The 57,671-nt window shown below is 63.7% G+C and carries 44 protein-coding genes (2 of these 44 only partly in view); 19 read left to right on the top strand and 25 right to left on the bottom strand.

What is annotated here, in order from left to right; translation table 11 throughout:
• From BGRAMDRAFT_RS08005 to istB, 3 genes are all read left to right on the top strand, one after another.
• Positions 1-1,710, top strand: the 3' end of a protein-coding gene (locus BGRAMDRAFT_RS08005; protein ID WP_175130940.1) for a hypothetical protein. It extends 1,716 nt beyond the left edge of the window; 1,710 of the gene's 3,426 nt are visible here — the last part of the coding sequence; its start codon lies off the left edge, out of view; the stop codon is at positions 1,708-1,710.
• A 103-nt stretch (positions 1,711-1,813) separates the two neighbouring features.
• On the top strand, positions 1,814-3,340 hold the full coding sequence (gene istA, locus BGRAMDRAFT_RS08000) for an IS21 family transposase (protein WP_044020281.1): 1,527 nt from the start codon (positions 1,814-1,816) through the stop codon (positions 3,338-3,340).
• Entirely contained in the window at positions 3,330-4,106 is a 777-nt protein-coding gene (istB, locus tag BGRAMDRAFT_RS07995) for an IS21-like element helper ATPase IstB (RefSeq protein WP_006046815.1), read from the top strand. The genes istA and istB overlap by 11 nt, the downstream gene beginning before the upstream one ends.
• A gap of 67 nt (positions 4,107-4,173) precedes the next feature.
• Here the strand turns inward: istB and BGRAMDRAFT_RS07990 are convergent, their stop codons facing one another.
• Complete coding sequence (locus BGRAMDRAFT_RS07990) at positions 4,174-4,968, bottom strand: restriction endonuclease (protein WP_006048198.1); 795 nt, start codon at positions 4,966-4,968, stop codon at positions 4,174-4,176.
• A 334-nt stretch (positions 4,969-5,302) separates the two neighbouring features.
• Entirely contained in the window at positions 5,303-7,057 is a 1,755-nt protein-coding gene (locus BGRAMDRAFT_RS07985) for a methyl-accepting chemotaxis protein (RefSeq protein WP_006048197.1), read from the bottom strand.
• 412 nt (positions 7,058-7,469) lie between these two features.
• Here BGRAMDRAFT_RS07985 and BGRAMDRAFT_RS07980 point away from each other — a divergent pair, with 412 nt between their 5' ends.
• The 4 genes from BGRAMDRAFT_RS07980 to BGRAMDRAFT_RS07965 all read left to right on the top strand — a co-directional run bounded on the left by BGRAMDRAFT_RS07980 (position 7,470) and on the right by BGRAMDRAFT_RS07965 (position 13,128).
• Positions 7,470-8,999, top strand: a complete 1,530-nt coding sequence (locus BGRAMDRAFT_RS07980; protein ID WP_006048196.1) for a sensor domain-containing diguanylate cyclase — start codon at positions 7,470-7,472, stop codon at positions 8,997-8,999.
• Between the two features lie 87 nt (positions 9,000-9,086).
• A complete protein-coding gene (locus tag BGRAMDRAFT_RS07975; RefSeq protein ID WP_006048195.1) occupies positions 9,087-9,713 on the top strand; it encodes a DUF2239 family protein in 627 nt (208 codons plus the stop codon).
• Between the two features lie 374 nt (positions 9,714-10,087).
• Positions 10,088-11,653, top strand: a complete 1,566-nt coding sequence (locus BGRAMDRAFT_RS07970; RefSeq protein ID WP_006048194.1) for a methyl-accepting chemotaxis protein — start codon at positions 10,088-10,090, stop codon at positions 11,651-11,653.
• 167 nt (positions 11,654-11,820) lie between these two features.
• Positions 11,821-13,128 (top strand): solute carrier family 23 protein, encoded by a 1,308-nt coding sequence (locus BGRAMDRAFT_RS07965; RefSeq protein ID WP_006048193.1) that lies wholly within the window; start codon positions 11,821-11,823, stop codon positions 13,126-13,128.
• Between the two features lie 19 nt (positions 13,129-13,147).
• On the opposite strand, the gene BGRAMDRAFT_RS07960 is transcribed toward BGRAMDRAFT_RS07965, so the two are convergent.
• Positions 13,148-14,797, bottom strand: coding sequence for a Na+/H+ antiporter (locus tag BGRAMDRAFT_RS07960; RefSeq protein WP_006048192.1), 1,650 nt, complete (start codon positions 14,795-14,797; stop codon positions 13,148-13,150).
• Between the two features lie 287 nt (positions 14,798-15,084).
• On the opposite strand from BGRAMDRAFT_RS07960, the gene BGRAMDRAFT_RS07955 reads away from it, so the two are divergent.
• Both BGRAMDRAFT_RS07955 and BGRAMDRAFT_RS07950 read left to right on the top strand, forming a co-directional pair.
• Positions 15,085-16,362 carry a sensor domain-containing phosphodiesterase gene (locus BGRAMDRAFT_RS07955; RefSeq protein ID WP_006048190.1) on the top strand — a complete coding sequence of 426 codons (1,278 nt, stop codon included), beginning with the start codon at positions 15,085-15,087 and terminating at the stop codon, positions 16,360-16,362.
• Positions 16,363-16,397: 35 nt separating this feature from the next.
• Positions 16,398-17,090 carry a copper homeostasis protein CutC gene (locus BGRAMDRAFT_RS07950; RefSeq protein WP_006048189.1) on the top strand — a complete coding sequence of 231 codons (693 nt, stop codon included), beginning with the start codon at positions 16,398-16,400 and terminating at the stop codon, positions 17,088-17,090.
• Between the two features lie 81 nt (positions 17,091-17,171).
• Here BGRAMDRAFT_RS07950 and BGRAMDRAFT_RS07945 read toward each other — a convergent pair whose 3' ends face one another.
• The 9 genes from BGRAMDRAFT_RS07945 to BGRAMDRAFT_RS07905 all read right to left on the bottom strand — a co-directional run bounded on the left by BGRAMDRAFT_RS07945 (position 17,172) and on the right by BGRAMDRAFT_RS07905 (position 29,406).
• Entirely contained in the window at positions 17,172-20,759 is a 3,588-nt protein-coding gene (locus tag BGRAMDRAFT_RS07945; RefSeq protein WP_006048188.1) for an indolepyruvate ferredoxin oxidoreductase family protein, read from the bottom strand.
• 289 nt (positions 20,760-21,048) lie between these two features.
• Complete coding sequence (locus BGRAMDRAFT_RS07940; protein WP_006048187.1) at positions 21,049-22,008, bottom strand: ion channel; 960 nt, start codon at positions 22,006-22,008, stop codon at positions 21,049-21,051.
• Positions 22,009-22,145: 137 nt separating this feature from the next.
• On the bottom strand, positions 22,146-22,391 hold the full coding sequence (locus tag BGRAMDRAFT_RS07935; RefSeq protein ID WP_006048186.1) for a hypothetical protein: 246 nt from the start codon (positions 22,389-22,391) through the stop codon (positions 22,146-22,148).
• Positions 22,392-22,456: 65 nt separating this feature from the next.
• The gene (locus BGRAMDRAFT_RS07930) at positions 22,457-22,687 is read right to left on the bottom strand and encodes a hypothetical protein (RefSeq protein WP_006048185.1); all 231 of its coding nucleotides are present in this window, start codon (positions 22,685-22,687) and stop codon (positions 22,457-22,459) included.
• Positions 22,688-22,821: 134 nt separating this feature from the next.
• The gene (locus BGRAMDRAFT_RS07925; RefSeq protein WP_006048184.1) at positions 22,822-23,739 is read right to left on the bottom strand and encodes a carbohydrate kinase family protein; all 918 of its coding nucleotides are present in this window, start codon (positions 23,737-23,739) and stop codon (positions 22,822-22,824) included.
• Positions 23,736-25,028, bottom strand: a complete 1,293-nt coding sequence (locus BGRAMDRAFT_RS07920) for an AGE family epimerase/isomerase (protein ID WP_006048183.1) — start codon at positions 25,026-25,028, stop codon at positions 23,736-23,738. The genes BGRAMDRAFT_RS07925 and BGRAMDRAFT_RS07920 overlap by 4 nt, the downstream gene beginning before the upstream one ends.
• On the bottom strand, positions 25,025-26,011 hold the full coding sequence (locus BGRAMDRAFT_RS07915; RefSeq protein ID WP_006048182.1) for a LacI family DNA-binding transcriptional regulator: 987 nt from the start codon (positions 26,009-26,011) through the stop codon (positions 25,025-25,027). The genes BGRAMDRAFT_RS07920 and BGRAMDRAFT_RS07915 overlap by 4 nt, the downstream gene beginning before the upstream one ends.
• Positions 26,012-26,231: 220 nt before the next feature.
• The gene (locus BGRAMDRAFT_RS07910) at positions 26,232-28,085 is read right to left on the bottom strand and encodes an EAL domain-containing protein (protein ID WP_006048181.1); all 1,854 of its coding nucleotides are present in this window, start codon (positions 28,083-28,085) and stop codon (positions 26,232-26,234) included.
• 295 nt (positions 28,086-28,380) lie between these two features.
• Positions 28,381-29,406, bottom strand: coding sequence for a bile acid:sodium symporter family protein (locus BGRAMDRAFT_RS07905; protein WP_006048180.1), 1,026 nt, complete (start codon positions 29,404-29,406; stop codon positions 28,381-28,383).
• Positions 29,407-29,973: 567 nt separating this feature from the next.
• Here BGRAMDRAFT_RS07905 and BGRAMDRAFT_RS07900 point away from each other — a divergent pair.
• The 4 genes from BGRAMDRAFT_RS07900 to icmF all read left to right on the top strand — a co-directional run bounded on the left by BGRAMDRAFT_RS07900 (position 29,974) and on the right by icmF (position 36,726).
• Entirely contained in the window at positions 29,974-30,405 is a 432-nt protein-coding gene (locus BGRAMDRAFT_RS07900) for a hypothetical protein (RefSeq protein ID WP_029969549.1), read from the top strand.
• A 587-nt stretch (positions 30,406-30,992) separates the two neighbouring features.
• Entirely contained in the window at positions 30,993-32,078 is a 1,086-nt protein-coding gene (locus BGRAMDRAFT_RS07895; RefSeq protein ID WP_006048177.1) for a porin, read from the top strand.
• Positions 32,079-32,334: 256 nt separating this feature from the next.
• Positions 32,335-33,270, top strand: coding sequence for a LysR family transcriptional regulator (locus BGRAMDRAFT_RS07890; protein ID WP_006048176.1), 936 nt, complete (start codon positions 32,335-32,337; stop codon positions 33,268-33,270).
• Positions 33,271-33,336: 66 nt separating this feature from the next.
• The gene (gene icmF / locus BGRAMDRAFT_RS07885; protein ID WP_006048175.1) at positions 33,337-36,726 is read left to right on the top strand and encodes a fused isobutyryl-CoA mutase/GTPase IcmF; all 3,390 of its coding nucleotides are present in this window, start codon (positions 33,337-33,339) and stop codon (positions 36,724-36,726) included.
• Positions 36,727-36,743: 17 nt separating this feature from the next.
• On the opposite strand, the gene BGRAMDRAFT_RS07880 is transcribed toward icmF, so the two are convergent.
• The gene (locus tag BGRAMDRAFT_RS07880) at positions 36,744-37,703 is read right to left on the bottom strand and encodes an NAD(P)H-dependent flavin oxidoreductase (RefSeq protein ID WP_006048174.1); all 960 of its coding nucleotides are present in this window, start codon (positions 37,701-37,703) and stop codon (positions 36,744-36,746) included.
• A gap of 287 nt (positions 37,704-37,990) precedes the next feature.
• Between BGRAMDRAFT_RS07880 and BGRAMDRAFT_RS07875 the strand changes: the two genes are divergently transcribed.
• A complete protein-coding gene (locus tag BGRAMDRAFT_RS07875) occupies positions 37,991-38,881 on the top strand; it encodes an alpha/beta fold hydrolase (RefSeq protein ID WP_006048173.1) in 891 nt (296 codons plus the stop codon).
• 29 nt (positions 38,882-38,910) lie between these two features.
• Here BGRAMDRAFT_RS07875 and BGRAMDRAFT_RS07870 read toward each other — a convergent pair whose 3' ends face one another.
• Positions 38,911-39,381: an Lrp/AsnC family transcriptional regulator gene (locus tag BGRAMDRAFT_RS07870; protein ID WP_006048172.1), complete on the bottom strand. Its 471-nt coding sequence runs from the start codon at positions 39,379-39,381 to the stop codon at positions 38,911-38,913.
• A gap of 114 nt (positions 39,382-39,495) precedes the next feature.
• On the opposite strand from BGRAMDRAFT_RS07870, the gene BGRAMDRAFT_RS07865 reads away from it, so the two are divergent.
• Complete coding sequence (locus BGRAMDRAFT_RS07865; RefSeq protein ID WP_006048171.1) at positions 39,496-40,395, top strand: DMT family transporter; 900 nt, start codon at positions 39,496-39,498, stop codon at positions 40,393-40,395.
• Positions 40,396-40,768: 373 nt separating this feature from the next.
• Here the strand turns inward: BGRAMDRAFT_RS07865 and BGRAMDRAFT_RS07860 are convergent, their stop codons facing one another.
• From BGRAMDRAFT_RS07860 to BGRAMDRAFT_RS07835, 6 genes are all read right to left on the bottom strand, one after another.
• Complete coding sequence (locus BGRAMDRAFT_RS07860; protein WP_006048170.1) at positions 40,769-41,707, bottom strand: MBL fold metallo-hydrolase; 939 nt, start codon at positions 41,705-41,707, stop codon at positions 40,769-40,771.
• The gene (locus BGRAMDRAFT_RS07855; RefSeq protein ID WP_006048169.1) at positions 41,704-42,177 is read right to left on the bottom strand and encodes a MaoC family dehydratase; all 474 of its coding nucleotides are present in this window, start codon (positions 42,175-42,177) and stop codon (positions 41,704-41,706) included. The genes BGRAMDRAFT_RS07860 and BGRAMDRAFT_RS07855 overlap by 4 nt, the downstream gene beginning before the upstream one ends.
• Positions 42,174-42,401, bottom strand: a complete 228-nt coding sequence (locus tag BGRAMDRAFT_RS07850; protein WP_006048168.1) for a DUF1289 domain-containing protein — start codon at positions 42,399-42,401, stop codon at positions 42,174-42,176. Before BGRAMDRAFT_RS07850 ends, BGRAMDRAFT_RS07855 begins: the two co-directional genes overlap by 4 nt.
• A gap of 5 nt (positions 42,402-42,406) precedes the next feature.
• A complete protein-coding gene (locus tag BGRAMDRAFT_RS07845) occupies positions 42,407-42,928 on the bottom strand; it encodes a YbaK/EbsC family protein (RefSeq protein ID WP_006048167.1) in 522 nt (173 codons plus the stop codon).
• Positions 42,929-42,990: 62 nt separating this feature from the next.
• Positions 42,991-43,917, bottom strand: a complete 927-nt coding sequence (locus tag BGRAMDRAFT_RS07840) for a hydroxymethylglutaryl-CoA lyase (protein WP_006048166.1) — start codon at positions 43,915-43,917, stop codon at positions 42,991-42,993.
• A gap of 36 nt (positions 43,918-43,953) precedes the next feature.
• Positions 43,954-44,895, bottom strand: a complete 942-nt coding sequence (locus BGRAMDRAFT_RS07835) for a 2-hydroxyacid dehydrogenase (RefSeq protein ID WP_006048165.1) — start codon at positions 44,893-44,895, stop codon at positions 43,954-43,956.
• Between the two features lie 320 nt (positions 44,896-45,215).
• On the opposite strand from BGRAMDRAFT_RS07835, the gene BGRAMDRAFT_RS07830 reads away from it, so the two are divergent.
• Together BGRAMDRAFT_RS07830 and BGRAMDRAFT_RS07825 are read left to right on the top strand one after the other, a co-directional pair.
• The gene (locus BGRAMDRAFT_RS07830; protein ID WP_006048164.1) at positions 45,216-45,818 is read left to right on the top strand and encodes an RBBP9/YdeN family alpha/beta hydrolase; all 603 of its coding nucleotides are present in this window, start codon (positions 45,216-45,218) and stop codon (positions 45,816-45,818) included.
• Positions 45,819-45,943: 125 nt separating this feature from the next.
• A complete protein-coding gene (locus BGRAMDRAFT_RS07825) occupies positions 45,944-46,975 on the top strand; it encodes a sulfate ABC transporter substrate-binding protein (RefSeq protein WP_006048163.1) in 1,032 nt (343 codons plus the stop codon).
• A 6-nt stretch (positions 46,976-46,981) separates the two neighbouring features.
• On the opposite strand, the gene bioB is transcribed toward BGRAMDRAFT_RS07825, so the two are convergent.
• Genes bioB through bioA form a run of 4 tightly spaced genes read right to left on the bottom strand, consistent with a single transcriptional unit; the run spans position 46,982 to position 51,382 of the window.
• Complete coding sequence (gene bioB / locus BGRAMDRAFT_RS07820) at positions 46,982-48,076, bottom strand: biotin synthase BioB (protein ID WP_006048162.1); 1,095 nt, start codon at positions 48,074-48,076, stop codon at positions 46,982-46,984.
• 35 nt (positions 48,077-48,111) lie between these two features.
• Complete coding sequence (bioD, locus tag BGRAMDRAFT_RS07815; RefSeq protein WP_006048161.1) at positions 48,112-48,840, bottom strand: dethiobiotin synthase; 729 nt, start codon at positions 48,838-48,840, stop codon at positions 48,112-48,114.
• Positions 48,837-50,021 (bottom strand): 8-amino-7-oxononanoate synthase, encoded by a 1,185-nt coding sequence (gene bioF / locus BGRAMDRAFT_RS07810; protein WP_006048160.1) that lies wholly within the window; start codon positions 50,019-50,021, stop codon positions 48,837-48,839. Before bioF ends, bioD begins: the two co-directional genes overlap by 4 nt.
• On the bottom strand, positions 50,021-51,382 hold the full coding sequence (bioA, locus tag BGRAMDRAFT_RS07805) for an adenosylmethionine--8-amino-7-oxononanoate transaminase (RefSeq protein ID WP_044020545.1): 1,362 nt from the start codon (positions 51,380-51,382) through the stop codon (positions 50,021-50,023). Before bioA ends, bioF begins: the two co-directional genes overlap by 1 nt.
• A 310-nt stretch (positions 51,383-51,692) precedes the next feature.
• Here bioA and BGRAMDRAFT_RS34445 point away from each other — a divergent pair, with 310 nt between their 5' ends.
• Together BGRAMDRAFT_RS34445 and BGRAMDRAFT_RS07800 are read left to right on the top strand one after the other, a co-directional pair.
• Positions 51,693-51,899, top strand: coding sequence for a hypothetical protein (locus tag BGRAMDRAFT_RS34445; RefSeq protein ID WP_157140593.1), 207 nt, complete (start codon positions 51,693-51,695; stop codon positions 51,897-51,899).
• Entirely contained in the window at positions 51,808-57,033 is a 5,226-nt protein-coding gene (locus tag BGRAMDRAFT_RS07800; protein WP_083803802.1) for a ShlB/FhaC/HecB family hemolysin secretion/activation protein, read from the top strand. The genes BGRAMDRAFT_RS34445 and BGRAMDRAFT_RS07800 overlap by 92 nt, the downstream gene beginning before the upstream one ends.
• An 11-nt stretch (positions 57,034-57,044) precedes the next feature.
• Here BGRAMDRAFT_RS07800 and BGRAMDRAFT_RS07795 read toward each other — a convergent pair whose 3' ends face one another.
• Positions 57,045-57,671: the end of a dienelactone hydrolase family protein gene (locus BGRAMDRAFT_RS07795; RefSeq protein WP_006048157.1), read on the bottom strand. The gene runs 690 nt beyond the window's last position; 627 of the gene's 1,317 nt are visible here — the last part of the coding sequence; the start codon falls outside the window, past its right edge; the stop codon is at positions 57,045-57,047.

Raw genomic sequence — 57,671 nt, 5'->3', positions numbered from 1 at the left:
GAAGGCAACCCTGTGTTTCAGGTATTGCTCGACGACGCTGACGCCCGTGGGGATTTCGGTCATGTGAATCGGAACATGAGTGCATTCTGGAGCGCGCTTTGGCGCGAGCGCGAGGCGATTATCGGCCGCCCCCGTGCGGGCAATGAAGAGACAGAAATGGGGGCCTACTGGTCACGGGCGCGCGAAACTGAGGCCAACCTTTCCCGGCGGGCGCTGCCGCAGCTACAACACCAACTCCAAGCCACCGGCGGTCTTCTGGCCAGCGGCCTAATTCGTGCCGCCTGGCAAGATGCTCCCACTTATGGACGGGAACTCGCGGCGTTTAACGACGAGGTTGAGGCTCTGCTCAAGGGGCGTGGGCCGGTCGCGGCGGAACTCACTGGGTTACAGGCCGACGCGATCTCAGCCGTCTACGGCATCGACCTTAGTGGGAGCGATGCTTGCTGGGCCGGCGTCGCGGGCCTTCAGCAGCATCTTGCGGGAATGGCGTTGGGGCCTTACACCATGTGCTTCGAGCACCGCCGCATCGAGATGACGGGCCAAATCGATCGTAGGGGGATTGACGCATTGCTTGAGGCATTCGGCTACGGACGGCGTTTTCGCGAAGTAATCGGCGTTGATGCCGGTAGCGCATGGGAGCGCCTTTCACCGAAGCAGATGCGCGAGGGCGAACGCTCGGTGAGTCCGCAAACTCTACACCGCCATCTGGGGGTGCTGCTTGGCGCACTACCCGAAACAATAAGTGACGCGCTCGAGAACGAGGTGGAAATGTTGGGCCTCGAGACGCACGAGCCAGCGCGGCATCAACTGGCAGCTAATCGCATCAAGGACTTCTTCGAGGTCGAGTTAGGTGACCTCCTGCCACAAGCCGCGACAACACTTGCTGCAAAGCTTGATGAGGTTACTACCGACGCGCTCATCCGGCGTCTTGTCGGCACGCCGGTAGAGGCACCGGAGCTGGTGGAACGCGTGAACGAGGCACTCACACAAACTGCCAGACGTGTACGGCAAGTGTACGGTCGCTGGATTCATCAGCAACTCGACGCATTCACGGGTGCAGCATCAGGAGCCGGGGCGCGCGAATACCGCGCTATCGTCTCGAAGCATGGAGCAGCCTACTTCGCGAAGGCTGCCACAAAGATTTGCTCGGCAGACAATGAGCGCATGTGGCGCGAACCTCGCCAGGCTCATTTGCTTGTCTTTGACGAGCCCGGGCGGCGGCTTGTCGCAATGGCAATACTGTACTTCGAATATATCGCGGCGATCGATGCAAAGACGCCCACGCTCGTCATGCGCGCCATCAATACGGTTGCAGATGCAGACAATGGGCACGATGCTGAGTCGATCGTGAGCGCGTTTCTGTCGGTGGGCAAACAAATCGCTGAGGACAACAATCTGGCCGCGTTTGCCGTGCCCGACAACACTGACCAGCACCTGCTCTCGAACCGCAACGACATAGTCGCGGGCATCGAGGCTTGCTACGTCGGTGTCCATACCCGTTATTCCGAGTCTTTCCACCCCGAGTCGAAAGCGAGCATGCCGCCATATGCCGTGAATCTGAGATCAGGAGAACTTTTTTACGGCTACGAGCACGGCCGTGCTCCCGTCCACACTCTCCACGTGTTATGGGTGCCAGCGTGCGAATCTCCCACGCCGATGACGGACGATGCGACAAACGTGGCACGCGCACTCCTCGCCGAAAGTAACTGAGTGTTGATTTGCACTGAATCCTGACCCACCCTACGCAGTAATTTGCATCGAATATTGACCCACGTAGAACACTGACCTGCTCGGGAACGGGCAGGGGAACGGAGTGATCGACGTGGCTATATTGAGCATCATCCGACGCTGGCACTTTCGCGATCATGTCTCGTTGCGCGAGATTGCCAAACGACTGGGCGTGTCGAGAAACACGGTCCGGCGTTACATTCGGGCCGGTACGGTCCTGCCCGCCTATCCGGAACGACACAGTCCCAGCAAGCTCGACGGGTTCGCTGCGAAGCTCTCGAGCTGGCTGAAGACCGAAGCGAACCGGCCCCGCAAGCAGCGAAGAACCCTGAAGCAGATCCACGCAGATCTGTGCGCGCTCGGCTTCACCGGCTCTTACGACCGGGTGGCGGCGTTCGCTCGGCGCTGGCGGCAGGAGCAGCACGAGCAGGCAAAGACAACGGGACGGGGAACGTTCGTGCCGCTGCGGTTTGCCGCTGGCGAAGCGTTCCAGTTTGACTGGAGCGAGGACTGGGCCGTTATCAATGGCGAGCGCACCAAGCTGCAGGTCGCACAGCTCAAGCTCAGCCATAGCCGCGCCTTCTTCCTGCGCGCCTACCTGCTTCAGACTCACGAGATGCTGTTCGACGCGCACTATCACGCGTTCGTCGCCTGGGGCGGCATTCCACGCCGCGGCATCTATGACAACATGAAGACCGCCGTTGACAGAGTGCGACCCGGCAAGGTGCGCGAGGTCAACGCGCGCTTCAGCGCGATGGTTAGTCACTACCTGTTTGACGCCGAGTTCTGCAATGTCGCCTCGGGCTGGGAGAAGGGGCAGATAGAGAAGAACGTCCAGGACAGCCGTCACCGGCTTTGGCAGAAAGCGCCGGCGTTCGGCTCGCTCGCCGCGCTTAACGACTGGCTGGCCGACCAGTGCGTGCTGCTGTGGCAACAGACGCGGCACCCGGAGCACGACACGACCATTTGGGATGCGTGGGCGGCCGAGCGTCCACACCTGATGCCGGTGGGCCAGCCATTCGATGGTTTCGTCGAACATACCAAGCGCGTTTCGCCCACCTGCCTGGTGAACTTCGAGCGCAACCGCTATAGCGTACCGGCGTCGTTTGCCAACCGGCCCATCAGCCTGCGCGTGTATGCCGCAAAGCTTGTCTTCGTCGCCGGAGGTCAGGTGATCGCCGAGCACGAACGGCGTATCAACCGCAGCCACAACCACGGCGAGACCATCTACGACTGGCGTCACTACCTGGCAGTCCTGCAGCGCAAACCGGGAGCGCTTCGCAACGGTGCACCCTTCACCGAGTTTCCAGCTGGCTTCCGCAAGCTGCAGGGCGTGCTGCTCAAGCGCCCGGGGGGCGACCGGGAGATGGTCGAGATTCTGGCGCTCGTGCTGCTGCACGACGAACAGATGGTGCTCGCTGCCGTCGAGCTGGCATTCGAGGCTGGCGCGCCGAACAAGCCGACGGTGCTGAACATCCTGAGCCGCCTGCTTGACAGCCCGCCTGTGCCACCGCTGCAGACGCCACAGGCGTTCACGCTGACCGTCGAGCCGCAGGCCAATGTCGGCCGGTATGATCGGCTAAGAGACCGCGAGGACAATCATGCAGCCTGACGTGATGATGCAGATGCTCAAGTCACTCAAGCTGCACGGTATGGCTCAGGCACTGGGCGAGCTCGCCGCTCAGGACTCGCCGGCCTACAAGGCGGCTTCACTGGTGCTTGCCGGATTGCTCAAGGCAGAAATTGCAGAACGGGAAGTGCGCTCACTCGCTTACCAGATGAAGGTGGCGCGCTTCCCGGCGTATCGCGATATCGGCGGCTTCGACTTCAGCTGCAGCGATGCCAACGAGGCGCTGGTGCGGCAGTTGTACGAGTGCGAGTTTATCGACTCGGCGCACAACATCGTCCTGGTGGGCGGACCCGGTACGGGAAAGACGCATCTGGCAACCGCGATCGGTGTGCAGGCTCTCGAACATCATCGCCGCCGGGTGCGCTTCTTCTCCACCATCGAGCTGGTCAACGCACTCGAACAGGAGAAGCTCGTGGGCAAGCCCGGACAGCTCGCCACACGACTTATGTATGCCGATCTTGTGGTGCTGGACGAGCTCGGCTATCTGCCCTTCAGCCAGACCGGCGGTGCGTTGCTGTTCCACCTGCTTAGCAAGCTCTACGAACGAACCAGCATCATCATCACCACCAATCTGAGCTTCGCCGAGTGGGCCAGTGTGTTTGGCGATGCCAAGATGACGACCGCGCTGCTCGACCGGCTTACGCACCACTGCCACATTGTAGAAACAGGCAACGATAGCTATCGTTTCAGAAACAGCACGACACAGCCCAAAAAGGAGAGAAAGAAGACCCAGATACCCACCGAATAACCCGCAAAGCTGGTCCAACGGGTGGGTCAGAATTCAATGCAAATCGTGGGTCAGGATTCAGTGCAAATCAACAGGCCGTCTCTCTGGCAGAAGCCGAAAACGCCGAAGTGGTAACAAAAAGTCCCTTTGCCGCCTTGAAACGATCCAGTGATCCAAAGAAATCCCGGATCGCACCCGAGCTGACGTTATTGCCGTCGGAATAGCGCTTGGCCTGTACGTAAATGCGGTCCAAGCCCAAGGCGTCTTGATCGATAACGCCGTCAATCCCGCCGTCGCCGCTCTTGCCTAACGCACGGCCGGCGTCACTTGTGGACCCCCCATAACCCATGGCCAGCAGCAATTGGACTACGAGACGCTCGAAAAACTCCGGCGGCGCCGCAATGACACGGGCGAGCAGATCAAGACTGAGTTCGTCGTCCAACTCACCGTGAGCTTTTCGGATGATTTCGTCCGGCGTCATGCCGCTCGCCTGGACAGCTTCCACCGCCGGCGAGTTTTTTCCGGCGTTGTCGCTACCATTGCTGGCGTCCCGGAACAGTATGAACTCTGGGAATTGTTCCAGAAAGCGAATGTCGATTTTTCCCGGCGGATTGGCCAATACATCACGTCCCCGATCGCTTATCTGGAAGTGGGCGCGCCTGGTCAACTCAACCAGGCCCGCTTTGCCCAAATAGCTCTTGGCCCAATGCACACGGTTAGCGAAGGTCGTCTGCTTTCCGGATGGCAGTAGTTCTGAGCGCTCGTCCTCTGTCAGTTGGAATTTGCCCGCCAACAACTGGACGACATCAGAAATTTTCACCTCGCCCATTTCGGACGAACGTAGGACGGGAAGCATCAATGTCTGAAAATCAGGAATGGCCATTATCGCTAGTCAATTAGTAGAACGGTGCCGATGCTGGCTCTTTGCGGTGCTCCGGAAGATCATACCGCTTACCTCGACCGGTGACTTCCCCACCGAACGTCCGCTCCTGTCAGGGACGCCTCATTGACACTTTGCCATGGTGACGGTCCGTGCCGAGTGCCGTTGGTCGCAGCTTTGCGAGGTTCAAGCTGCCCGTAGTTGAGGTGCAAAGAGAAGGTTCCAACTGATTGGAAGAAATTGCTTGATGTCTCACCGCCGCACAAACCCCGGCAGCCTCAAACTGCCGGGGGTTTTTCTTCACCCGCCCTCGCAACCCATCCACCGAAGCATCCACTCAAAACTTATCCCACCCGTCATCGCCACCGACGGTAGCAACCGGCGACGCCAACTCCTTCGCCGGCACACGCACCGGTTCAGCCTTCGCCCCAACGCGGACCGCACTCACCGGCTTGACGTGAGCAACATTGGCTAGCTTACCCACCCCAGCCACCCCAGCCCCCGCGTCTTCCCTCAGCAAGAGGTCAACACCCACCCCCACCCGAAAAAACCCCACAGTCTCACTCAACCGCTCCCCCTGTTCCTCCATCGACCGCGAAGCCGCCGCCGCCTGTTCCACCAGCGCCGCGTTTTGCTGCGTGACGTTGTCCATCTGCGTGATCGCGAGGTTAATCTGCTCGATGCCGCGGCTCTGTTCGCTCGAGGCCGCCGCAATCTCCGACATGATGTCCGTCACGCGCGCCACGGCATGCGTGACTTCGGTCATCGTCTTGCCCGCTTCGCCGGCAAGCGACGAGCCGTCGCGAATCCTTCCCACCGAATCGGCGATCAGATCCTTGATCTCCTTCGCCGCGCTCGACGAGCGCTGCGCAAGACTCCGCACCTCGCTTGCGACCACCGCGAACCCGCGTCCCTGTTCGCCCGCGCGTGCCGCTTCCACGGCTGCGTTCAGCGCAAGAATGTTGGTCTGAAACGCGATCCCTTCGATGATGCCCGTGATGTCGGCAATCTTCGTCGAGCTATCGCTGATGTCCTGCATCGTGCTCACCACCTGGCCGACCACGGCGCTGCCTTTCCGGGCGACAGACGAAGCATTCGCGGCGAGCGTGCTGCCTTGCTGCGCGTTATCGGCGTTCTGCTTCACCGTCGACGTGAGCTGCTCCATGCTCGACGCCGTCTCCTGCAACGACGCCGCCTGCTGTTCCGTACGCTGGCTCAGATCCATGTTGCCCGCCGCGATCTCGCGAGCCGCGCCCGCGATGCTCGTGCTGGCGTCGCGCACGCGTCCGACGACCGTCGTCAGACGCTCGTTCATCTCGCGCAGCGCGCCGAGAAGTTTGCTGGTCTCATCCTTGCCGTCGACGCGAATGCGCGTGCGCAAATCGCCTTGCGACACGGTCCGCGCGACGTCGATGGCAACGCCCAACGGCCCGCTCACGGCACGCGTGATCGCGACACACGCGCCGACTGCAAGCGCAACCGCGAGCAGCGAAATGGCGATCAGCAGATTGCGCTGGTTCTGGTAATGCGCCGCGTAGTCCGCGATCATCGTCTCCTGCCGCGCATGCGCGTGCCCGGCATACGCGTCGGTCGCGCGAATCAGCGCCGCGAGGAGCGGCCGGCACTGATCGTCCATTTTGACAATCGCCTCGTCGCGCTTGTTGGCGAGCGCGAGGCCGACAATGTCGGTCGCGACCGGGCCATACGCGGTCTCCACGCGATTGATTTCGGCCACGAGGCTGCGCGCCTTGTCGTCGGCGCCGGCGTCCCTGACCATCTCGTTCAGCTTCTTGAGATTCGCCGCCACGTCTTCGTGCGCACGCGTGACCTGCGCTTTTTCGATCTCGAGATCCTCGGGCTTGACGACGAGCACGAGATTGCGCGCCGCGATCGCGCGGCGATCAACCGCGGTTCGCACCTGAACCGCCATGTCGGCGCGCGCGTTGATGCCGCGCACGAAACTGGAAAAGCCATCGGTGGAATCGGCGAGCGACTTGAGCGAAAGTCCCGCGACCGCGACGACGATCAGGGACAGCATGCCGAAGCCGGCTATCAGCTTCGCTTTAATGGTGAACTGGTTCAGAGCGGCCATGTATCTGTATTTCTCCAGGGACGAAACGAGCGCTTCGTAATGGACTCTCAGGTCCGGGAATGGGAGCGTCTATGCGGCCGCCGGACAGTCGACGACCTCGCGCGGTGTTGCCGCTTCGTGCGAGCACAAAAGCGGCATCCCATTTATTGGTTATCGGAGCTTCGCAGATGGACTTGAGAGAAGCCGGGTAATCCACGACCCGTTAACGTCCGCCGCCGTCTAGACTTCCACCCAACTCTCACCGCCAACCAAAGACAACCAAAAGACAACCAAAAGACAACCGTAAGCCCCGCGCAAGCCGCCAAACCCCCGTCTTTTCCACGATTTGGGCCGCGGTTCCCTCTGTTACGCTACCGGCTTGCCATACGTGCCCACGGGCGCGTCCTTTCCCCACCGCGCGCCAAGGCCGCGCATGTCCGAACCGAACAACATGGTCACGCGTCGTCCCAACCTCATCATCGCGATCAGTGGCGTGCTGGCGAGCGCAATCCTCGCGCTCGCTGTGTGGGTGCTCGCGCAGATGCACGACGACGCGTTGCGGCGCGCGCAGGACTCGGTCTTCAACGTCTCGCTGCTGGTGGAGCGCGACGTCTCGCGCAATCTGGAAATTTACGATTTGTCGATCCGAACGGTGATCGACGGGCTCAAGCAGTCGCGCGTGATGCAACTCGATCCGGCGCTGCGTCAGATGGTGCTGTTCGACGGCTCGGCGTCGGCGAAAGACATGGGCTCGATTCTCGTCATCGATGAAACGGGCTATATCGCGATCGATTCGCAGTCGCTGCCGCCGCGCCACGTTTATCTCGGCGACCGCGACTACTTCAAGGTCCATCGCGATTCGCCTAGCGTCGGTTTGTACGTGAGCCGTCCGTTCATGCCGCGCACGACGGGCGCCGACATGAGCATTGGCCTCAGCCGGCGCATCACGCGGCCGGATGGCAGCTTCGGCGGCGTAGTCGTGGGCACGATGCGCCTGAAGTATTTCCGCAGCCTGTTCGACGGGATGAACCTCGGCGCCGGCGGATCGATGGCGCTGATGCTGAGCGACGGCACGATGTTGATGAGGCGTCCGTACGATCCGAAGACGATCGGCATCAATCTGATGGGCACAGCCAATTATTCGCGCTTCGTCCAGCAGCCGAGCGGCGACTTCTTCGGAACGGCGGCGATCGACGGCGTCGAGCGCTGGTACGCGTTTCGCCACATCGACATGTATCCGCTGATTCTCGACGTCGCGCTGTCCACGCGCGATATCTACGTCGGCTGGCGGCGGCGCGCATGGATCATCGGCTCGCTGATCGGCGCGCTCAATCTCACGATGATCGCGCTCGCCGTGCTGTTCGCGCAGCAGATACGGCGGCGCCTCATCGCCGAGGAAGAACTGCGCCTGCTCGCGAGCACGGACGGTCTGACGGGCGTCGACAACCGCCGCACCTTCGAGCAGTCCGCGGAGAACGAATGGCGCCGTGTACACCGCAACGGCGGATCGCTTTCGATGCTGCTGATCGACGTCGACAGTTTCAAGGGATTCAACGACCTGTACGGCCACTCGGCCGGCGACGATGCGCTGATCACGGTGGCTCGCTGCATCACGCAGAACGTGCAGCGTCCGGGCGACACGGCGGCGCGCTACGGCGGCGAAGAGTTCGCGGTTCTTTTGCCGGACACCGACCAGGCCGGCGCAATGTCCATTGGCGAGAAAATCCGCGCGGCCGTGGAGGCGGTTGGGCTCGGTCACGTGGCCAGCTCGCACCATGTGCTGACCGTGAGCATCGGCGTCGCGACGATGCGGGGCGAGGCGTTCACGTCGAGCCGCGCGCTCGTCGATGCCGCCGATCAGGCGCTGTATGCCGCGAAGGATGCGGGCCGCAATCGCGTGTCTTCGTACGGGCCGGGCGTGCCGGCGGCGGAAGGCAGCGCGACAACTGTCGTTGGTCGATAGCGCTGCCTCCCAATAATACCCGGATAATATATTGCGCTTTTATTTAACCCGGATATAATTCGACAGCTTCCCGAACCGGAGATTGTCGTGACCACGTATTCCCGCACCTGTACGGCCTTTGAGGGCCATCGCCTTATCGCTTCCGGCGAATTGCCGCGGGTCGCGCTCGCCGTCAAAGAAGTCCTCGCGCGGGGCGAACAGGCACCCGTCCTCGTTTTCGACGACGCCAGCGCGGCTCCCGTCGAATTCGATTTGCGCGGCAGTGCGGAGGACATTGTCGCGCGCTTGAACGAGGCTGAGCGCGCCGCAGATCCCTCCACCGACGCAACCACCGCCGCCGCCGCCGCCGACACCAGCACGCCACGCGGTCGCGGACGGCCGAGGCTTGGCGTCGTCGCGCGCGAAGTGACGTTGTTGCCGCGTCATTGGGATTGGCTGAATGCGCAGCCGGGCGGCGCGTCGGTCGCGCTACGCAAGCTGGTGGAGACGGCGCGCGCAACCGGCGAGCATGTCGACCGCAGACGCGTAGCGCAGGAGGCGGTGTATCGCTTCATGACGGCGCTGGCGGGCAACTTGCCGGATTACGAAGATGCGACTCGTGCGCTCTATGCCGGCGACCGGCCGCGCTTCGAAGAAAGAATCGCGCAATGGCCGGAGGATGTCCGCAGGTACACGCTGCGGCTCGCAGAGAATGCGTTCGAACCGCACGCCTGAACCGAAGCAAGGCGAAAAAAAACCGCTCACACCCGGAGAGCGTGAGCGGAAAGTCGGAGAGTTACAACAACATCGCATGCGTTAATTGGGGTCAACGCAGCGGGGCAAGTCTAAGAGCCAAATCGCTGCTTTGATATCGGACGAATCTCAAACGCGTAGGTCGTTTGCATCTACCAGGTATTCCTTACATTATCCTGTCCCGCTTATTCCGGGATTCATCGCATCAAGTCCGCGCGCTGCGCGCCGTAAAACGAACTGAACGCTGCTGAGCGCTGCGTCGCCAACGCGCCTTCTTACTCCTGATGAGTCGTTGGCACGTTCCGGCCGTGACGCGGCAGCGAGCATTTTTGTTGCGACTTGTGAAGGATAGGCCAATGAAGTGGTTCGATCGCATGACCGTGTTCAGGAAACTGCTGCTGGCATTCGCCGTGGTGATTGCGTTTTGCGTGGTGATCGGCGGCACATCGCTGAAGACGCTGTCGTCGATGCATGACATCACGGATGCCATCTGCGATAAATATATGGACGGCCTTTACTGGCTCGAAGAAGCGAACCGCCACAAGATCGATTCGGATCTCGCCGCTGCGAACCTCGGCTATGTGAGCGGCGAAGCCGGCCGTCAGAAGCTCAAGGACAGCATCGTGGCATCGCTCAAGCGAATGCACGAGGGCTACGACAATTATCGCGCGACGATCGTCACCGCCCAGGGCCGCCAGATGTTCGACGACGTGCTGCAGAAGTCCGCGGTCTGGGAAGGCATCGTGCAGCAGCAGATCGGCCTTGCGCCGATCCCGGCCGGCGTCGACAACGACGAACTGGTGCGCCGCGCCATCGCGTCGAGTGAGGCATTGCGCGACCGCATCACGGCGCTGATCGACTATCGCCGTCAGCAAGGCAACGACGCGCAGGCCGAAGCCGCCGCCAATTATCAGCGCATGCGCATGGCGATGCTCGTGCTCGTGCTGGGCGCGATCGTCGCGGGCGGCGTGCTGGCCGCGATGATCGCGCGGCGCCTCGCGCGTCAGTTGGGCGGCGAGCCGGATTACGCGATGCATATCGCGAACCGCATCGCCGACGGCGACCTCAGCGTGCGCGTCGAAACCCGTCCCGGCGACACGCAGAGCATGCTCTTCGCACTGCGCAACATGCGCGAGCGGCTCTCGGGCATCGTTGCAGGCATCAGCGAATCGAGCGAATCGATCCTCACTGCATCGGGCGAAATCGCGCAGGGCAACACCGACCTGTCGCAACGCACCGAAGAGCAGGCCGCGGCCTTGCAGGAAACCGCGTCGAGCATGCAGCAACTGACGTCGACGGTGAAGCAGAACGCAGGCAACGCGCAGCAGGCGGGCGGCGTCGCGCACGGCGCTTCGGAAGTGGCGGCGCGCGGCAGCCATCTCGTCGGCGATGTGGTCGAAACGATGCGCGAACTCGCGGCCGGCTCGAAGCGCATGACCGACATCATCGCGGTGATTGAAGGCATCGCGTTCCAGACCAACATTCTTGCGCTGAACGCCGCGGTCGAGGCGGCGCGCGCCGGCGAGCAGGGACGCGGCTTCGCGGTCGTCGCGGGCGAAGTGCGCTCGCTCGCGCAGCGCAGCGCGGTGTCGGCGAAAGAGATCAAGGAACTGATCGAAAACTCGACTGCGCGCGTGGACAGCGGCGCGGAACTCGCGGAGCGGGCCGGCCAGACGATGGCCGAAGTGACTCAGGCGATCAGTCGCGTCACGGACTTGATGAACGAGATTTCCGCGGCGTCGCAGGAACAAAGCACAGGCATCGAAGGCGTGAATCGCGCCGTCGCGCAAATGGACGACGTGACCCAGCAGAACGCCGCGCTCGTCGAGCAGGCCGCGGCCGCGGCGTCGTCGATGGCGGATCAGGCGAGGCAGTTGCAGGCGGCGGTGACGGTGTTCTCGCTCGAGCCGAAGCACGCGTGACGAACGTCGCGTCATCGCGCGCGTCGCGTTTGTGCCTGGCCGCGCGCGATATTGTCCGCGCTTGCCACCTCCAATCGCACTCCGTACACTCGCGCGTAATTCCCGCACGGCGCTATTTTTGCGCGCCGTCGTCCACGAAAAACGCCGAATAGAGGAGAACCCCCGCGATGGCCGATTCCTATTTTCCCCGCTGGCGCGCACAGCCAGATGCCGTCGAGGGGCGCATCGTCGGTACTGACGAACGCCTTGCCTGGCCGCAGATGTTCGCGATGGGCATTCAGCACGTCGTCGCGATGTTCGGCTCGACCGTGCTCGCGCCCTTGCTGATGGGCTTCGATCCCAACCTCTGCATCTTCATGTCGGGCATCGGCACGCTGCTGTTCTTCGTGCTGGTCGGCGGCCGCGTGCCGAGTTATCTCGGCTCGAGCTTCGCGTTCATCGGTCTCGTGATCGCGGTCACCGGCTACGGCGGCCACGGGCCGAACATGAACGTTCCGGTCGCGCTGGGCGGCATCATCGCGTGCGGCGTGGTGTATGCGGTCATCGGCCTGATCGTGTCGGCGGTCGGCACGCGCTGGATCGAAACGCTGATGCCGCCAGTCGTGACCGGCGCGATTGTCTGCGTGATCGGTTTGAATCTCGCGCCGATTGCCGTGCGCGGCGTGAGCGGCAGCAACTTCGATTCGTGGATGGCGCTCGTCACCGTGCTGTGCGTCGGCGCGGTCGCCGTGTTTGGCCGCGGCATGCTGCAACGCCTGCTGATTCTCGTCGGCCTGCTGATGGCCTACGTGATCTATGCCATCGTGACGAACGGCCTCGGCATGGGCAAGCCAGTCGACTTCTCGATCGTTGCGAACGCTGCGTGGTTCGGCATGCCGCATTTCACGGCGCCCGTGTTCAACATGCAGGCCATGACGCTGCTCGCGCCGATCGCGGTGATTCTCGTCGCCGAAAATCTCGGCCATATCAAGGCGGTTAGCGCGATGACCGGACAGAACCTCGACCGCTATATCGGCCGCGCTTTTCTCGGCGATGGACTCGCGACCGTCGTTTCCGGTTTTGCCGGCGGCACGGGCGTGACGACCTACGCGGAAAATATCGGCGTGATGGCCGTGACCAAAATCTATTCGACGCTCGTGTTCGTGATCGCCGCGTTGATCGCGCTCGTGCTCGGTTTTTCGCCGAAGTTCGGCGCGGTGATCCAGACCATTCCGGGCCCTGTGCTCGGCGGCGTTTCGATTGTCGTGTTCGGCCTGATCGCGGTAACCGGCGCGCGCATCTGGGTCGTCAACAAAGTGGACTTCTCTGATAACCGCAATCTGATCGTGGCCGCGGTCACGCTCGTGCTCGGCGCCGGCGACTTCTCGCTGAAACTCGGCGGCTTTGGTCTTGGCGGCATCGGCACGGCCACGTTCGGCGCGATCATTCTTTACGCGCTGCTCCGAAGGAAGCCGGTGCAAGGGCCGGTAGCCTGATCGTTTTCAGGAGACGACGTTACTTCCAGCGCGCGGTCAGCGCCGTCTCCGACAAATCCACTTCATGCATGAGCTTGTTGAACGTTTCGTCGTTGATGGTCTGATTGCTGCGCAAGCTGAGCAATACCTGGCGCTCGGCACGCATTGCGGAGAGCTTCATGCGAAATTCCAGTGCGTCCGCGCGCCGCGCCATGTCGCGCGGTTCCTGATCTCCGGCGAGTGCCGTCAGCCTGCGGCGATAAATATCCATGACGCGCGCGGTCACGTCGGCGGCATAGGCCGAGGCCGATTCGTCGAGATTCGCGCACTCCTTGTCATGCAGATCGTCGACGGCGCGGATCGCCGCTTGCGCCGCCATCGTGCGCGCGAGCGCTTCTTCCGCGGCGTGCGGGTCCTTGCCGCGGCGCCATCCGCGCAGGAGCAACGGCAACGCAATCACGCCGACGACGAGCGACACCAGAATCACGCCCGACGCGATAAAGATCGCGAGGTCGCGCCCAGGCAACGCAGCGCCGCCAGGCAATGTCTCGGGCAACGACAACACGCCGGCAAGCGTCACCGCCCCGCGCACGCCGGCAACTGTCGTAACCGCCACGGTGCGCAGCCCCGGCACCGCGTTGACGAGGCCATGCCGCGCTGCGCCGCGGCTCGAAAACCAGCGCAGCAGCCACACCCACGTAAAGCGCAACGCATACAGCGCGACAGCGACGACCGCGATGTAGCCGATCAGGCGTCCCACTTGCGCGTCGCTCGTTTGATGCGCGTCGAGCAGCGCGCGGCCGAGAATGTGCGGGAACTGCAGCCCCAGCAGAATGAACACCATGCCGTTGAAGACGAACTCGATCATCATCCACGTATTGTTTGCGCGCAGGCGCGACGAGACCGATCCCGACGTGGCGAGCGTCGTGTAGTTCATCATCATGCCGGCGGCGACCGCCGCGAGAATGCCCGAGAGCTCGAAGCGTTCGGCGATCAGGTAGGCGGCGAACGGAATCAGCAGCGTCATCACGACGCCGGGCGCCGGGTCGCCTTCTTCCGTCAGATTGAGAAAGCGCACGGACACGAAGCTGAACAGCCAGCTCACCGCCGCGCCCGTCGCGAGACCGCCGACGGCGATGATCACGAAGCTGATCGACGCATCGCGCAATGAAAACACGCCGGTCAACGCAGCGGCGATCGCGAACTTGAGCGCGACGAGGCCGGACGCGTCGTTCATCAACGCTTCGCCTTCGAGAATATGCATCAGCCTGCCCGGCACCTTGCCTTTGCCGGCGATACCCGAGAGCGCGACGGCATCGGTCGGCGAGAGGACCGCGGCGAGTGCGAACGCGACCGGCAGCGGCATCGACGGCACCAGCGCGTGCACGAAGTAGCCGATGGCCAGCACCGTCATGAACACGAGGCCGAGCGCGAGCATCAGGATCGAGCGGCGCGCCATGAAAAATTCGCGTTTCGGAATGCGCCATCCGTCGGCGAACAGCAGCGGCGGAATGAATAGCATCATGAAGATTTCAGGGTCGAACGTGACATGCAGCCCGAGCTTCGGCCATGCGAGCATCGCGCCCATCGCGATTTGCACGAGCGGCAAAGGCAAGGGCAGCAAGCGGGTCACGACACCCGAGGCTGCCACGGCAAGCAGAAGAATCAATACGGTGAAGACGATATCCATCGGTACAGGGCTTAAATAGACAACGGGGATTATCCGACGGATCGGCGCATCGGAGCCAGGGCGCGCACACGCACGCCCATCGCACCTTAACGGTGCGCGCTCGCCCTCCGGTGGCGCACGCGCCATACCGTCGGTGCAATCTTTCACGCGAGTTACATCGCTATGTGCGCAAGCGTGCGCATGGAGCTTGCTTAAGCCATATCGATGACGCACATTTTGGAGCAATGGCGCCGTGGGTTGTTCGCATCCGCGTTCTGACCGGCCCGGCTCTCGCGTGAGAGGATTGCATGACGATTGCGCAACAGGAAAGAACGGCCGCCGCGCCTCATGGCTTCGACGTCGAAGTGACATCGGGCCTCGAACGATTTTCGGTGCAGCACGGCGAGCTGACGCTCACGAGCGTGTTTCAACCCATCTTCAGTCTGTCGCACATGCGGGCTGTCGGCTATGAAGGGCTATTGCGCGCGCACGATATGCTCGACCGGCCCGTGTCGCCGCTCGATGTGTTCGGCGAGGCGGCGCGCGTCGGCGACGTGTTGCAACTCGACCGGCTCGCGCAGACGCTGCATCTGGAAAACTTCAAGGTGCTCGGCGCCGAACGCGAGTGGCTTTTTCTCAACGTGCATCCCGGCGCGTTGACCGATCCGTATCTGTCCGCCGCATTGCTCGCCACGCTCAAGCGTCTCGACTTGCCGCCGCGGCGCATCGTACTCGAAGTGCTCGAGCAGCGCGCGGAAGACCTCGAGCGTCTCGCGGATGCCGTGCGTCAATTCCGCGAGCGCGGCTTTCTGATTGCACTCGACGACTTCGGCGCGGGACACTCGAACGTCGAGCGCATCTGGCAACTCAACCCGGACATCGTGAAGCTCGACCGCATCATGCTGTCGCACGCCGCGCATCGCGCCGACATGGCGACGATCCTGCCGGGCCTCGTCGCGCTGTTGCACGAAGCGGGCAAGCTCGTGCTGATCGAAGGCGTGGAAACCGAGCACGAAGCGCAGATGGCGCTCGCCTGCAACGCCGACTTCGTGCAAGGCTTTTTCTTTGGCCGCCCGAATCCGGGAGCGGCCGACGCGACGCATGCGGCCAGTTGCATCGGCGAACTCACCGAGCGTTATCGCGACCAGACTGAAGCGGGCGAGCGCCGCAATGCGACTCGCCTCGCGCCGTATCTGCGCGCCTTCGAACGCGCGGCCGAGCGGCTTGCCGCTGGCGAGCCGCTGGAAGAAGTGTGCTGGAATTTCCTCGCGCTCGATCACGCCGCGCGCTGCTTTCTGCTCGACGCGAAAGGGCGGCAAGCGGGCCGCAACGTCGTGCTGCGCGCCGACCGCGCGGCGCATGAAACGCGCTTCTTGCCGCTCGCCGACGCGCAAGGTGCGAACTGGCTGCGTCGTCCGTACTTTCGCGATGCGATCAATGCACCTGAGCGCGTGCATGTCACGCGTCCATATCTGTCGATCAACGAGGCATTGCCGTGCGTGACGTTGTCGGTGGCCACGCAGGTTGGCGGACAAATCTGCGTGCTGTGCGGCGATATCGACTGGGTGGACGAAGAGCGCTTCTGACATCATGTCGTTTTCAACGACACACGGTTGCGCTCATGTCCGTTCTGCTCGAAGTCATTGCCACTACCGTTGCCGACGCGCGGCTCGCCGCGCAGGCGGGCGCTGACCGTCTCGAACTCGTCACCGCGATGGGCGAGGGCGGGCTCACGCCGAGCATCGGTCTGATCGAAGCCGTGGTGAACGCGGTCTCCATTCCCGTCAACGTGATCGTGCGTCCTCACAGCCGTTCGTTTGTCTACGATGCCGACGATCATGCGCTGATGCTGCATGACGTGCGCGCCGTGAAAGCGGCGGGCGCGAACGGCGTGGTGATCGGCATGTTGAACGTTGACGGCGAGATCGATCGCGAACAACTGGCGCGCGCAATCGACGCCGCCGATGGCCTTGCCGTCACCTTCCATCGCGCGTTCGATGAAGTGCGCGATCAGCAAAAAGCGCTGGACGTGCTGCTCGGTTTTAATGCCGTGACGAACGTGCTGACGTCAGGTGGACAGCCTTCCGTGCTGGATGCCGAGGCGACGATCCGCGCGCTTGTGCGCCAGGCGGCGGGATCGCATTGCACGGTGCTCGCGGGCGCGGGTCTGACAGTCGATGCAGTCGCCGGCTTCGTGAGCCGGACGCAAGTGCAAGCGGTGCACTTTGGGTCGGGTGTGCGTGTGGGCGGCAACGGACTTGCGCCGATCGACATCGACAAAGTTGCGCAGGTCAGGGCATTGTTGAACGCATAAAAAAGCCGCTTCATGTCGACACATGAAGCGGCTTCATCGTTTGCGCAGCAGCAAGCGTTGCGCCGGTTTCTACAACGCGTGCTACTTCGCGACCACAACCGGAATGCCGCGCAACTGCCCCGCGCCTTTAACATCCTCCAGCGATTTCTTCACCGACGCACCCGTCGCCGCTTCAATCTGCAAGCGCGCCGCGAGTTCACGTTCGCCACGCTTCACGCCTGCGAGATTCGCGACCTTCACATGACCATAACCGCGCACGCGAGCATGCAGATCGGCGAGCTTCGCGACGTCTTCGAGATTGCCGGCGTCGAGCTTGGCAAGCGCGCGCTGTAACGTGGTTTCGTAGTCGTCGGCGAGTTCGCGCTCCATCTTGCGCTCGAGCGTGCGGCCAAACGGATCGAGCATCGTGCCGCGCAGTCCACGCACTTTTGCCAGCACGCCGAGAACCGGCCACATCCATTGACCGAAGGTTTTCTTGGTCGGATTCCCACCGGAATGCGGGCGCGTGAGCGTCGGCGGCGCGAGATTGAACTTGATGCCGAAGTCCTTGCCCGCGACGCCTTCGAATTGCGCTTCGAGTGCTTCACGGAAGGCGGCGTCGGTGTGCAGGCGCGCGACTTCGTATTCGTCCTTCACCGCGAGCAAGCGATAAAACGTCGTCGCCACTGCACGCGTCACGCGTTCGCTGCTTGCATCTACCGCATGTTCGGCGCGACGCGCGGCGTCGACCAGCGCGCGATAACGCGTCACGTAGCTCGCGCCGCCATAAGTCTGCAGACGGCCTTCGCGATGCGCGATCAGTTCATCGAGCGTATCGACGCGCACCGTTTGCTTCGCCGCATGCCGCGCCTGCCACAGCGATTCGAGCGCGGCGGGATCGTCGGCGGCAAGACGGCCGATCGAAAACGCGAGTTGATTCATCTGCACCGCGACGTTGTTCAACTCAATCGCACGCATCAACGCGCCGAACGACACCGGCACGAGGCCGAGTTGCCACGCGAAGCCGAGCATCAGAATGTTTGCGCCGATCGTGTCGCCGAGAAAACGCGTGGCGAGCGCCTGCGCGTCGCAGGCGGACATGCGTTCGGCTCCGGCTGCATGCCGCATCTTGTCGATCAACGCGTCGGCGTGCAGCGTCGCGTCCGGGTTCGTCACGAAGGTCGCGTTCGGAATTGCATGCGTGTTGACGACGATGTGCGTGCGCCCATGACGTACCGTTTGCAATGCGTCGGCGCTTGCGCCCACCACCATATCGCAGGCGAGCAGCACGTCGGCCTGTTGCGTGTCGATGCGCACCTGGTTGAGCCATTCGTCGCGCGCCGCGAAACGCACGAACGACAATACGGAGCCGCCCTTTTGCGCGAAGCCCATGAAGTCGAGGACCGACGCGCTCTTGCCTTCCAGATGCGCGGCCATGCTGATCAATGCGCCGACCGTCACGACGCCCGTACCGCCGACGCCCGTCACGAGAATGTCGTACGGCGCGGCATCGAGCTGCGTGGCGGGCAGCCGCAATGCGTTCACGCGTTCGGTCAGCGCTTGCGGATCGAACGCGACGCCCGCGGCTTTCTTCAGCTTGCCGCCTTCGACTGTCACGAAGCTCGGGCAAAAGCCGTTCACGCACGAGTAGTCTTTATTGCACGACGATTGATCGATGCGGCGCTTGCGTCCCAACGCGGTTTCAACGGGCTCCACCGACAAACAGTTCGACTGCACGCCGCAATCGCCGCAACCCTCGCACACTTCCTCGTTGATAAAGAGCCGCTTGTCCGGATCGGGGAATTCGCCTTTTTTCCGGCGACGCCGTTTTTCGGCGGCGCAGGTCTGGTCGTAGATCAGCACGGTCACGCCGTCGGTGTCGCGCAGTTCGCGCTGCACGGCGTCCATTTCGCTGCGGTGATGGAACGTCGTGCCCTTCGGGAAAAGATCGTGATGGCCGTCGTATTTTTCGGGCTCGTCGCTGACCACGACGAAGCGCGATACGCCTTCGGCTTCCACCTGACGCGCGATCTGCGGCACGGAAATGCTGCCGTCGACCGGCTGGCCGCCCGTCATCGCGACCGCGTCGTTATAGAGAATCTTGTACGTGATGGTGGCTTTCGCCGCGACGGCCTGGCGGATCGCGAGAATGCCCGAATGAAAGTACGTGCCGTCGCCGAGATTCTGGAACACGTGGCGCGTTTTCGTGAACATCGAATGCGATGCCCAGTCGACGCCTTCGCCGCCCATCTGAATGAGACCGGTGGTGTCGCGCTCCATCCACGAAGCCATGAAGTGACAGCCGATGCCCGCCTGCGCAATCGAACCTTCAGGCACTTTCGTCGATGTATTGTGCGGGCAGCCCGAGCAGAAGTAAGGCGTGCGCTTCACGCTGTCGGCGGCGTTCGAAAGAATTTGCGGCGCGACCAGATCGACCACGCGTTCCCGACGATCGAGCGCGGGCTTGTGCTTCGCGAGCCAGTTCGCGAACACAGGCAGAATGCGCGAAGGCCGCAATTCACCGAGCGACGACAGCAGCATGCTGCCGTCTTCCGCATGCTTGCCGATCACGGCCGGCCGCGCGCCTTGCGTGCGGTTGTACAGATAGTCCTTGATCTGCTGCTCGATGACCAGGCCTTTCTCCTCGATCACGAGCACTTCGGAAAGACCGTCGACGAACGTATCGATGCGCGTCATTTCCAGCGGAAACGACAAGCCGACCTTGTAGATGCGCACGCCGGCCGCGTCCAGGTCGGCGACGGTCAGATCGAGGCGGCGCAACGTCTCCATCAGGTCGAGATGCGCCTTGCCGCACGTGACGATGCCGACGTTCGCATGCGGACTCGGCGCGATCCATTTGTCGATGCTGTTGGTCCTGGCGAAATGGCGCACCGCGTCGAGTTTCGCGTGCATCCGCGATTCGATGGTGAGGCTCGGCAAGTCGGGCCAGCGGTTATGCAGGCCGCCTGCCGGCACTTCGAAATCGTGCGGGACGGTCCAGTCGGTTCGCAGCGCATCGAGATCGACGGTCGAGCCCGATTCGACGGTTTCGGAGATCGCCTTGTAGCCGACCCACGCGCCCGAGAAGCGCGACAGCGCCCAGCCGTACAGCCCGAACTCGAGCATGTCGGCGATGTTCGACGGATTCACGACCGGCATGTGCCACGCCATCATCGCGAAATCGCTTTGATGCGGCATCGACGACGACACGCAGCCGTGATCGTCGCCGGCCACGACCAGCACGCCGCCATGCGGCGACGAGCCGTACGCGTTGCCGTGCTTGAGCGCGTCGCCCGCGCGGTCGACGCCGGGGCCCTTGCCATACCACATCGCGAACACGCCTTCGACCGTGCGTTCCGGGTCCGCTTCCACGCGCTGCGTGCCGAGCACGGCGGTGCCGCCGAGTTCTTCGTTGATCGCGGGCAGAAAGCGCACGTCGCTCGCTTCGAGCAGTTTCTTCGCCTTCCACAATTGCTGATCGACCATGCCGAGCGGCGAGCCGCGATAGCCGCTGATGAAGCCGGCGGTGTTCATGCCGCGCGCCTGGTCGAGCGCGCGCTGCATCAACGCGAGGCGCACGAGCGCCTGCGTGCCGGTCAGAAAGATGCGGCCGCGGGTCGCGGTGAGATTGTCGGACAGCTTGTAGTCGGCGAGAGCGGGCGTGCCGTCGATGGGCAGGCGAGCGGTCATGGATGAGTCTCCGTAATTTTGCATTCGCGCGCGCGATGGGGACCGGTGGGAACCACGAAGCCCGCGCAGCGAAAGAGACTCTATTTTTTAGCGCCAATCAGAGTGGATTTTTTCTACTTTCCGCGCATGCACGCGAATGCGCGCGAAGAGCGCTGCGTTTTGACGCGGTTTTGAGATGGATATGCCACGCGAAGGATGGCTTCGGGTATGCCCTGGGTGCTTCGCCGGGTTATATCGGGCGATTGTCGCCCGCGCTTCGCGTGTTGCTGCTTTGGCCGTTTATCGCCGCTTACGGCCGCACGCTTGCCGCGACAGGCGCTTCGTCGAGCGGCACGATCTCGTCGAAATGCGAGTAGTCGATATGGCTCACGCCGTCCTGCTCGCTCATGATGTCGACGAAACGGTGATGCCAGAAGATTTCGTCGCACGACCACATGTGGCGCGCCTGCATGGTTTGCGATGTCGATTCGTCGACGCCTTCGAGCGTCAGCAGCAGCGACGTGTCGCGTGCCTTCAACGTTTCGGCGGTTTCGCCGAACAGCGGACTCTCTTCGTCGATCACATGCATCAGGCTCCAGCCGAGCTTGAACACCGGATGTTGATCGCGCACGAGCGTCAGGTCATGAAGCCGCCGCAATGTGTAGCCTTCGGCCGTGGTTTCACGCCGCAGAATGCGCAGCCGCGCATGCGCTTCGGCGATCACGTTCTGACGTCCGTTGGCCGAGCGCACGATCAGCGTCATGTGGCCGTCGAGCGGCCGGATGACCGCGTAGCGCGCGAACATGATCTTCGCGTGCGGGCGAGAGAAGCGCGCGAATATCAGCCCCGTTGCCAACGCAATGCTCGACATGCCGACGAAGATTTCGAGCGTGGCGATCCAGTGCGCGTAGACCGTTTGCGGATGCATGTCGCCATAACCGACGGTGGCGAGCGTTTCGACACTGAAGAAAAACGCGCCGCCGAAGCCCGTTGGATACAGGTTGGCAATCGGTGCGTCGCCGAGCATGTAGAGCGCGGCGAAGCTCGTGTTGAGCAGCATGAACAGCACCGCGAGCGAGACGAAAAACGTCGGCCAGCGAACCGTCAGCGCGCGGTGATAGAGATCCTGCCAGAACCGCATCGGCATGCCGTGCGCGACGACCACCTGATCCTCGATACGCAGTTCGCGGCTGCCGCGCAAGCGGCGTTTTCGCGCGCGCTCTTCAGCGTCGCCGATGCCGGGAAAACGGTCGGTCGGTTCGGTAGCCATCGCGTGCTCGAGGAATGAAAACGGCGCAAGCGTAGCACGGCGCCTGGCTCGCCGAACGGGGCTTGCGAGTGCGAAGCCCCGGCGCGCCCGAAAGCGCAAGCCGGCCGCGCTTCGCACTCGCAAGCCTTAATGCCGCTTTATGGAAACGCCCGCGGCTTCGGAATGCCCGCGCCGTGTTCGATGTCCTCGACCGCTTGCTGATGCGCGGCCGCGATCGCCTCGGCGGAGTCGCCATAACCGTTGTCGCCGCCGACGGTCGTCCACGGCTTGACCGCTTTCTCGCGATGCCGGATTTCGTACTCGGCGTCCCAGCGCGCGCCGCTGAGTTCGATCGGGCGCACGTGAATCGAGTACACGCCGTAGAGGAACAGTTGTTCAGCCATGATCGCCTCCAACCATTGCGTTCAGGCGGCGCGGCGCGGATGCACGAGCGCGGGCGCCGGTCTGCCTAGAGTTCGATTTCCCCGAGTATGCGATGAGCGAGCGCCTTCGCTTCTTCCAGTGCCTCGCCTGGCGTGGACGACGTAGCCTCGACTTCGTAGACGGTGGTTTCCTGGTCCTCGCTCGCTTCGCCTTCGTCGCGCGCGAGTGTGACTACGCCTTGCCAGGTGTCCCGATCGAGTTCTCTTACCGACGCAGTGGCCGTGTAGATGCCTTTGGTGTAGGTGATGTCCTCCATGGCGTCGCTCCTCGTTCCAAAGGTTGCCGTGTTTTCATGCTAGCACGGCCATCGCGCATCGGCAGAAGCGGCGACGTGCCGCAGGGCGCAGGCCGCGCGCAACGACAGCGCAACGCCAACATAAACCACCCGCGTTACAACAGCGCGACGACTTCATCCAGCGACGGCGCATGCGCGCCCGCATGCCGGCACGCCGCCGCGCCCGCCGCCAGCGCGAACGCCAGATGCTCGGGCCACGCGCGTTGCGAAGCGGTCATCAGGCTGAACAGCAAGCCGCCGATCGACGCGTCGCCCGCGCCGACCGTATCCACCACCTCGACGCGCGGCGGCCGCGCTTCGACCGTCATCGCGCCGTCGATCAGCAGCGCCGTTTCCGGCCCGCGCGTGACGAGGACCGTGGCGCTCGGGTTCATCGAACGCAACTGGCTGAGAGCCTGCGCTTCGTCGTCGGTCTTGAAGAGCAGGCGCAGGTCTTCGTCGGAGACCTTGATGAGATCGGCGAGCGCGGCCATTTTGCGCAGCGTGGGTTCGTAGCCATGCTCCATCAGGTTGCGGTAGTTCGGATCGAAGCTGATCTTCACGCCGCGCGAGCGCAACTCGGCGGCCAATGCCGCGAGCGTATCGCCAAGCGGTTGACGCACGAGACTGATGCAGCCGAAGTGCGCCCACTTCACGCGCTCCATCCAGCCGGCCGGCAGGTGCGCGGGATCGAACGCGAGATCGGCGCCGTTTTCGCCCATGAAGAAGTAGGCGGGCGGATGCGTGCGATGAACGATCGCGAGCAAAGGCGGGCGCTCGACGCGCTGCATGAAGCGCATGTCGAGGCCGGCGGCGACGCTCGCGTCCCACAGCTCGTCGGAGAAATTGTCGACGCCTAGCGAGCCCGCGCACGCGGTCGGCAAGCCGAGCTGCGCCACGCAGCGCGCCACGTTCCAGCCGGCGCCGCCCGGACGCGACAGCCATTGCGAGGCGCCCGTGCGCACGAGGTCGGTAAGGATGTCGCCTGCCGAAACGAAAACCGGCAGTTCATGGTTTGTGTCCGCGTTCGTCATTTTGCCTGCTCCGTTTGAGCGGTTGCAGTGGCTCCGGCCGTTGCCGCGCCGTCGGGCAGCGCGTGCGCGAGCACCTCGTAGCACGCGCCCATCGTGTGATAGTCGGTCTTGCCGGCCGGGCTCTTTTCGTCGCTGTATTTGCGGTTGTCGCAGGTGAGTATGCGATACCAGGCGCCGTATTTGTGATCGACGAAGTGCGTCCAGCTATAGCGCCAGATCTCGTCGTACCAGTCCCAGAAGCGCTCGTTGCCCGTGCGCTTGCCGAGCAGCGCGGCGGTCGCGAAGGTCTCCGCCTGGACCCAGAAGTATTTGTCGTGATCGCAGACGGTGCCGTCGGGGCCGAAGCCGTAGTAGAGGCCGCCGTGGTCTTCGTCCCATGCGTGCGTCATCGCGGCGTCGAACAGTTCGATTGCGCGCGGCAAGAGCCACGGCAACGGACGGTAGCGCTCGAGAATCAGCAGCAGCTTCGCCCATTCGGTTTGATGACCCGGCTGAAAGCCCCACGGACGAAAAATGTTCGAGCTGTCTTCCTCGTTGTAGTGCCAGTCCACCGACCAGTCCGCATGAAAGTGCTCCCACACGAGACCCTGCGAGAGTTTCGCCTGACGCAGCGTGATGTTCGACGCGACGCGCTCGGCGCGATCCAGATAGACGAGATGACCGGTCGCTTCGTGCGCGGTCAGCAAAGCCTCGGTGGTGTGCATGTTCGCGTTTTGCCCGCGATAGGAACTCACGCGCCATTCGGGCGATGCTTCGTCGGCATAGAGACCCGCGGCGGCGTCCCAGAAGCGGTGCTCCATCAGTTCGAAGGTCGCGCCGATCATCGGCTTGGCTTCCTCGATGCCGGCCATGGCCGCATGCGAATACGCGAGCAGCACGAAGGCCAGGCCGTAGCAATGACGCGTGGCGTCGAGCGTGCGCTTTTTGCCGTCGCGCCACTCGATCTCCCAGTCGTAGCCTTCGTGCTGCGCGTCCCAATGGGCGTCGTGCAAAAAGCGCAGACCGTGGCGCGCGTATTCCAGATGCTTCGGGTCGCCAAACTGGCGATACGCCATCGCGTAGTTGAACACGTAGCGGCAACTGCTCACCAGGTGCCGCGTGGTTTTGTCGTAGACGGAACCGTCGTCGCGGAAAAAGTGGAAGAAGCCGCCGCTCGGATCGAGCACGTTCGGCGCGTAAAAGCGCAACGTGTCCTCGATATGCGAGAGCAGAAACTCGCGGCTTCTGAAACTGGCGACGGGCGGCACGGCAGGGCCGTTCGCGGAATGAGGCGTGGCGGATTGCGTCATGGCGTTTTCACCAAAGTACTGGCACGGGCGATGAGATGGACGGGCAAGCGGACTTCCGTTTCGGCGGGCGCGTCTTCGAGCAGCAATTCGACGCCGCGCCGGCCGAGCGCTTCCTTGTCGACGGAGATAGTGGAGAGCGGCGGCGTGGCATGGGCGGCGGCGGGAATGTCGTCAAAGCCGATCACCGCGATGTCCTCCGGCACGCGCACGCCGCGCGCGAAGCAGGCGCGCAGCGCCGCGAGCGCGGCGGCGTCGTTGTAGGCGAATACCGCGTCGGGGCGCGGACCGGGCGCATCGAGCAACTGTTGCATCGCGCGCGCCGCGCCGCTGTCGGGGTCGAGGCCGGCGTCGATCGTCACTTCCAGCGACGGGTCGAACAGCAGCCCCGCTTCGAAAAACGCGCGCCGGTAGCCGAGCGCGCGCTGCGCGATGCTGAAGTGCGCAAGCGATCCGCCGATGAACGCGACGCGCTTGCGCCCCTGTTCGAACAGATGGCGCATGGCGAGCGCGGCGCCCGCGGCGTTGTCGAGATTGACCGAGCGCAGGCCGGGCGCCCACAGGTCGATCAGCACGAGCGGCCGCTGCATCGCGACGAGCGTGGCAAGCGTCTCGGGCTCGACGAAGCCGGCGATGGCGACGGCGTCCGGCGCATGCAGACGCATCTGCTCAATCACGTCTTCGGTCGGTCCCGCAGTCAGCACGGACGGCACGATGCCGCGCTCGCGGCACGCGTCTTCGACACCATGCAGAACGTGCGAGAAGAACGGGCTGACGGCGAAGTTGTTGTGCTGCCGATGCAGCAGGAAGGTCAGGCGGCGAATACGCGGACGCAGTTGCGCGGCGTCGTAGCCGAGTTCGCGCGCGGCCTTGACCACGCGCACGCGGGTGGCCTCGGAAAGCCCTGGCTGGTTTTTCAGTGCGCGCGATACGGTGCCGATCGACACGCTGGCCGCGCGCGCGACGTCGCGAATGGTTATCGCCATCGAAGCAGGCGGCCGAGCAAAGGCGGCCGCGCGGTGTTTGGGTCCGGGCGATTGTATAGTAAAACGAAGCCGAAACAGCCTGGAAAAAGCGCCGACCACACCCGTAAATACCCGCATGTACGGGCTATTTGTGAGGTTTTGTTGTTTAGTAAAACAAGCTAAACACTCGCAGGGAAGAGCGTTCGGCGGCGCTCTCGCCTCTATGAGCGCTATCAGTCCGTCAGTCTGCGTGCAGCGCGGCTTCCGACTGTCCGCGTAACAACGCCACGCTTTCCTCGGCGCCGATCATCACGAAGCCGCTCGCTTCCAGCTTCGCGCGCCGCTTGGCCAGCGCCGCGACCGTGGCGATTGCCTCGCTGTTGTAGAGCGACACGCCGTCGGCGGAATCCGGCTCGACGCGCACGCAGCCAATCGCCATCGTCACGAAGCCGAAGAAGGTCGGATTGCCGCGCCTGTCCTCGCCGTGGATGCCCCCGGCCAGACGGTCCGCGGGCGCATAGAAACGCTGCGCGCCTTCGTTGAACGCATGGATCGCGCGCAGCACACGCTCGCGCCAGTCGTCGCTCTGGAACAGGATCAGGAAGTCGTCGCCGCCGACGTGGCCGAGAAAGTCGCGCGTCGGGTCGCAGACGTCGGCGAGCACGGCGGCGGCGAACTTCAGCACTTCGTCGCCTTGCCAGTAGCCGTATTGATCGTTGAAGGGCTTGAAGTGGTTCAGGTCCACATAGCACGCGTAGAAACCCGCGTGGTTGCCGACGAGCCGCGCAATGTGCGAGCTGATCGGAATGTTGCCGGGCAGGAAAGTCAGCGGGTTCGCGTAGCGCGCCGCTTCGATGCGCACTTCGGTAACCGCGCGCACGAGGTTTTCGCCGGTGCCGAGCCCCGCGTACTTGCCGTTTTCGGTGATGACGAAGCCATCGGCGAGATAACGCTGGTCGTCGCTCGCGAGCAGTTTGGCCATTTGCTCGACCGTCATCGATTTCTCGATCACGACCGGCGACGCATTCGCGAACAGCAGACACGGCCGCTTGCCGAACAGCTCGCGGTGATACGGCAGCGCGTAGCGGTCCATGAAGCTGCGGCGGTTGATCAGCGCGACCGGCTCATCGTGTTCGACGACGGCCACCGCGTGCAGTTCGGGCAGCCGGTTGAAGAGTTCGAGCACGTCGTTGTTGGTCGCGTGGCGCGGCAGCGCGGGCGCGTGCACGAGCATCTTTTCCGACGCCATGCCGCCCGATGGCGATGCGCCGCCGAGCGTGCGCGTCGCTTCGGGAAACACGGCGATGTGGCCAGCGCGCAGCGCGTCGCGGGCGTCGTCGGTGACCTTGCTCGCTGGTTGCGCATGCGGACGGCCGAAGAAAAAGCCTTGCCCGCAGCCGATTCCCATATCGCGCACGACGATCAGATCCGCTTCGTTCTCGATGCCTTCGGCGACGAGCCGCGCGCCGCTCGCGCTCGCAAAGTGCTGCATCGCGCGAACAGCTTCGAATTTCAGCGGATCGCAGGCGATGTCGTGAATGAAGAAGCGGTCGATCTTCACGACGTCCGGTTGCAGCCGCACCCACAGATTCATGCTGGCGTTCGCGGTGCCGTAATCGTCGAGCGCGAATTGCGCGCCCGCCGTGCGCAGGCAGGCGATCACGGGCAGAAAGGCGCCGACGTCGGGAATCGTGCTTTGCTCCGTCAACTCGATCACGATGCGCTCCGGGTCCACGCCGCGGTGGCGCAGCAGCGCGAGCGTTTCGTCGGGCGCGTCGGCCAGGCGCCGCAGCGCGCCCGCGCTGAAGTTGAGGAACAGCTTGCCGTCGCGGCCGAGCTGCGCGAACGCGTCGATGCACGCGCGCGCGGCGGCCTGCTCGAGCTCGATCGTGCAGCCTTCGGCGAGCGCCTGCGAAAAGAGCGCGAACGGCGCTTCGAGCGGCGTGCCGACCGGGCCGCGGATCAGGCCTTCGTAGCCGAGAATCGCGCCGTCCTCGAAGTCGATGATCGGCTGGAACACGGCGGACAGCTCACGCCGGGCAATCAGTTCGTCGATGCGCGGCGCGGCGGATCGGGAGGGCGAGCGAAGTTGCATGGCAGGTCGGCGTAGCGATGGACCTGCGGCTTAACGACCGCCGATGCGAAGAATTAAGTGAACTTTTGATGAAGCGTTGCACTTGAGTGGTGCGCGAGCGTCGTCCCAGGAATTTTGCGGAATCGGCCTATGCCATCCGGCCGAGGCGACAACCGCGGCGTTTGCGCGTGAAATAGCAAAAAGCCGCGCAAGGCGGCTTTTCGAAAAACGACGCTCAGGGAGGGCGCTTATGAATGTTCTATTTGCATTGCGCGCGTATTCAACGGCGAGCTTAACGGCGAACTCAGCGGCGAGTTCAACGACGAGCCACGGCGGCGGCAGTTTGCCCGCGCGAGGCGGCGCGCGTTTCGCCGCTCATGTCGCGGGCGCCCCAGCGCTGCGCGAGCGCGGCGCACACCATCAACTGGATCTGATGGAACAGCATGAGCGGGAGAACGACTGCGCCCACGGCCTGCGAGGCGAAGATGACCTTGGCCATCGGCACGCCGGCGGCCAGGCTTTTCTTCGAGCCGCAAAAGATGATGGTGATCTGGTCCGCGCGCGAAAAGCCGAGCCGCTTGCTCACGAGAATGGTGACGCCCAGCGCGAGCGCGAGCAGCACGACACTGATGAGCAGCACGCCGCCGAGGGCGGAGAGCGGAATCTGGTGCCACAGGCCCTCGGTAACGGACTCGCTGAACGCGCCGTACACCACCAGCAGAATCGAACCCTGGTCGACGAACTTGAGCACGCTGCGATGCCGCTCGATCCATTTGCCGATCAGCGGGCGCAGCAGTTGCCCCGCCACGAACGGCACCAGCAATTGCAGCACGATATTGCCGACGGTGTGCCACGGGGAGCTACCGCCCGCCGCCTGATTCGTGACGAGGACGCTGACGAGCGCTGGCGTGACGAAGATGCCGAGCAGACTCGAGGCCGACGCGCTGCAAACGGCGGCCGGCACGTTGCCTTTGGCAATGGACGTGAACGCGATAGAGGACTGAACCGTCGACGGCAACGTGCAGAGGAAGAGGACCCCGGCATAGAGCGCCGGCGTGACAAGTGGCGAAAGGAGCGGTTTAAGCGCGAGGCCGAGCAGCGGAAACAGCGCGAACGTGCTGAGCAGTACGACTATATGCAGACGCCAGTGCGTGGCGCCCGCAACAATCGCTTCCCGCGAAAGCTTCGCGCCGTGTAGGAAGAACAGCAGGCCGACCGCCACGTTCGTGACCCAGTCGAACCCGACGGCGGCCTGCCCGTGAACCGGCAACAGGCTGGCGAATATCACGGTGCCGACGAGGCACAAGGTGAAGTTGTCGGGAAGCAGTTTCGGGCGGGCCATGTCGGATTCTCGAAATCGGTAATGCGGGACTGCACGCAAGGCGCGTGCGCGAAGCGCCGCGGATCAGCGCCAGGGAAAACCAGTATTGTCCTGCGAAAGCGATTGAAAACGCAAATTCATTTGCCGAATCGATTGATGAGTGATCCGCATTCGGGGCCGCGTGCTGTCCACGGTTGGCCGTGAATTCGCAGGCGGTTGTGCATGCGCGAGGCGCACGGTTTTGGCTTTGTCGGTCCCGACATCATGCGCGCAAACAGACCCTTGCCACCCGGTTTCCGCTACGCGTTCCGCGAATGCCAGGAGCCCGATCCGGAACCGCCATAAGGCGGTTTCCGCAAGGGTTATGTCGTAGAAAAACGTCGCAGTAACAAGGTGTTACAACAGCGGGCGAGGCCTAACACTTTTTGGCTCGACACCCACTGCCGACGACCATAAATTACCGTTCAAAGGCCGTCGGGAATGCCCCGCGCCGCGAGCTTTTCCGCGGCGCCCGCGCCAGTCCCTCAACAAGTCCGCCGCAGCTCGAACGGTGGGCTTCAGGCAAGTCTTCGGGCAAGTGAGTCACGGGTGGACGGGTTGTCGAGAACGAAGCACTGGCTGTGGGGCGCGCTTGTTGTCGCGCTGTGCTCGTTCGCCTACGCCAAAGGGCCGGGCGTTGCCGGTTTCGCCGTCGACAGCTACGGTCACGGCAATTACGTCAACCGCGACGTGGGCGGCGCCTTCCACCGCTCGGGCGCGCCTGTCTCCAATATTCGCCGTGTCGCCGGACCGGGCTCTTATCCCGGCGAAGGCCGCGGCGGCATACCGTACCCCGGCGTGATCACGCCCGTCAGCGCCGAATCGCGTCCCGGACAGCGGCCGCAGTCCAACCCGCCGGTTCGCTCGGGCTCGATCCGCGCCGACGTCGCGCGATATAACGAAGAACGCAGCTCCATCCGCTCGATCCAGCGCCAGGGCGACGACAGCCGCCCGCCCGAAGCTTCGCCCTACCGTAACTAACTTGCGCTGACGTTGGCCGCTTGCAGCCGGTTTGGCCCGAGGCGTTTTCACGCGCACGTCGCATGCGCATACAACGTCCGTTGCTCCACGACGTATCCCGCGCATTTCACAAGCAACTCCGCCTTTCAATCCGCTTCGCATCCGCATTACATCTCAATTCTCTTCTCACAAGCATTGAAACGCCTCCGCTCTAGTTGACGTTTCGACGCCACACTTTTTTGAAAACACTCGGCAGCAGACCGTCTCCCGTCGTCAAATCGGGGCGGTTATGCGGCGCTGCGTCATCGGGATGTCATGTGAAGCGTTATTAACCGGCTGGCGTGCCGCGAGCGCTGCCTGGCGCGATTCATTGCGTCTGTCGCGGCACCGCGAAACGGCTTGCACAACGGTCTTTAACAGGCCGATAAACGACGAACCTAATCAGACCGATATACCGGCAATAACGAGCCATGTTTTTGTTTATAAAAATGGTCCGCAAAGATGGTCCCGCCCAGATTGGCTCGATGATCGGACGGACAACAACAATGGTTCGCGCGAGCTTGCCCTTTCGCACAGCCACACCCTTTTTGACAAAGACTGGAGAATCCATGAAAACAAACATCAGCCGTGCGCTGAAGACCACCCTCAAGGCGACCGCATGTGCTGCTTTGCTGGCCGGCGCATCGTCTGCTTTCGCGCAATCGAGCGTGCAGCTTTATGGCCAGGTCGACGAATGGGTCGGCGCACAGAAATTCCCCGGCGGCAAGACCGCAGTGGGCGTGTCCGGCGGCGGCATGTCGACGTCGTACTGGGGTTTCAAGGGGGCTGAGGACCTGGGCAACGGCTACAAGGCGATCTTCACACTCGAAGGATTTTTCCGCGCGCAAAACGGCCAGTACGGCCGCTTCACCGGCGACAGCACGTTCTCGCGCAACGCCTACGTCGGTATCGAATCGCCGTACGGCACGGTCACGGCCGGCCGTCTGACCACCCATCTGTTCGTGTCGACGATCCTCTTCAACCCGTTCATCGACTCGTACGTTTTCTCGCCGATGGTCTACCACGTCTATCTCGGGCTCGGCACGTTCCCGACGTACTCGACGGACCAGGGCGTGACCGGCGACTCCGGCTGGAATAATGCGGTGCAGTACCAATCGCCGAATTTCAACGGACTGTCGGCAAGCGCGATGTACGCGCTCGGCAACACGACGCAGAACGGCGCGAAGAAGTGGAGCGGCCAGGTGCTGTATTTCCACGGCCCGTTCGCCGCGACCGCCGTCTACCAGTACGTGAACTTCAACAACACGCCGGGCGATCTGGGCAGCTTCGATTCGTCGGGCGTGCCAGGCCTGAAGGCGCAAAGCGTCGCGCAACTCGGCCTGTCGTACGACCTGAAGTACGTGAAGCTGTTCGGTCAGTACATGTACACGCATAACGACCAGACGCTGACGAGCTGGCATGTGAACACGGCGCAAGGGGGCGTGTCGGTGCCGTTCGGGCCGGGCACGGTGATGGCGTCGTACGCGTACTCGCGCGATGGCGGCGGCTTCGACCAGACCCGTCAGACGGCCGCGGTCGGCTACGACTATCCGCTGTCCAAGCGCACCGATGTTTATGCGGCTTATCTGTACGACCACATCAGCAATCAGTCGAGCGGCAACACGTACGGCGTCGGCTTGCGCGCGAAGTTCTAGGCGCGGCTGAGATGCGGGGCGCGGCGGCTCGCTTGTGTCGCTGCGCGCCAAGCGATATTCGGCGCAGTTAACGTTGCAGTCGAAGTCGCAGTCGAAGCCGCAGCCAGGCTCGCAGTAACCACAAAGCCCGCGTTCTCACCGAACGCGGGCTTTCGTCGTTTTAGCCATCCCGCATTGCTCGCCCGCCGCCTTTCCCCACCGGCTCTTGATAAACCATGCAAAATGACGCCGATTAATTCCTTGAGCGAGCGATTCGATGGACACCCTCGTCAGCATGAAAGTGTTCCGGCAAGTGGTCGAGGTGGGCAGCTTCGTCGGCGCGGCTGAGCGGATGGAAATGTCGGCGGCGATGGCGAGCAAGCATGTGATGCATCTCGAACAGCAGCTCGGCGCGCGCTTGCTCAATCGCACGACGCGCCGCGTCGCGCCGACCGAGGCGGGCCGCGAATACTACGAGCGTCTGAGTCAGGTGCTCACCGAACTAGAGGAAGCCGAGCAGGTGGTCGGCGCGGCGAGCGTGGTGCCGCAAGGGCGCTTGCGCGTGTCGTCGTTGTCGGCGTTCGGGCTCAGCCACGTGATGGCCGCCGTCGCCGACTACGCCGCGCAGTATCCGCAGGTCACCGTCGACATCACGTTGTCCGACCGCGTGGTCGAGCTGATCGACGAGGGCTTCGACGTTGCGATTCGCGCTTCGCCGAGCGGCATGAAGTCGTCGTCGCTGATTGCCCGGCCGATCGCGATGGCGCATCTGCTGCTGTGCGCGTCGCCCGATTACTTGCGCCGGCGCGGCACGCCCAAAACAGCCGCCGATCTCGCGCGCCACAACTATCTGCAGTACGCGGGCGTGTCGGCGCTCGATGTCATGCAAACCACGGGCGAGGCGGCGCGCGTGCGCTTGTCCGGCAATCTGATCGTCAACCATCTCGAGGCGCAACGCGTGATGGTGCTGCATGGTGCGGGCATCGCGCTGCTCGGCACCGAGGTGATCGGCGCCGATCTCGCGGAAGGGCGTCTCGTGCCGCTGCTCGTCGATGAAGTGCCGCCGCGCGAGCTGCCGATCCATGTCGTCTACGCAAGCCGCCGCCATTTGTCGGCGAAAGTCCGGTCGTTCGTGGATTTTCTGGCTGACCGCTTCGCGAACGAATCGCTGTGGCCGTCGCTTGAGCAGATCAAGGCGATGGCGGTGAGGTAGCGCCCCCTTTCGCTATACTGGTTGCCAGCACCCGCACACGCAAACAGCGTAACGATTGGGGGAGACATGACCGATCTGTCCTCGCCGCAGCGCGCCGCCAGCCACGAGCTGCCCGCCGGCCGGCGCTTGCGTTTCGTCACTGCCGCAGCCTTGTTCGACGGCCACGACGCGTCGATCAACATCATGCGGCGCATTCTGCAAGCAAGCGGCGTGGAGGTCATCCACCTGGGCCACAACCGTTCCGTCGATGAAGTCGCGACCGCCGCGCTTCAGGAAGACGCCGACGGCGTCGCGGTGTCGAGCTACCAGGGCGGCCACAACGAATACTTCCGCTATCTCGTCGATCTGCTGCGCGCGCGCGGCGGCGAGCGCATCAAGGTGTTCGGCGGCGGAGGCGGCGTGATCGTCCCCGAGGAAATCGTCGCGCTGGAACGATACGGCGTCGAAAAAATCTATTCGCCGCACGACGGCCAGCGGCTTGGCCTGCAAGGCATGATCGACGACATGATTGGGCGGTGCGCAGCGCTTGCGCGCGAGAGCGCCGCGGCGCGGGGCGGCGCGGTTGGCGCAGTTGGCGAATGGATCGACGGTTTGACGGCTGGACGCACCGAACAGCCCACCACCATCGCGTTCCGCCACCTCGCCCAACTCATCAGCGCATTCGAAACCGGCGCCGTCACCGCCGCCGAGCGCAGCAAAATCGCGACCCTGGCGCAAGCCGCGCAGATTCCCGTGCTGGGCATCACCGGCACGGGCGGCGCGGGCAAATCGTCGCTGACGGATGAACTGATCCGCCGCTTCCGCCTCGATTACGGCGACGCGCTCACCATTGCCGTGCTCGCCATCGACCCGTCGCGCCGCAAGTCGGGCGGCGCGCTGCTGGGCGACCGCATCCGCATGAACGCGATCGGCGATTGGGACGGCGGCGCGCGCGGCGGTGCGCGTGTCTACATGCGCTCGATGGCGACGCGCGAGGCGTCGAGCGAAATCTCGAACGCGCTGCCCGACGCACTGATGCTCTGCAAGGCGGCGGGCTTCGACCTGATCGTCGTCGAGACGTCGGGTATCGGTCAGGGCGACGCCGCCATCGTGCCGTTCGTCGACGAATCGCTGTACGTGATGACGCCTGAGTTCGGCGCGGCGAGCCAGCTCGAAAAAATCGACATGCTCGATTTCGCCGACTTCGTCGCGATCAACAAGTTCGACCGCAAGGGTGCTGCCGATGCGCTTCGCGATGTCGCGAAGCAGGTGCAGCGCAATCGCGGCGAGTTCGCGAAGCCGCCCGACGCGATGCCGGTGTTCGGCACCATCGCTTCGCGTTTCAACGACGACGGCGTGACCGCGCTCTACGTGCATCTCGCGAACGCGTTGCACAAGCATGGCCTGCGCGCGGACGGCGGCGGACGTCTTGCCGCGCGAGCCGACCTGCGGTTTTCGAGCGGCCGTCATGCAATCGTCCCGCCGGCGCGCGTGCGCTATCTCGCGGAAATCGCGCAGACCGTTCACGTTTATCGCGAGCGCGCCGATGCGCAGGCGCGCATCGCGCGTGAACGCTGGCAACTCATCGAAGCGCGCCGAATGCTCGGCGAAGCCGACACGAATGACAACGACGCAAACGCCAGCGACGCAAGCGCCAACGCACCCACAGCCCAACTCGACACAATAATCGAGCAACGCACAGCCGCATTAGGCGAACACGAACGCAAACTACTCGACGCCTGGCCGCAAACCGTCGCCGCGTATTCCGGCGACGAACACGTCATCCGCATTCGCGACCGCGAGATCCGCACGGCGCTCACGGTCACCACCTTGTCCGGCACACCGATCCGCAAAGTTGCGCTGCCGAAGTTCGTCGATCACGGCGAGATTTTGCGCTGGCTCATGCTCGAGAACCTGCCCGGCTACTTCCCGTTCGCCGCAGGCGTATTCCCGTTCCGCCGCGAAAACGAAGACCCGACGCGTATGTTCGCGGGCGAAGGCGACCCGTCGCGCACCAACCGGCGTTTCAAGCTGCTGTCCGAGGGCATGCCGGCCAAGCGTCTTTCCACTGCTTTCGATTCCGTCACGCTGTACGGCGAAGAGCCGCACGAACGGCCGGACATCTACGGCAAGGTGGGCAATTCGGGCGTGTCGGTGGCGACGCTCGACGACATGCATGTGCTCTACGACGGCTTCGATCTGTGCGCGCCGGAAACGTCGGTGTCGATGACGATCAACGGCCCCGCGCCGACCATCCTCGCGATGTTTTTCAACGTCGCGATCGATCAGCAGATCACACGCAAGCAACACGAACTAGGCCGCGCACTCACCGACGACGAACTCGCCGCGACGCGCTGCATCGCATTGGAAAACGTGCGCGGCACCGTGCAGGCCGACATCCTCAAAGAAGACCAAGGCCAGAACACCTGCATCTTTTCGACGGAATTCAGCCTGAAAGTGATGGGCGATATTCAGGCGTACTTTGTCGAGCACGGCGTGCGCAATTTCTATTCGGTGTCGATCTCCGGCTATCACATTGCCGAGGCCGGCGCGAATCCGATCTCGCAACTCGCCTATACGCTCGCCAACGGCTTCACCTATGTCGAGGCGTACCTCGCACGAGGCATGTCGATAGACGACTTCGCGCCGAACCTGTCGTTCTTCTTTTCGAACGGCATGGACCCGGAATACACGGTGCTCGGCCGCGTCGCGCGACGCATCTGGGCAATCGCGATGCGCGAACGCTACGGCGCGAACGAGCGCAGCCAGAAGCTCAAGTATCACGTGCAGACGTCGGGGCGCAGCCTGCATGCGCAGGAGATCGACTTCAACGACATTCGTACCACGCTGCAAGCGCTGATCGCGATCTACGACAACTGCAACTCGCTGCACACCAATGCCTTCGACGAGGCCATCACCACGCCCACCGAAGAGTCGGTGCGTCGCGCGGTGGCGATTCAGTTGATCATCAATCGCGAATGGGGACTCGCGAAGAATCAGAACCCGAATCAGGGCAGTTTTGTGATCGACGAATTGACCGATCTCGTCGAAGAAGCGGTGCTCGCCGAGTTCGACCGGCTCACCGAGCGCGGCGGCGTGCTCGGCGCAATGGAGACCGGTTATCAGCGCGGACGCATTCAGGACGAGTCGATGCTGTACGAGCATCGCAAGCATGACGGCTCGTATCCGATCGTGGGTGTGAATACATTCGTGAGCGCGCATCCGCATGAGGCGCCGCAGCCCATCGCGCTCGCCCGTTCCACCGACGAAGAAAAGCAAAGCCAGCTAAAACGCCTGCGCGATTTTCAGGCGCGGCATCGCGAGGCCGCGCCTGCCGCGCTGGAGCGTCTGAAGCGCGCGGTGATCGACGATGAAAACGTCTTTGCGGTGCTGATGGACGTGGTCCGCGTGTGCTCGCTCGGCCAGATCACGCACGCGCTGTTCGAGGTAGGCGGGCAGTATCGGCGGAACATGTAGGCGGGCGAAGCCTGGCGTCAGCGCGCGATGCCGAGGCGCGCCTTCGCGTCGTCGTATTCCTTCGACAAACGCGCGACCAGTTCGCTCACGCTCGGCACGTCGTCCATCAGGCCGACGCCCTGGCCCGCGCCCCAGATGTCTTTCCACGCCTTGGCCTTTTCGTTGGCAAAGTTCATCTTGGTCTTGTCCGATTCCGGCAGCGCATCCGGATCGAGCCCGGCGTTGACGATGCTCTCGCGAATGTAATTGCCATGCACGCCCGTGAACAGGTTCGTATAGATGATGTCCGACGCCGACGAGCTCACGATAGCCTGCTTGTAGCTCTCCACCGCGTGCGCCTCTTTGGTCGCGATGAAGCGCGTGCCCATGTACGCGAGGTCTGCGCCCATCGCTTGCGCGGCGAGGATCGAGCCGCCGTTCGCTATCGCGCCGGACAGCACGATCGGGCCGTCGAAAATGCGCCGCACTTCGCCGACCAGCGCAAACGGCGACGTGGTGCCCGCATGACCGCCCGCGCCCGACGCCACCAGGATCAAACCGTCGACGCCCGCTTCGAGCGCCTTCTGCGCGTGACGCAGATTGATTACGTCATGCAGCACGATGCCGCCATAGCTGTGCACGGCGTCGACAATTTCTCGCGCCGGCGCGCGCAGGCTCGTGATGAAGATCGGCACCTTGTGTTCGACGCATACGCGCACGTCGTGCTCGAGCCGCGTATTCGATTGATGAACGATCTGGTTGACGGCAATCGGCCCGATGCGCGCGTCGGGATTTGCAGCTCTATGTTCGGCTAACTGCGCCTGAATCTGCGTGAGCCATTCGTCGAGCAACTCGGCAGGGCGCGCATTCAGCGCCGGAAACGAACCGACGATGCCGGCCTTGCACTGCGCCAGCACGAGCTCGGGATAGCTGACGATGAACATCGGCGAGGCGACGACAGGCAACGCCAGATTTTGCAGAACGGCGGGCAATGCCATAGTGCGAGTCTCCTGATTGACGAGCCGGTGTGCGCGAGGCGCCCGGCTATTTGATGAGTTTAGCGGCATGCGGCGCGCGCCGCGTTGCAGCCGACAGCATGCATAGATGCTGGAACGTTTAAGAACGGTCGTTCGATTATAGGCGAAGCGCTCGCGCCGCGTTCGCCGCATCGTTTAGAACGGTTGGAAGGAGTGTTCAGGTTCTATGCTTGCGTGGGCTATCCCACCGCGTGCGGACACATTGGGCTTTTACAATGCACGCACTCCAAACGACAAGAGACACGGCCATGGCCTTCGAGAATTTCACGCCCTTTCGCGTCGCCGCGGGCGATGCGGATATCTTTGGAGTGAAGGGCGGAGCGGGGCCGCCGCTTCTGCTGCTGCACGGCCATCCGCAATCGCATCTGATCTGGGCGCGCTGCGCCGAGCGACTGGCTCAGCACTTCACGGTCATCGCAACCGATCTGCGCGGCTACGGCGCATCGGGCAAGCCGGCGAGCGACGCGGCGCACACGCCGTATTCCAAACGCGCGATGGCCGCCGAGCAGGTCGCCGTGATGCGCCACTTCGGCTTCGAGCGCTTTCTGGTTTGTGCGCACGATCGCGGCGCGCGCGTCGCGCATCGCATGGCGCTCGATCATGCGGATGCCGTCGAGCGTCTGATGCTGCTCGACATCGCGCCGACGCTCGCGATGTACGAAGCCACCGACCGCACGTTCGCCACGCATTACTTCCACTGGTTCTTCCTGATCCAGCCCGAGCCGCTGCCGGAGACGCTGATCGGCGCCAATCCCGCCGCGTATGTCGATGCGGTGATGGGCAGCCGTCATGCTGGTCTCGCACCGTTCGAACCGGCCTCGCTCGACGCGTATCGCGCGGCGCTCGCGCAACCAGGCGCGGTGCACGCGATGTGCGAGGACTACCGCGCGTCGGCGAGCATCGATCTCGAACACGACCGCGCCGACATCGAACGCGGACATAAGATTGCTTGCCCATTGCGTGTGCTGTGGGGCGAGAACGGCGTCATCGAAAAGTGCTTCGACGCGCTCGCCGAATGGCGTCATGTCGCGCGCGACGTGAGCGGGCGTTCGCTGCGGTGCGGCCACTATTTGCCGGAAGAGGCGCCGGACGAATTGCTCGCCGAAATGCTGTCCTTCTTTGAAGCGATAGAGCGGTAGAGCGCGAAGGCGGTTCGTTCTTCGCGCCTTTACGCAAGCGGCGGCAGCCGTCGCGCCAACGGCGTCGACTTGACGATTGCCGTGCTCGTCTCCGCGCGCTCGGTGACCTTCGACAGAATCTCGTCAAGCTGATCGATCGTCCGCAGATAAAGACGGCAGATGAAGCAATCGTCGCCCGTCACCTTGTCGCATTCGACGAACTCCGGAATTCGCCGGATCACTTCTTCCACCAGATGCAACTGCCCTGGCAGCGGCTTGACACGCACGATGGCTTGCAGCGTGAAGCCGAGCGCGCGCGGATCGAGTTGCACCGTGAAGCGCTCGATCACGCCTTGCGCCTCGAGTCTGCGGATGCGCTCGGCCGTACTCGGCGCGGAAAGTCCGACGAGCCGCGCGAGTTCGCTGACCGGGCGGCGCGCATCTTCGGCGAGCGCGGCGAGCAGCGCGCGATCGGTTTCGTCGAGCGGGACAGGCGCTAACGGAGTAAGGCGTTTCGTCATGACGGCCTTCGAATTTTAGGTGGTATGGCGGTATGGCTTAAGTTTATCCATGTATTCGCTCGACCGGATTATTTACACTGCTTGCCATACAGGAATCCATTCGAGGATCGAATCATGGCTTCAAACGACATCCGCCGCGGCGCGGCGGAGATGAGCGTGGCAATGCTGATGTCGGGCACGATCGGCTGGCTGGTCGTGTCGTCGCAGCAAAGCGCATTTAACGTGGTGTTCTTCCGCTGCATTTTCGGTGGCGCGACGCTCGCGCTCGTATGCGCAGTGCTCGGCCTGTTCAGGCGCAAGCTGTTCTCGTGGAAGATGGTTGGCCTCGCGCTGCTCGGCGGCGCGGCGATCGTCGCCAATTGGGTGCTGCTGTTCGCCGCGTATTCGCGTGCGTCGATCTCGATGGCGACGGCCGTCTACAACACGCAACCTTTCATGCTGGTCGCGCTCGGCGCAATCGTGTTTCGCGAGCGGATCAGCGCGTCGACGGTGCTATGGCTCGTGCTCGCGTTCATTGGGCTCGTGTTCGTCGTGAAGGTCGAACCCGCGGTACTGGCCGTGCCGGGGCAGTATCTGGTCGGCATCGGGTATGCGGTCGGCGCGGCGGCGATGTACGCGGTGTCGTCGATCATCACCAAGCATTTGAAGGGCACGCCGCCGCATCTGATCGCGCTGATCCAGGTGTCGCTCGGCGTGGTGATGCTCGCGCCGCTCGTGCGTTTCGACGCGCTGCCGGCCACGGGCGTGCAGTGGCTCGAGCTGGTCGTGCTGGGCGTCGTCAACACCGGGCTCATGTATGTGCTGCTGTATGGCGCGATCCAGAAGCTGCCGACTTCGATGACCGGCGCGCTGTCGTTCATCTATCCGGTGGTCGCGATCATCGTCGACAGGATCGCGTTCGGACAGACGCTCGCGTGGATTCAGGTGCTGGGCGCGGTGCTGATTCTGCTTGCCGCCGCGGGCGTCAATCTCGGCTGGCGGATCGTGCCGCAAAGACGCGCGCCGTCTGTTTGAACGCGCGGCGCTTTGCTGTTTCAGCCGGAGGCAGCCGATGCAACCGCCCAAATGCTACGGATTGCAAACGAACCACGTTTGTTCATATCAGCGGACTAATGGTTCGCAAAGCTAATGTCGGCGCCGGTTTGCGCGCGCCGGCGTGTATGCGGGTTAACAGCCGCCGTCATGCATCTGTAGGGAAATCACTGATGCGGCCGAAAATCGCGCGCGCGTATCATTCGGGCAGACGCTGATCACGTCCGACAGAATTTCCGCCGCTCGCCTTCACAGGTTGAGCGGCTTTCTTTTTGTGGCGGCGGTTTTTGCGTGAGCGCTGCTGCGGCACGTCGCTGCGTTGCTTCACTGCACGATTGCATGCCCGGTTGCGGCGCTATCGCGCGACGATCCTTTCACCATCCACCGTAAGCGGCCCATTCCCGGCAGCCAGCTCGCCGACGATCGCTTTGACAAGCGCGGGCCACTCGCCGCGCGGTCTCAGCATCAAGGCTGCCGCGCGCATTGCCGCTGCGCCGTCGAGCATCTCCAGCAATGCCGCGAAGCTCGTTGCGCGCACATCGAGCAGCTTGAAGACGATCAATACCTTCAGCGCATTCTTTGCATTGCGCGCCGGATCGGCCCACAGCCACGCGAGCCGCGAGAAAGAGCGCTCCAGCGCCTGCTCGACGTTCGTGAAGGGCGCGCCATGACCGGGGATCACGACGCGCACGTCGAGCGCGGCAATCGCCTCGAGCACCGCCTGCTGCTCGGCAAAGCCGCTTTCGCCTTCGAGCTCCGGAAAGATCACGCCGAAGCCGTTTTCCCACAGCGCGTCGGCGCTGATCAGCAGGCGCTCGGCCGCGCAGTACAGCATCAGCGAATGCGGATCGTGGCCGGGCGCGCCGAGCACCTGCCAGTCGAGTGCGCCGAGGCGCAGCATCGCGCCCGGCGCGATCGTGCCGGTGAACACAAAGCGCTCGCAGCTCTGCGCGGTCGCGCGGAAAGTCAGACGCGCTTCGTCCCAGTCGCGCACCGCGTCGGCTTCGCAGGCGGGAATGAGCGTGCGGCACGGCCACGTCGTTTGCAACAACGCGTTGCCGCCGCAATGATCCGAATGCAGATGCGTGTTGACGATCAGATCGAGCGGCCGCTCGCCAAGTGTCTGTTGCACGAGCGCACGTGTTTGCTGCGCATGCGTCGCGTAGCCGGTATCGACGAGCGCGGCGCAGTCGTTGTCGATGAGCAGCACGTTGTTCGACGACAGCCAGCCGCGCTCGAACACGCGCACCGATGCGGGCAATGCGATGGTCAATGCAGTGGTCAACTCGGTCATAGCGTGCCCGTGTTGATGCTCGCGTCGACGGACGCTTCGGGCTTCGGCATCACGAGAATGGTCGATGCGCCCACAACGGTCACTTCGCCGCGCTGATTCTTGACCGTGCCTTCCAGATGCGTCAGGTCGCCGTGCAGGCTCGGATTCCAGTAAGCATCGCGCACACGCCATGTCATCACGAGCGTGTCGCCCGCGTGCGCAGCCTTCTTCAGCTTGATATCGAACTCGAGTCCGAGCGGCTGCGCGTAGGTCGAAAAATGCGTGGCGAGAAGCGCCATGAAATGCGCGGTGGGCTGCGTGCCCGACGCGATGAGACCGCCGAATCGGCTTTGCGCGGCATAGGCCTCGTCGTGATGCAGCGGGTTCAGATCGTTGACGAGCGTCGCGAACGTTTTCACCGAATCCGCCGACAGCGCGAGCGTCGCGCTAAACGTCTCGCCGATGGTGACAATGCGCGGCGCCGCGTTCATCGTTGCACCTTCGCCTGGCGGGCGATGAATTGGGCGCGGCGCGCTTCGAGCGCGTCCCACACCGCGCGTTTTTCGTCGTCATCGTAGAGCGACCAGCCGGCGATTTCGTCGATGGTGCGCAGGCATCCTTCGCACCAGCCGCTCGACGCGTCCATCCGGCACACGTTGATGCACGGCGACGGCACGCCGCCGCCTGTCGCTGCGTGATCGATTCGCGCTGTCATCGGATTCAGGCCGTCTCGCGCAGCGCCACGTCGACCACCGGCGCGCCCGTCAACGCAATCAGTTCCTGCGCGGTCAGATTGAACACCGCGTGCGGATGACCGGCGGCGGCCCACAGGCTGTCGAGCGCGAGCAGGTCTTCGTCGATCAGCGTGACGGGTTCGACCGCATGCCCGACCGGACACACGCCGCCGATCGCATAGCCGGTTTTTTCGCGGACGAACTTCGCATCCGCGCGGCCAATCTCGCCGACCTGCGCCGCCACTTTTTTTTCATCAACGCGATTTGCGCCGCTCGCGACCACCAGCACCGGCGCGTCGTCTTCGCGGCGGCGAAACAGAATCGACTTCGCGATCTGCGCGACCGAACAGCCGAGGCCCGCGGCGGCCTCGGCCGAAGTCTTGCCGGTTTCCGGCAGCATCACGACCCGTCCCGCGTGGCCGCGCTCGCGCAGCAGCAGCGCGACACGGCGTGCGGAATCCGGCAATGCGGTGAGGTCGTCGGAGTCGAGAAAAGCGTGGTCCGTCATCGTTTCAGGTCCTGATGGTTTGAGTGTCGGTGTTGCGCCTCAAGCATTGCGTTACGTTCGGCTCACACGCAGTTGGCCGCTTCGCTGCGCGCCTTCGCAAGCAACGCCTTGCCCGCGCGCGAGACGTTCGGCCGGCCGATTGCCGTCGAAATGAAATCGCCGATGCCCACGACTTGCGCGAGGTCGATGCCCGTTTCGATGCCAAGGCCGTTCATCAAGTACAGCACGTCTTCGGTTGCGACGTTGCCTGTTGCGCCCTTCGCATACGGACAGCCGCCGAGCCCGGCCACCGACGCGTGATAAATCTCGATGCCTTCCTGCAACGCCGCGTAGATATTCGCGAGCGCCTGGCCGTAGGTGTCGTGAAAGTGCCCGGACAGACGCTCGCGCGGAAACACGCGGGTCACGGCTTCGAACACTTCGCGCGTGCGCTTCGGCGTACCCACGCCAATCGTATCGGCGATATCGATCTCGTCGCAGCCGAGCGCCGCGAAGCGTTGCACCACATCGACCACCGACGCCACCGGAACCTCGCCCTGATACGGACAGCCGAGCGCGCACGACACGCTGCCGCGCATGCGCAAGCCGTGCTGCTTCGCCGCCTGCGCGACCGGCGCGAATCGCTCGATGCTTTCCGCGATGCTGCAATTGATGTTCTTCTGCGAGAACGCTTCGCTCGCCGCGCCGAAGATCACGATCTCGTCGGCGCGCGCGGCGAGCGCACCTTCGAAGCCGCGCAGATTCGGCGTGAGCACCGAATAGATCGTGCCGGGGCGCCGTTCGATGCCGGCCATCACGTCGGCGCCGTCGGCCATTTGCGGCACCCATTTCGGCGACACGAACGACGCCGCTTCGACGTTGCGAAAACCCGCTGCCGCGAGCCGGTTGATCAACTCGACCTTGATCGCCGTCGGCACGAAATCCTTCTCGTTTTGCAGACCGTCACGCGGACCGACTTCGACAATTTTCACTTGCTGGGGTACGGCCATGTTGTGTCTCCTTGACGTGATTGTGACTCCACGCCGTCAATATCCGCGCTCGATATTCACCACGCCGCCGACGGCTTCGCCGCGGTCGAGCGCGAGCATTTTTTGCGCGATCTGCGCGACGCTTTCTTCGCGCAAGGTCAGCGCCGACATGTGCGGCGTGACGGTAATGCGCGGTTCCTGCCAGAACGGATGATCGGGCGGCAGCGGCTCTTGCTGAAACACGTCGAGCGTGGCCGCGGCGAGTTGACCGCTTGCCAGCGCGTCGAGCAGATCGGCTTCCACCAGATGCGCGCCGCGTGCAACGTTGATCAGATACGCGCCGTGTGCGAGCTTCGAAAACGTGCGGGTGTTCAGCACGTTCGCGGTATCGGGCGTATGCGGCAGCAGATTGACGAGCACTTTCACGCCGTCGAGAAACGCGTCGAAACGCGCTTCGCCGGCGAACGTCGTGATGCCTTCCACTTGCTTCGCGCTGCGGCTGTAGCCGCGCACCGGCATGCCGAATCGCGCGACCGTTTGCGCGACATGTGCGCCCAGCACGCCGAGCCCGAGCACGCCGACCGTGAACGTGTCTCGTGGATGCGGATCGAGCACTTGCCAGCGGCGCTCGCGCTGCAGCGCTTCATATTCGTCGAAGCGCCGCAGATAACGCAGCACCGCGTGCGTCACATACTCGGCCATTTGCGGCGCCATGCCGGTGTCTTCGAGACGGATCAACGGCGCATTGGGCGGCAAGGTGCCGGGCTGCTCGCGTTCGAGCGCGAGAATCGCATCGACGCCCGCGCCCAGATTGAAGATCGCGCGCAAATCGGCGCGGCCGGCCAGCATCTCGCGCGGTGGCCGCCAGACGACCGCGAAATCGGCGGGCGCGGTGTCGCCGGGTTGCCACTCGCGCAGATCGGCTTGCGACAGCGCGCGCGCAAAGTCATGCAGCCAGGCTGCGGCTTCGGCGTTCGCCATATAGAAGAGGACTTTCATGCGACCTCACCGTTGCACGCGCAACGGCCCCGGTTCACGCTGCGCGCGCGGTGCGGGCGTGGCGGGCGGCGGGGCGGCTGCAAGGCTCGCGACGGCTGCGGCGCGGCGCGCGACGCTGACGACATGAGGGCTCCTCCTTTTATGGGCAGGCTTCATTCTACTTTTTCGCCGACGATCCCGCGCGCTTGCGCACGACCGTCCGTTTTCGGCTTCGCGCTCCGCGCAGATTCAGTCGATAAACAAAGCACAAAAACTTGGTTCGTCCGCGCGCCGGGCGGCGGGACAATGACTACCCGGTTTTCCCTTTGCGAGGGACAGACATGCTTTCATGCACCAGATCGCCGTGGCCGCCGCGGCTCGTGACCGTTCCGGGTCTGCACGGCAGCGAGGGCGCACATTGGCAAACGTGGCTCGAACGCCAGTTCGCGCGCTCGTTGCGCGTCGAGCAGGCCGACTGGGATGCACCGGACGTCGCCGGTTGGGCCAACTCGCTGCGCGAGTTGCTCGCGCGCGAACGCGGGCCGTTCGTGCTCGCCGCGCACAGCTTCGGATGTCTTGCTGCCGCGCACGCGTTGCAGCAGGCGTCGTATGCGAACGAGGTGGTCGGCGTGCTCCTCGTCGCGCCCGCGAGCCCGCAAAAGTTCGCCTTCGCCGGATCGTTCGAGGCGCGGCGGCTGGGCGTGCCGTCCATTCTGATCGGCAGCGAAACCGATCCGTGGATGCCGCTTGCCGGCGCTCGCGAACTGGCGCAGCGTTTCGGCAGTGCGTTCGTCAATCTCGGCGATGCGGGGCACATCAATACCGCAGCCGGATTCGGACCGTGGCCGCGGGCCAAGTATTTCATCGACACGCTCGTGCATTGCGCGGCGCCGCTGCGCTTTCGCGACGAAGCGCTCGAGATCGGGCAGCACGCGCTGGTTTAACGCGCGGGCTCGAGTGCGTTGCTCGGGCCGGCCCGGCTGGCCGCGTATAGGCGATCCGCTAGAATCCCGCTTGATGCTGCGCGTTCGCGCGGCCACAGGTTTTTATCATCGATAGCGGGGACAAGATGGCAGGCAAGACGGGGACTTCACGCTGGCTGGCGGCCGGCTTTACGGCGCTCACGCTCGGCTTCGGCGCTGGCGGCATATCGGCGGCGCATGCCGAGACGTCGTTGATGAACGTGTCGTACGACGTGACGCGCGAGTTGTACAAGGACGTCAACGCGGGCTTCATCGCCGCGTATAAGCAAAAGAGCGGCGAGACGGTGTCGATTCGCCAGTCGCATGGCGCGTCGAGCGCACAGGCGTTGTCGGTATTGCAGGGTTTGCAGGCCGACGTCGTGACGATGAACCAGCCGAACGACATCGACCTCCTCGCGGAAAAAGGCCAACTGGTGCCCGCCAACTGGCGCACCCGTCTGCCGGACGACAGCGCGCCGTACACGACGACGATGGTGTTCCTCGTGCGCAAGGGCAATCCGAAGCACATCAAGGACTGGGACGATCTCGCGAAGCCCGGCGTGCAAGTGGTGATCGCGAATCCGAAGACGTCCGGCAACGGACGCTACACGTACCTCGCCGCGTGGGGTTATCGCAAGCAGCACGGCGGCACCGATGCGCAGGCGCTCGACTTCGAAAAGGCGCTGTTCAGGAACGTGCCGGTGCTCGACACGGGCGGCCGCGGCGCGACGACGACGTTCACGCAACGCGGTATCGGCGACGTGCTGGTCACGTTCGAAAACGAAGTCGCGCTGATGAACAGCGGCGTGGGCGGCGGCAATTTCGAGGCGGTGTATCCGTCGGTGAGCCTGTTGGCCGCACCGCCGGTGTCGATCGTCGACAAGGTGGTCGACAAGCGCGGCACGCGCAAGGAAGCGCAGGCGTATCTCGACTATCTGTGGTCGCCGGCCGCGCAGGAGATCATCGCGCAACATCACTTGCGTCCGCGCGACAAGAACGTGCTCGCGAAACACGCCGCGGAGTTCAAGCCGATCAAGACCTTCACCGTCGAAGAAATGTTCGGTAGCTGGCAGAAAGCGCAGCAAACCCATTTCTCCGACGGCGGGACTTTCGATCAGATCATCGTCGACAGGAAGTAATGCGCTTTACGCGTGTTCGCAGCCGTGCTCGCAGCCGCTCTTGTCGAGCGGCATCTGCTGCGCGGCTTCGGCGCGAATGCCGAGGCGCGCGAGCAGCTTGCGGTCCGCTTCGGCTTGCGGGTTGCTCGTGGTCAGCAACTGATCGCCGTAGAAAATCGAGTTCGCGCCCGCGAGAAAACACATCGCCTGCAACGCCTCGTCCATCTGCTCGCGGCCGGCGGACAGGCGCACCATCGCGCGCGGCATCGTGATGCGCGCAATCGCGATGGTCCGCACGAATTCGAACGGATCGATCGCTTCCGTGCCGGTCAACGGCGTGCCTTCCACTTGCACCAGATTGTTGATCGGCACCGATTCCGGATACGGCTCCATGTTCGCCAGTTGCGCGATCAGGCCCGCACGCTCGCGGCGCGATTCGCCGAGGCCGACAATGCCGCCGCAGCACACGTTGATGCCCGCATCGCGCACGCGTTCCAGCGTGTCGAGACGATCCTGATACGTGCGCGTCGAAATGATCTGACCGTAAAACTCCGGCGACGTATCCAGATTGTGGTTGTAGTAATCGAGGCCGGCCTCGCGCAACGCTTGCGCCTGATGCGTCTCGAGCATGCCGAGCGTCACGCAGGTTTCGAGTCCCATCGCCTTCACGCCGCGGATCATGTCCTTGATCGGCTCGAGATGGCGGTCCTTCGGATTGCGCCATGCGGCGCCCATGCAGAAACGCGTCGCGCCGTTTTCCTTCGCGGCTTTCGCCGCGGCGAGCACTTCGTCGACCGGCATCAGCTTGTCGGCTTGCAGGCCCGTGTCGTGATGCACCGACTGCGGACAGTACGCGCAATCTTCCTCGCAGCCACCGGTCTTGATCGACAGCAGCGTCGACAGTTGCACGGTGTTGGCGTCGAAATGCTCGCGATGCGTTTGCTGCGCGCGAAACATCAGGTCGTTGAACGGCAGTTCGTACAGCGCGACGATGTCGGCGACGCGCCAGCGCGCGAGCTGTTTGCCCGCAGCGTCGGCGTTGGCATTGGCGTTCGCGTTGACGTTGGCATTGTTAAGGGCAGCCGTATCAGCGGATGCAGCAGCGATGTTCAGTTGCGTCATGTGGTCGATCCTCATGAGTGGACGTGATGTTCAATTCAGCGCTGCGCGTCGCGCAGCGTTTGCAATACCCGGTGAATGTCGAGCCGTTCAGCCGCGAGTTCGGGCGATGCCGGGCTCATATGCGGCACGATGCCGAGCAACGGCGCGTGATGTTCGCGCGCGAGATGCTCGCGGATCGACGCGATGTTTTCGTCGGGAAAAGTCATGTCGGGATCGACGCGATTCGCGACCCAGCCGGCAAGCGTGAGTCCGCGCGCGGCGATGGCCTCGGCGGTGAGCAACGCGTGGTTGATGCAGCCTAGGCGCATGCCGACCACCAGCACGACCGGCAGCTTCAAGGCGACGGCGAGATCGGCCGTGTCGTGCGTCGCCGTCAACGGCACACGAAAGCCGCCGACGCCTTCCACCACGACGACGTCCGCGCGCGTCAACGCTTTGCTATGACACGCGACGATGTGGTCGATGTCGAATGCAACGTTTTCCAGCGCGGCGGCAATGTGCGGCGCGGCCGGTTCCTTCAGCAGATACGGCGTGCGCATCGCAGGCGGCAACAGCACGTTCGACGCCGCGTCGAGCTGGTCCGCGTCTTCGTTATGCAGTTCGCCGTTCACCTCGAACGCGCCCGCGGCGATCGGCTTCATCGCGGCCGCTTGCAGTCCCTCGCGAACGAAGCCTCGCAATAATGCCGACGACACGAACGTCTTGCCGATTTCGGTGTCGGTTCCAGTGACGAAGAGTGACAGTGCGGTATTTGCAGACGTCATGCGCTTTGCTCCCCCGCGGCTTGCAAGCCCGCTTCGAGCCGGTCGAGATCCGCATGCGAATGCGCGGCCGACAGCGAAATGCGCAAGCGCGATGTGCCGGCCGGCACGGTCGGCGGCCGAATCGCGGGCACCCACAAACGCGCGCGATCGAGCGACGCGGCAATCCCGAGCGTCGCGTCGTTCGCGCCGATAATGAGCGGCTGCACGGCGGTATGCGAATCGACGGGAAGCCACGGCGTGGTCTTGAGCATGGCGCGCGTGCGCTCGATCAACTGGCGAAGATGCGCGCGCCGCTCATCGCCTTCGTCGCCGCCGATAATGCGCAGACTCGCCGACACCGCGTGCGCGGCAGCCGGCACCGAAGCCGTGGTGAAAATGTACGGACGCGCGCGTTGCACGAGCCACTCGATCACGGTCCCGTGCGCCACGACGAATGCGCCCGACACGCCCGCCGCCTTGCCTAGCGTGCCGATGGAAATCAGATTCGGCGAGCGCAACGCGGCTTCGGCGATCGCGCCGCGGCCTTGCGGACCGAGCACGCCGAAACCGTGGGCATCGTCGACGATCAGCCACGCGCCGTGCCGCTCCGCAAGTTCGAGAAGACGCGGCAGCGGCGCGATGTCGCCGTCCATGCTGAACACCGTATCGGAGACGATGACCTTCTCGTCCGCGTCCGACGCGTCGAGCATCGCGCTCAGCGCTTCCATATCGCAGTGCGGGTAGATCTGCACGTCGGCTCGCGACAGACGCGCGCCGTCGATCAGCGAAGCATGGTTGAGCGCATCGGAGAACAGCGTCGTGCCGCGGCCCGCGAGCGCGGTGAGCGTCGCGAGATTCGCCATGTAGCCAGTGCTGAAGTAAAGCGCGCGCGGCGCATCGACGAATCCGCCGACGAACTCCGCGAGATCGTCCTCGAGTTGCGCGTGTGCGCGCGAGTGGCCGCCGAGCAGATGTGAACCGCCGCTGCCCGCGCCATAGCGTTGCGCGCCTTCCGCGATGGCCGCGATCAACTGCGGATGCGCGGCGAGTCCGAGATAGTCATTGCTCGCAAAGCCGACGATCTCGCGGCCGTCGACCGTCATATGAGCCGCGCACGGCGTGTCGACTGTGCGGCGGCGACGGCGCAGGCCGTGTTCGTCGATCTCCTTGAGTCCCTGCGAAAGTTTGTCGAGCAGATGCATTAGCGCAGCTCCGCGAGCGTGGCGTCGAACGTTTCGCGCGTGCGCGAGGCGAGCAGCGCGATCTCTTCGTCGTCGAGAATGTATGGCGGCATCAGGTACACGGTGGTCGAAATAGGGCGCAACAATAGCTCGCGCTGCAAGGCATTTTCGAAGAAGCGGCGCGAAAAGGTTTTGGCATGCTGCTCGTTTTCGATGACTGCGTCGAACGCGAAAATCGTTCCGCACTGGCGCAGATTGCGCACATTCGCGTGTTCCGCGAGCGGCGCGAGTGCGGCCTTCAGCGTTGCCGACTTTTGCTCGTTGACCGCGAGGACGTTGTCGCTCGTGAACAGGTCGAGCGTTGCGAGCGCCGCGCGGCACGCGAGCGGATTGCCGGTGTACGAATGCGAATGGAGAAAGCCGCGAGCCGTGTCGTCGTGATAGAAGGCTTCGAAGATTTCGTCGCGTGAAAGCACGATGGAAAGCGGCAGATAACCGCCGCTAATGCCCTTCGACAGACACAGGAAATCCGGCCAGATGCCGGCCTGTTCGCAAGCGAAGAAAGTGCCGGTGCGGCCGCAGCCGACGGCGATTTCGTCGGCGATCAGATGCACGCCGTATTGATCGCACAGCGCACGCAAACCGGCGATGTACGACGCGTCGTGCATCGCCATGCCGGCTGCACATTGCACGAGCGGCTCGACGATCAACGCGGCGATTTTGGTGGCGCGCGCTTCGAAGAGCGAACGCACAGCTTCGAGCGCGCGACGCGCGACGTCGGCGGCTGTTTCGCCGGGTTGTGCAAGACGCGCGTCCGGCGAGGCCACGACGTGAGCGTTGCGGATCAGCGGGTCGTAGGCGTCCTTGAACAACGCGACGTCGGTCACGCCGAGCGCGCCGATCGTCTCGCCGTGGTAACTGTTCGCAATGCAGACGAATTCCTGCTTGTCGGCGAAGCCGCGATTGCGCCACGCGTGGAAGCTCATTTTCAGCGCGATTTCGACGGCGGACGCGCCATCCGATGCAAAGAACGCGTGGCCCAGCGTGTGATCGGTGAGCGCGTTGAGCCGCTCGGCGAGTTCGATTGCGGGCTCGTGCGTGCAGCCGGCAAGCATCGCGTGCTCGAGCGTGTCGAGCTGATCCTTCAGCGCCGCGTTGATGCGCGGATTCGCGTGGCCGAACAGGTTGACCCACCACGAACTGATCGCGTCCAGATAGCGATGACCAGACTGGTCATAGAGCCACGCGCCTTGACCGCGCGCGACGGGTATCAGGGGCAGACGCTCGTGATGCTTCATCTGCGTGCAGGGATGCCAGACCGCGCGCAGGCTTCGGGCGATCCAGTCTTCCGTGGATGTGGGTGATGTTGCTGACATTTCCAAGGCGTACTCCAGGGTGCTTTTTTGCGGCCGCCGTGGGTTCTTTTTGTCAGGTTTTTGGGGCGCGGTGCGTCGTGTTTTTCAGCGATGCGCGACCCTACGGCTAGCGTGCGGGGTCGAGATAGCGGTTTCTTCGGGGCTTTGCACTAGCGGTTTGGCGGCGAATTTCGGCTGCCGGCACGGGGTTCGGCGCTGTTCGCGGCAGGTGATTTGCGTTTTGCCGTGAAGGGCGCAGAAGGGCGGAATTGGCGACGGAAAAGTATTGGGGGGTAGTGGAGCAAAAGATGGGCGCTCGGGGGCCTCGCAATCAGATATGACCTATTTTGTGGCAATCGTTGTGTCGATGCTGACCTTGACGAATCTTGACACATCTGCCTTGCGCGGTTCGGTACGTTATGGCCTTCTTACCAATCCGCAACAGAAAAAAGATGAACCGCAGGGCATTCAGGCTGGTATTCAGCCGGCTAAGGGCAATGCTTGTTGCCGTCGAGGAATCGGCCACGGCAACAGGCAAGGGTAATGGCGAGACCGCTGCAACGAGGCGCGTGCTCGCGACTCCATCCAGCACGCAACAGCACAGCTTCGCGCTGCGAAGCATCGCACTCGCGGCCCTTGTGCTGCTCGGCGCGGCTCCGGCTTTCACCGTAGCGCAGATCGTGCCGGGTGGCCCGAACGCGCCGGGCGTCGTCACGACGCCGAACGGGCTGAACCAGGTGAACATCAACCGGCCTTCTGGCGCGGGCGTGTCGGTCAACACGTACAACCAGTTCGACGTGCAGCAGCGCGGCGCGATCCTGAACAACTCGCCGACCATCGTGCAGACGCAGCAGGCGGGCATGATCAACGGCAATCCGAACTTCGCGCCGGGACAGTCGGCGCGGATCATCGTCAACCAGGTTAATAGCAGCGCGGCGAGCCAGATCAATGGCTATCTGGAAGTCGCTGGACAGAAGGCACAGGTCGTCATCGCCAACGGCTCGGGGATCAGCGTGAATGGCGGCGGCTTCATCAACACGTCGCGCGCGACGCTCACCACCGGCACGCCGAACTACGGCACGGACGGCAGCCTCACCGGGTTTAACGTGAGCGGCGGCAATATCACCGTGCAGGGCGCGGGGCTGAACGCGGGCGACGTCGATCAGGTCGATCTGATTGCGCGCGCCGTGCAGGCGAATGCCGCGATTTACGCGAAGAACCTGAACGTCATCACGGGCGCGAACAGTGTCGATTATGGGACGCTGAACGCCACGGCTATCGCGGGTAGTGGCGCTGCGCCGGGTGTGTCCATCGACGTGAGCAGCCTCGGTGGCATGTACGCGAACCGGATCGTTCTGGTGGGCACCGAGAACGGTGTGGGCGTGTCAACGAAGGGCGTGCTCGCTGCGCAGGCGGGTGACGTGACGCTGACCACGCAGGGCAAGCTGGTGCTCGGCGGGCAGACGAACGCGAGCGGGAACATCGCGATCAACGCGCGCGATGGGATCGACAATAGCGGGACCACGTATGCGCAGCAGAATGTCAGCGCGAGTACCGCAGGTACGCTGAATAATAGCGGCACGTTTGCCGCGCAGCGGAACACCACGGTCAATGCGGGCGGCGTGGCATCGACGGGTACGCTCGGCGCGGGCGTGAACAGCGATGGCAGCCTGGCACGCTCCGGCGATCTGTCGGTGACGGCGGGCGGCGCGCTCGCGGCAACCGGGCGCAATGCAGCGGGCGCGAATGCGAATCTGCAAGGCGCGTCGGTCAATCTCGCGGGTAGCAGTACGTCGGCGAATGGGAGCATGGCGTTGACCGCGACGGGCGGTGATGTGAATGCCGCTGGCGCGACGACGACGGCCGGCAGTACGCTCGCGGTCAATGCAGCAGGCACGTTGTTCAATGACGGCGGCGTGCTGTCATCGGGTGGCGCACAAACGTTGAATGCCGGCGCGCTCTGGAACAGCAACGGCCAGATCGTTTCGGGCGGTGCATTGAATGCAAACGTCGTGGGGGCCGTGTCCAACACCGGCGGCACGATGCAGGCCGCAGGCGCGTTGGCGGCGAACGCAGGCTCTTTCGACAACACCGCGGGCCATATCGCATCGCTCAATGCTGACGGCCTGGCCCTCTCTACTGCGGGCACGCTGAATAACGGCGCGGGCGGCACGGGTCTGGGCACCATCGGCGGCAACGGCAATGTGACCGTGCAGGCCGGACAGATCGCGAACGCGGGCTCGATCACCGCGGTGCAGAACCTGACTGCGGTTGCGGCGCAAAGCCTGTTCAGCAACGGCACGTTGGCCGCCAACGGAAACGTGAACGCATCGGCAGGCACGACACTCGCGAACGCCGGCACATTCACGGCCGGCCAGCAGGCAGTGATCAGCGCGGCGACCGTCGATAACAGCGGCGGCTCGACGAGCGCAAACCTGCTCACACTGCACGCGACGAACCTCGTCAATCACGGCGGCACGATCACGCAGACCGGAACCGGCGCGACGACGGTCGATGTAGCGGGCACGCTCGACAACACAGGCGGCACGCTTCAGACCAACGCCGCGAGCCTGACGCTCGCGCCCGCGGTCGCGCTCGTCAACGACAACGGCACCATCGCGAATGCCGGGACAGGCGCGCTGACCGTCAGCACCGGGACTCTGTCCAACGTCGGCGGCACGATCGCCAGTAACGGCCAGGCTGCGCTTCAGGCCGGAGCGCTCGACAACACGGCTGGCTCGATCATCGGCCAGAACGGTCTCACGGCAAGCGTCGGCGGCACGCTGGACAACACCAACGGCAAGCTGCTTTCGAACACGGACCTGAGCCTTGCCAGTGGCGCGCTGAACAACAACGGCGGCCAGATCGGCGCGGGCGCAAACGAAACGATTCGCACGGGCTCGCTGACCAACAGCGGCGGCTCGATTGTCGCGCCGAACCTGGCACTCACCATCGGCTCGACACTGGACAACAGCGGCGGCGACATCCAGGCGAACCAGCTTGCGCTGAACGCGACGGACCTGCTGAACCACGGCGGCACGATCACGCAATACGGCGCGTCGTCGATGGGCTTTAACGTCAGCGGCACCTTCGACAATTCAAGCGGCGGCACATTCCAGACCAACAGCACCGACCTGACGCTGGCCCCTGGCGCGCTCATCAACGACGGCGGCGCGATCATCGACGCCGGCACGGGCACGCTGACGATTGCACCGGGCAATGGCGCGGGTGCCTTCTCGAACGTCGGTGGCCGGATCATCACGGCCGGACAGCTCGCTGCGCAGGCCGGCAGCCTGAACAACGCGAACGGCGTGCTCGCCGCGCAGGGAAACATCGCGGCAAACATCGCGGGCGATGTGAACAATACGCAAGGCTCGGTTCGCTCGCTCTCGTCGCTGACGCTCGCGAGCGGCGGCACGCTGACGAACACCAACGGACAGATCCAGTCCGGCACGGGCGCGGCTGGCGACGCGAGCACGCTCGCGATTCAGGCCGCGTCGGTCAACAACACGAACGGCCTCGTCGGTAGTCTCGGCACGGGCGACATGACCGTGCAAGGCGGCAGCCAGACCGTGAACAGCGGCGGCGTCATGACGGGCAACGGCAATGTTGCCGTCGACACGTCGGCGCTCGTCAATACGCAGAACGGTCAGATCAGCGGCGCGCGCGTCGCGGTGCAAGGCGATACCGTCGACAACAGCGGCGGCCAGATTGGCAGCCTGGCCGGTACGAATGGCGATGTCGCGATCACAACAACCGGCGCGGTCACGAACACGAACGGGCAGATTGGCGCAACACATAACCTGGCCGTCAATGCCGCGACCCTTACGGGCGGCGGCAGCTACAGCGCGGCCAACGATGTGGCTGTGGCCGTGCAAGGTAATTTCGCGCCCACGCCCGATGTCCAGTTCAACGCAGGCCATGACCTCAGTTTCACCCTGCCGGGAACATTCAGCAATGGCGCGCTTGTCGAAGCGGCGAACAACCTGAACATCAACGCGGCCGACGTGCAGAACACCGGCGTCATGATGGCGGGCGGCACGCTCACGACGCACTCGAATACGCTCGAGAACACCGGGACGATGGTCGGCGGCAGCGTCTCGCTCAACGCGACGCAATCGCTGACGAACACGGGGCCGACTGCGCTGATCGGCGCAACCGACAGTAACGGCACGCTCGAACTGCTGTCGAACGACATCGAGAACCGCGACGACACCACGGCGACCGACACGCAGGCGACCACCGCGATTTACGGTCTCGGCAAGGTGATACTGGCGGGCGGCAAAAATGCAGACGGCAGCTACACGAACGCGGCCCTGATCCGCAACCAGTCAGCGCTGATCGAATCGGCCGGCGACATGGAACTGCACGCCGCCCAGGTGACGAACACGCGCACGACGATGACGACGACCGGCCTGAACCAGCCGGTCGACCCGGCGCTGCTGGGCGAACTTGGCATCAGCCTGTCCGGCCGCACTGGCCAGGTCGGCATACAGGACCCGAACAGCATCGGTGGCGTCTTTACCGATCCGCCACACGGAGGGCAATGGAATTCGACCTACCAGTACACCACCTACACAGGCGTCGCGCTGGCGATCGAGCCGACCGACATGCCGGGCGAAAGCGACGTCGTCATATCGATGAAACGCGCTAAGCCGTGGAGCGTGGTCGCGTCCGTGGACAACTCGGGTTCGCGCGCAACCGGCAAGCTACAGGGCAACCTCAGCGTCGGCATCGACAACCCGCTCGGACTGAATGACGTTCTCACGGCTGGCGCCAGTCAGGATCTCGAATTCGGCGACAAGCGCCTGGGCTCGCACGGCTTCAATGGATCGTACTCGCTGCCGTGGGGTTATTGGACCGCCACACTGTCGGGCAGTGCGAATACCTATTACCAGAACATTGCGGGTGTGAATCAGACTTTCGTGTCGAGCGGCAATTCGCAGACCGCCGCGCTGAGACTCGCGCGTGTCCTGAGACGCAGTCAGACCGACGTGTTCGGCGTGGAATTCCAGCTATCGAAGCGCTTCGGCGAGAGCTTCATCGACGGCACTGACATTCCGAGCCAGCGCCGCAACAACACGTTCATCGAGGCGGGGCTGACCGACCGGCATTACTTCGGCGCGGCACAGCTCGACGGGACGCTTGCGTATCGTCAGGGCATCGGCGGACTGGGTGCGACGCCTGACCCGCATCCGGACGGTCCGACGTACCGTTACCATCTCGCCGCGCTGGACACAAACCTGTCGGTGCCGTTTGCAGTCAAGACACAAAGCTTCCGCTACGTGACAACCGTTCACGCACAGTTCACGAACGACACGCTGTTCTATTTAGACGACCTGACGATCGGCAGCCGCTACACGGTACGCGGCTTCGATGGCGAGACGATGCTGGCGGCGGAGAAAGGTTTCTACTGGCGCAATGAACTACAGATGCCCCTTGGCCAGACAGGGCAGACGCTATACACAGGGATCGACTACGGGCGCGTATTCGGACCGAACACGGCGTTTCTGGCGGGCACGCAACTGGCCGGCGCGGTAATCGGCCTACGCGGTAACGTCGGCACGCGGATCGGCGGATTCGCCTATGACGTGTTCGCCGGCACGCCCGTCTACAAACCGGCAGCATTCCCAAGCGCGCGTGTCACGCTCGGCTTCCAGGCGACAGCGCAGTTCTAGCGGGAAGGGCCTCACTCCCGACTAGCAATAGCCGGTCGCACGTCACCATCGGAAGACACAGAGGAAGAAGAAACCGAAGAACCAGACCCACCCGCACCACTATCAGCCGTCCGCGATCCCTGATCACCCCACACAACGGAGTTATCGACCGCATACAACCGGCAAGGCGCCGAGCTCTGCTTCTGGCAATTCGCGATCGCAACCGACATCGGATCGTCGCCGCCCTCGGCCCACGACCACGCGCCCGTGTCCGACACCGCGAAGGCACGGCTCGGGTACTGGTGCAGGAAGTTGCGATAACCGTTGCGCCCGGCTTCATCGACGTAGGGGACGGCGTCGACGGCATCGACGGAAGCAAAGCCGCTCGCCTTCGGCGCCGAAGGATCGGACACGCGATACTGCACGCCCGTGGGCATGCCCACGCGTGCAAGGAACGACTCCACAGCCGGCCACCAGACATGCACGCCGTCGCGGTCGCCGACGAGCCGGTGCGCGTCGTTCTTATACGTGCCGTAGTCGACCATCTTCGCGCTCGCGCCGTGCGCGACGTACGCCGCGTGCATGCCGGCCACGAGCGGCGCATTCCACACCGAATCGTTGTCGCCATACATCCACAGCGACGGCACTTTGGTCTTGTC

The sequence above is a fragment of the Paraburkholderia graminis C4D1M genome, assembly GCF_000172415.1.
In the GTDB taxonomy this organism is placed as follows: domain Bacteria; phylum Pseudomonadota; class Gammaproteobacteria; order Burkholderiales; family Burkholderiaceae; genus Paraburkholderia; species Paraburkholderia graminis.
Note: the sequence above shows the minus strand (reverse complement) of the source record. Positions and strands in the feature narration are given on the sequence as shown.

Excerpts from the sequence above, each read along its gene's own strand:
- istB (WP_006046815.1), top strand. The coding sequence starts at position 3,330 with ATGCAGCCTGACGTGATGATGCAGATGCTCAAGTCACTCAAGCTGCAC.
- BGRAMDRAFT_RS07990 (WP_006048198.1), bottom strand. The coding sequence starts at position 4,968 with ATGGCCATTCCTGATTTTCAGACATTGATGCTTCCCGTCCTACGTTCG.
- BGRAMDRAFT_RS07985 (WP_006048197.1), bottom strand. The coding sequence starts at position 7,057 with ATGGCCGCTCTGAACCAGTTCACCATTAAAGCGAAGCTGATAGCCGGC.
- BGRAMDRAFT_RS07980 (WP_006048196.1), top strand. The coding sequence starts at position 7,470 with ATGTCCGAACCGAACAACATGGTCACGCGTCGTCCCAACCTCATCATC.
- BGRAMDRAFT_RS07970 (WP_006048194.1), top strand. The coding sequence starts at position 10,088 with ATGAAGTGGTTCGATCGCATGACCGTGTTCAGGAAACTGCTGCTGGCA.
- BGRAMDRAFT_RS07965 (WP_006048193.1), top strand. The coding sequence starts at position 11,821 with ATGGCCGATTCCTATTTTCCCCGCTGGCGCGCACAGCCAGATGCCGTC.
- BGRAMDRAFT_RS07960 (WP_006048192.1), bottom strand. The coding sequence starts at position 14,797 with ATGGATATCGTCTTCACCGTATTGATTCTTCTGCTTGCCGTGGCAGCC.
- BGRAMDRAFT_RS07955 (WP_006048190.1), top strand. The coding sequence starts at position 15,085 with ATGACGATTGCGCAACAGGAAAGAACGGCCGCCGCGCCTCATGGCTTC.
- BGRAMDRAFT_RS07950 (WP_006048189.1), top strand. The coding sequence starts at position 16,398 with ATGTCCGTTCTGCTCGAAGTCATTGCCACTACCGTTGCCGACGCGCGG.
- BGRAMDRAFT_RS07945 (WP_006048188.1), bottom strand. The coding sequence starts at position 20,759 with ATGACCGCTCGCCTGCCCATCGACGGCACGCCCGCTCTCGCCGACTAC.
- BGRAMDRAFT_RS07940 (WP_006048187.1), bottom strand. The coding sequence starts at position 22,008 with ATGGCTACCGAACCGACCGACCGTTTTCCCGGCATCGGCGACGCTGAA.
- BGRAMDRAFT_RS07935 (WP_006048186.1), bottom strand. The coding sequence starts at position 22,391 with ATGGCTGAACAACTGTTCCTCTACGGCGTGTACTCGATTCACGTGCGC.
- BGRAMDRAFT_RS07930 (WP_006048185.1), bottom strand. The coding sequence starts at position 22,687 with ATGGAGGACATCACCTACACCAAAGGCATCTACACGGCCACTGCGTCG.
- BGRAMDRAFT_RS07925 (WP_006048184.1), bottom strand. The coding sequence starts at position 23,739 with ATGACGAACGCGGACACAAACCATGAACTGCCGGTTTTCGTTTCGGCA.
- BGRAMDRAFT_RS07920 (WP_006048183.1), bottom strand. The coding sequence starts at position 25,028 with ATGACGCAATCCGCCACGCCTCATTCCGCGAACGGCCCTGCCGTGCCG.
- BGRAMDRAFT_RS07915 (WP_006048182.1), bottom strand. The coding sequence starts at position 26,011 with ATGGCGATAACCATTCGCGACGTCGCGCGCGCGGCCAGCGTGTCGATC.
- BGRAMDRAFT_RS07910 (WP_006048181.1), bottom strand. The coding sequence starts at position 28,085 with ATGCAACTTCGCTCGCCCTCCCGATCCGCCGCGCCGCGCATCGACGAA.
- BGRAMDRAFT_RS07905 (WP_006048180.1), bottom strand. The coding sequence starts at position 29,406 with ATGGCCCGCCCGAAACTGCTTCCCGACAACTTCACCTTGTGCCTCGTC.
- BGRAMDRAFT_RS07895 (WP_006048177.1), top strand. The coding sequence starts at position 30,993 with ATGAAAACAAACATCAGCCGTGCGCTGAAGACCACCCTCAAGGCGACC.
- BGRAMDRAFT_RS07890 (WP_006048176.1), top strand. The coding sequence starts at position 32,335 with ATGGACACCCTCGTCAGCATGAAAGTGTTCCGGCAAGTGGTCGAGGTG.
- icmF (WP_006048175.1), top strand. The coding sequence starts at position 33,337 with ATGACCGATCTGTCCTCGCCGCAGCGCGCCGCCAGCCACGAGCTGCCC.
- BGRAMDRAFT_RS07880 (WP_006048174.1), bottom strand. The coding sequence starts at position 37,703 with ATGGCATTGCCCGCCGTTCTGCAAAATCTGGCGTTGCCTGTCGTCGCC.
- BGRAMDRAFT_RS07875 (WP_006048173.1), top strand. The coding sequence starts at position 37,991 with ATGGCCTTCGAGAATTTCACGCCCTTTCGCGTCGCCGCGGGCGATGCG.
- BGRAMDRAFT_RS07870 (WP_006048172.1), bottom strand. The coding sequence starts at position 39,381 with ATGACGAAACGCCTTACTCCGTTAGCGCCTGTCCCGCTCGACGAAACC.
- BGRAMDRAFT_RS07865 (WP_006048171.1), top strand. The coding sequence starts at position 39,496 with ATGGCTTCAAACGACATCCGCCGCGGCGCGGCGGAGATGAGCGTGGCA.
- BGRAMDRAFT_RS07860 (WP_006048170.1), bottom strand. The coding sequence starts at position 41,707 with ATGACCGAGTTGACCACTGCATTGACCATCGCATTGCCCGCATCGGTG.
- BGRAMDRAFT_RS07855 (WP_006048169.1), bottom strand. The coding sequence starts at position 42,177 with ATGAACGCGGCGCCGCGCATTGTCACCATCGGCGAGACGTTTAGCGCG.
- BGRAMDRAFT_RS07850 (WP_006048168.1), bottom strand. The coding sequence starts at position 42,401 with ATGACAGCGCGAATCGATCACGCAGCGACAGGCGGCGGCGTGCCGTCG.
- BGRAMDRAFT_RS07845 (WP_006048167.1), bottom strand. The coding sequence starts at position 42,928 with ATGACGGACCACGCTTTTCTCGACTCCGACGACCTCACCGCATTGCCG.
- BGRAMDRAFT_RS07840 (WP_006048166.1), bottom strand. The coding sequence starts at position 43,917 with ATGGCCGTACCCCAGCAAGTGAAAATTGTCGAAGTCGGTCCGCGTGAC.
- BGRAMDRAFT_RS07835 (WP_006048165.1), bottom strand. The coding sequence starts at position 44,895 with ATGAAAGTCCTCTTCTATATGGCGAACGCCGAAGCCGCAGCCTGGCTG.
- BGRAMDRAFT_RS07830 (WP_006048164.1), top strand. The coding sequence starts at position 45,216 with ATGCTTTCATGCACCAGATCGCCGTGGCCGCCGCGGCTCGTGACCGTT.
- BGRAMDRAFT_RS07825 (WP_006048163.1), top strand. The coding sequence starts at position 45,944 with ATGGCAGGCAAGACGGGGACTTCACGCTGGCTGGCGGCCGGCTTTACG.
- bioB (WP_006048162.1), bottom strand. The coding sequence starts at position 48,076 with ATGACGCAACTGAACATCGCTGCTGCATCCGCTGATACGGCTGCCCTT.
- bioD (WP_006048161.1), bottom strand. The coding sequence starts at position 48,840 with ATGACGTCTGCAAATACCGCACTGTCACTCTTCGTCACTGGAACCGAC.
- bioF (WP_006048160.1), bottom strand. The coding sequence starts at position 50,021 with ATGCATCTGCTCGACAAACTTTCGCAGGGACTCAAGGAGATCGACGAA.
- BGRAMDRAFT_RS34445 (WP_157140593.1), top strand. The coding sequence starts at position 51,693 with ATGACCTATTTTGTGGCAATCGTTGTGTCGATGCTGACCTTGACGAAT.
- BGRAMDRAFT_RS07800 (WP_083803802.1), top strand. The coding sequence starts at position 51,808 with ATGAACCGCAGGGCATTCAGGCTGGTATTCAGCCGGCTAAGGGCAATG.